At 69.9% G+C, this 56,294-nt stretch carries 50 protein-coding genes (1 of these 50 cut by a window edge); 30 read left to right on the top strand and 20 right to left on the bottom strand.

Features of this window, described 5'->3' with window-relative positions:
- Positions 1–8: 8 nt before the first annotated feature.
- Entirely contained in the window at positions 9–920 is a 912-nt protein-coding gene (locus tag MD221_RS10080) for a sugar phosphate isomerase/epimerase family protein (RefSeq protein WP_242111525.1), read from the bottom strand.
- A gap of 303 nt (positions 921–1,223) precedes the next feature.
- Between MD221_RS10080 and MD221_RS10075 the strand changes: the two genes are divergently transcribed.
- Entirely contained in the window at positions 1,224–2,426 is a 1,203-nt protein-coding gene (locus MD221_RS10075; protein WP_242111523.1) for an OmpA family protein, read from the top strand.
- A 74-nt stretch (positions 2,427–2,500) separates the two neighbouring features.
- Positions 2,501–2,902, top strand: coding sequence for a DUF6180 family protein (locus MD221_RS10070; protein WP_242111521.1), 402 nt, complete (start codon positions 2,501–2,503; stop codon positions 2,900–2,902).
- A 186-nt stretch (positions 2,903–3,088) separates the two neighbouring features.
- Here MD221_RS10070 and metK read toward each other — a convergent pair whose 3' ends face one another.
- Entirely contained in the window at positions 3,089–4,300 is a 1,212-nt protein-coding gene (gene metK / locus MD221_RS10065; RefSeq protein ID WP_242111515.1) for a methionine adenosyltransferase, read from the bottom strand.
- A gap of 348 nt (positions 4,301–4,648) precedes the next feature.
- Between metK and olsF the strand changes: the two genes are divergently transcribed.
- From olsF to MD221_RS10050, 3 genes are all read left to right on the top strand, one after another.
- Positions 4,649–6,349 carry a bifunctional ornithine lipid synthase OlsF gene (gene olsF / locus MD221_RS10060; protein WP_242111513.1) on the top strand — a complete coding sequence of 567 codons (1,701 nt, stop codon included), beginning with the start codon at positions 4,649–4,651 and terminating at the stop codon, positions 6,347–6,349.
- On the top strand, positions 6,346–7,167 hold the full coding sequence (locus MD221_RS10055; protein ID WP_242111511.1) for a UDP-2,3-diacylglucosamine diphosphatase: 822 nt from the start codon (positions 6,346–6,348) through the stop codon (positions 7,165–7,167). The genes olsF and MD221_RS10055 overlap by 4 nt, the downstream gene beginning before the upstream one ends.
- Positions 7,168–7,849: 682 nt before the next feature.
- The gene (locus tag MD221_RS10050; RefSeq protein WP_242111507.1) at positions 7,850–9,778 is read left to right on the top strand and encodes a tetratricopeptide repeat protein; all 1,929 of its coding nucleotides are present in this window, start codon (positions 7,850–7,852) and stop codon (positions 9,776–9,778) included.
- Between the two features lie 30 nt (positions 9,779–9,808).
- Here MD221_RS10050 and MD221_RS10045 read toward each other — a convergent pair whose 3' ends face one another.
- Complete coding sequence (locus MD221_RS10045) at positions 9,809–10,198, bottom strand: hypothetical protein (protein WP_242111505.1); 390 nt, start codon at positions 10,196–10,198, stop codon at positions 9,809–9,811.
- A gap of 351 nt (positions 10,199–10,549) precedes the next feature.
- Between MD221_RS10045 and MD221_RS10040 the strand changes: the two genes are divergently transcribed.
- Together MD221_RS10040 and MD221_RS10035 are read left to right on the top strand one after the other, a co-directional pair.
- Complete coding sequence (locus MD221_RS10040; protein WP_242111503.1) at positions 10,550–11,221, top strand: hypothetical protein; 672 nt, start codon at positions 10,550–10,552, stop codon at positions 11,219–11,221.
- Between the two features lie 146 nt (positions 11,222–11,367).
- Complete coding sequence (locus MD221_RS10035) at positions 11,368–12,402, top strand: metal-dependent hydrolase (RefSeq protein ID WP_242111501.1); 1,035 nt, start codon at positions 11,368–11,370, stop codon at positions 12,400–12,402.
- A gap of 1 nt (position 12,403) precedes the next feature.
- Here MD221_RS10035 and dusB read toward each other — a convergent pair whose 3' ends face one another.
- Together dusB and MD221_RS10025 are read right to left on the bottom strand one after the other, a co-directional pair.
- Positions 12,404–13,402, bottom strand: a complete 999-nt coding sequence (dusB, locus tag MD221_RS10030) for a tRNA dihydrouridine synthase DusB (protein ID WP_242111498.1) — start codon at positions 13,400–13,402, stop codon at positions 12,404–12,406.
- A 25-nt stretch (positions 13,403–13,427) separates the two neighbouring features.
- Positions 13,428–14,711: a glycosyl hydrolase family 28-related protein gene (locus tag MD221_RS10025; RefSeq protein ID WP_242111496.1), complete on the bottom strand. Its 1,284-nt coding sequence runs from the start codon at positions 14,709–14,711 to the stop codon at positions 13,428–13,430.
- Positions 14,712–14,825: 114 nt separating this feature from the next.
- Here MD221_RS10025 and MD221_RS10020 point away from each other — a divergent pair, with 114 nt between their 5' ends.
- A complete protein-coding gene (locus MD221_RS10020) occupies positions 14,826–15,275 on the top strand; it encodes a nuclear transport factor 2 family protein (protein WP_242111494.1) in 450 nt (149 codons plus the stop codon).
- Between the two features lie 74 nt (positions 15,276–15,349).
- Here the strand turns inward: MD221_RS10020 and MD221_RS10015 are convergent, their stop codons facing one another.
- The 5 genes from MD221_RS10015 to MD221_RS09995 all read right to left on the bottom strand — a co-directional run bounded on the left by MD221_RS10015 (position 15,350) and on the right by MD221_RS09995 (position 19,149).
- On the bottom strand, positions 15,350–15,685 hold the full coding sequence (locus MD221_RS10015) for a YegP family protein (protein ID WP_242111492.1): 336 nt from the start codon (positions 15,683–15,685) through the stop codon (positions 15,350–15,352).
- A gap of 62 nt (positions 15,686–15,747) precedes the next feature.
- Positions 15,748–15,945 carry a hypothetical protein gene (locus tag MD221_RS10010; RefSeq protein ID WP_242111490.1) on the bottom strand — a complete coding sequence of 66 codons (198 nt, stop codon included), beginning with the start codon at positions 15,943–15,945 and terminating at the stop codon, positions 15,748–15,750.
- A gap of 156 nt (positions 15,946–16,101) precedes the next feature.
- Entirely contained in the window at positions 16,102–17,067 is a 966-nt protein-coding gene (locus tag MD221_RS10005; protein ID WP_242111646.1) for a ribokinase, read from the bottom strand.
- Positions 17,067–18,422 carry a NupC/NupG family nucleoside CNT transporter gene (locus tag MD221_RS10000; RefSeq protein ID WP_242111488.1) on the bottom strand — a complete coding sequence of 452 codons (1,356 nt, stop codon included), beginning with the start codon at positions 18,420–18,422 and terminating at the stop codon, positions 17,067–17,069. Before MD221_RS10000 ends, MD221_RS10005 begins: the two co-directional genes overlap by 1 nt.
- 169 nt (positions 18,423–18,591) lie before the next feature.
- Entirely contained in the window at positions 18,592–19,149 is a 558-nt protein-coding gene (locus MD221_RS09995; protein ID WP_242111487.1) for a TMEM165/GDT1 family protein, read from the bottom strand.
- A gap of 407 nt (positions 19,150–19,556) precedes the next feature.
- Between MD221_RS09995 and MD221_RS09990 the strand changes: the two genes are divergently transcribed.
- The 10 genes from MD221_RS09990 to MD221_RS09945 all read left to right on the top strand — a co-directional run bounded on the left by MD221_RS09990 (position 19,557) and on the right by MD221_RS09945 (position 29,614).
- On the top strand, positions 19,557–20,528 hold the full coding sequence (locus MD221_RS09990; protein ID WP_242111486.1) for an aldo/keto reductase: 972 nt from the start codon (positions 19,557–19,559) through the stop codon (positions 20,526–20,528).
- 63 nt (positions 20,529–20,591) lie between these two features.
- On the top strand, positions 20,592–20,804 hold the full coding sequence (hemP, locus tag MD221_RS17635) for a hemin uptake protein HemP (protein ID WP_425602249.1): 213 nt from the start codon (positions 20,592–20,594) through the stop codon (positions 20,802–20,804).
- A 255-nt stretch (positions 20,805–21,059) separates the two neighbouring features.
- Entirely contained in the window at positions 21,060–23,339 is a 2,280-nt protein-coding gene (locus tag MD221_RS09980; RefSeq protein WP_242111477.1) for a TonB-dependent hemoglobin/transferrin/lactoferrin family receptor, read from the top strand.
- A 59-nt stretch (positions 23,340–23,398) separates the two neighbouring features.
- Complete coding sequence (locus tag MD221_RS09975; RefSeq protein WP_242111473.1) at positions 23,399–24,364, top strand: DUF6607 family protein; 966 nt, start codon at positions 23,399–23,401, stop codon at positions 24,362–24,364.
- Positions 24,365–24,492: 128 nt separating this feature from the next.
- Complete coding sequence (locus MD221_RS09970) at positions 24,493–25,449, top strand: SPFH domain-containing protein (protein WP_242111471.1); 957 nt, start codon at positions 24,493–24,495, stop codon at positions 25,447–25,449.
- 4 nt (positions 25,450–25,453) lie between these two features.
- Positions 25,454–25,885: an NfeD family protein gene (locus tag MD221_RS09965; RefSeq protein WP_242111466.1), complete on the top strand. Its 432-nt coding sequence runs from the start codon at positions 25,454–25,456 to the stop codon at positions 25,883–25,885.
- Between the two features lie 17 nt (positions 25,886–25,902).
- A complete protein-coding gene (locus MD221_RS09960) occupies positions 25,903–26,571 on the top strand; it encodes a hypothetical protein (RefSeq protein WP_242111464.1) in 669 nt (222 codons plus the stop codon).
- Positions 26,572–26,651: 80 nt separating this feature from the next.
- Positions 26,652–27,764 (top strand): glycine cleavage system aminomethyltransferase GcvT, encoded by a 1,113-nt coding sequence (gcvT, locus tag MD221_RS09955; RefSeq protein ID WP_242111462.1) that lies wholly within the window; start codon positions 26,652–26,654, stop codon positions 27,762–27,764.
- A 121-nt stretch (positions 27,765–27,885) separates the two neighbouring features.
- On the top strand, positions 27,886–28,281 hold the full coding sequence (gene gcvH / locus MD221_RS09950) for a glycine cleavage system protein GcvH (protein WP_242111458.1): 396 nt from the start codon (positions 27,886–27,888) through the stop codon (positions 28,279–28,281).
- Between the two features lie 928 nt (positions 28,282–29,209).
- Positions 29,210–29,614, top strand: a complete 405-nt coding sequence (locus tag MD221_RS09945; RefSeq protein ID WP_242111456.1) for a hypothetical protein — start codon at positions 29,210–29,212, stop codon at positions 29,612–29,614.
- Between the two features lie 163 nt (positions 29,615–29,777).
- Here the strand turns inward: MD221_RS09945 and MD221_RS09940 are convergent, their stop codons facing one another.
- Complete coding sequence (locus MD221_RS09940; protein WP_486624459.1) at positions 29,778–31,190, bottom strand: serine hydrolase domain-containing protein; 1,413 nt, start codon at positions 31,188–31,190, stop codon at positions 29,778–29,780.
- 85 nt (positions 31,191–31,275) lie between these two features.
- Here MD221_RS09940 and MD221_RS09935 point away from each other — a divergent pair, with 85 nt between their 5' ends.
- Together MD221_RS09935 and MD221_RS09930 are read left to right on the top strand one after the other, a co-directional pair.
- Positions 31,276–31,869, top strand: a complete 594-nt coding sequence (locus MD221_RS09935) for a LemA family protein (RefSeq protein ID WP_242111644.1) — start codon at positions 31,276–31,278, stop codon at positions 31,867–31,869.
- A gap of 64 nt (positions 31,870–31,933) precedes the next feature.
- Positions 31,934–33,859, top strand: coding sequence for a M48 family metallopeptidase (locus MD221_RS09930; RefSeq protein WP_242111454.1), 1,926 nt, complete (start codon positions 31,934–31,936; stop codon positions 33,857–33,859).
- Positions 33,860–33,893: 34 nt separating this feature from the next.
- Here MD221_RS09930 and MD221_RS09925 read toward each other — a convergent pair whose 3' ends face one another.
- Positions 33,894–34,757: a LysR family transcriptional regulator gene (locus tag MD221_RS09925; RefSeq protein ID WP_242111449.1), complete on the bottom strand. Its 864-nt coding sequence runs from the start codon at positions 34,755–34,757 to the stop codon at positions 33,894–33,896.
- Positions 34,758–34,857: 100 nt separating this feature from the next.
- Between MD221_RS09925 and MD221_RS09920 the strand changes: the two genes are divergently transcribed.
- Positions 34,858–35,607: a hypothetical protein gene (locus tag MD221_RS09920; protein ID WP_242111447.1), complete on the top strand. Its 750-nt coding sequence runs from the start codon at positions 34,858–34,860 to the stop codon at positions 35,605–35,607.
- A gap of 74 nt (positions 35,608–35,681) precedes the next feature.
- Positions 35,682–36,344, top strand: coding sequence for a hypothetical protein (locus tag MD221_RS09915; protein ID WP_242111446.1), 663 nt, complete (start codon positions 35,682–35,684; stop codon positions 36,342–36,344).
- A gap of 18 nt (positions 36,345–36,362) precedes the next feature.
- Here MD221_RS09915 and MD221_RS09910 read toward each other — a convergent pair whose 3' ends face one another.
- Positions 36,363–38,027: a GMC family oxidoreductase gene (locus tag MD221_RS09910; RefSeq protein ID WP_242111442.1), complete on the bottom strand. Its 1,665-nt coding sequence runs from the start codon at positions 38,025–38,027 to the stop codon at positions 36,363–36,365.
- A 342-nt stretch (positions 38,028–38,369) separates the two neighbouring features.
- On the opposite strand from MD221_RS09910, the gene MD221_RS09905 reads away from it, so the two are divergent.
- Genes MD221_RS09905 through MD221_RS09895 form a run of 3 tightly spaced genes read left to right on the top strand, consistent with a single transcriptional unit; the run spans position 38,370 to position 40,903 of the window.
- Positions 38,370–39,653, top strand: a complete 1,284-nt coding sequence (locus tag MD221_RS09905; protein WP_242111643.1) for an NTP/NDP exchange transporter — start codon at positions 38,370–38,372, stop codon at positions 39,651–39,653.
- Positions 39,650–40,516: a metallophosphoesterase gene (locus tag MD221_RS09900; RefSeq protein WP_242111437.1), complete on the top strand. Its 867-nt coding sequence runs from the start codon at positions 39,650–39,652 to the stop codon at positions 40,514–40,516. Before MD221_RS09905 ends, MD221_RS09900 begins: the two co-directional genes overlap by 4 nt.
- Positions 40,517–40,546: 30 nt before the next feature.
- Positions 40,547–40,903, top strand: coding sequence for a DUF1304 domain-containing protein (locus tag MD221_RS09895; protein ID WP_242111429.1), 357 nt, complete (start codon positions 40,547–40,549; stop codon positions 40,901–40,903).
- A gap of 10 nt (positions 40,904–40,913) precedes the next feature.
- On the opposite strand, the gene MD221_RS09890 is transcribed toward MD221_RS09895, so the two are convergent.
- The 3 genes from MD221_RS09890 to MD221_RS09880 all read right to left on the bottom strand — a co-directional run bounded on the left by MD221_RS09890 (position 40,914) and on the right by MD221_RS09880 (position 44,368).
- Complete coding sequence (locus MD221_RS09890) at positions 40,914–41,291, bottom strand: hypothetical protein (protein ID WP_242111428.1); 378 nt, start codon at positions 41,289–41,291, stop codon at positions 40,914–40,916.
- 53 nt (positions 41,292–41,344) lie between these two features.
- Complete coding sequence (locus MD221_RS09885; RefSeq protein ID WP_242111427.1) at positions 41,345–41,821, bottom strand: hotdog fold domain-containing protein; 477 nt, start codon at positions 41,819–41,821, stop codon at positions 41,345–41,347.
- Positions 41,822–41,893: 72 nt separating this feature from the next.
- The gene (locus tag MD221_RS09880; protein WP_242111420.1) at positions 41,894–44,368 is read right to left on the bottom strand and encodes an acyl-CoA dehydrogenase; all 2,475 of its coding nucleotides are present in this window, start codon (positions 44,366–44,368) and stop codon (positions 41,894–41,896) included.
- Positions 44,369–44,615: 247 nt separating this feature from the next.
- Between MD221_RS09880 and MD221_RS09875 the strand changes: the two genes are divergently transcribed.
- Positions 44,616–45,224: a TetR/AcrR family transcriptional regulator gene (locus tag MD221_RS09875; RefSeq protein WP_242111413.1), complete on the top strand. Its 609-nt coding sequence runs from the start codon at positions 44,616–44,618 to the stop codon at positions 45,222–45,224.
- Between the two features lie 48 nt (positions 45,225–45,272).
- Positions 45,273–47,069, top strand: coding sequence for a phosphoenolpyruvate carboxykinase (GTP) (locus MD221_RS09870; RefSeq protein ID WP_242111409.1), 1,797 nt, complete (start codon positions 45,273–45,275; stop codon positions 47,067–47,069).
- 97 nt (positions 47,070–47,166) lie between these two features.
- Here MD221_RS09870 and MD221_RS09865 read toward each other — a convergent pair whose 3' ends face one another.
- The 3 genes from MD221_RS09865 to hslO form a co-directional block, all read right to left on the bottom strand.
- Positions 47,167–50,130: a TonB-dependent receptor plug domain-containing protein gene (locus tag MD221_RS09865; RefSeq protein ID WP_242111403.1), complete on the bottom strand. Its 2,964-nt coding sequence runs from the start codon at positions 50,128–50,130 to the stop codon at positions 47,167–47,169.
- Between the two features lie 293 nt (positions 50,131–50,423).
- Entirely contained in the window at positions 50,424–51,254 is an 831-nt protein-coding gene (locus tag MD221_RS09860) for an XOO1806 family protein (RefSeq protein WP_242111642.1), read from the bottom strand.
- 133 nt (positions 51,255–51,387) lie between these two features.
- Positions 51,388–52,311 (bottom strand): Hsp33 family molecular chaperone HslO, encoded by a 924-nt coding sequence (gene hslO / locus MD221_RS09855; RefSeq protein WP_242111398.1) that lies wholly within the window; start codon positions 52,309–52,311, stop codon positions 51,388–51,390.
- A gap of 168 nt (positions 52,312–52,479) precedes the next feature.
- On the opposite strand from hslO, the gene mtgA reads away from it, so the two are divergent.
- The 3 genes from mtgA (at position 52,480) to MD221_RS09840 (ending at position 54,741) form a co-directional block, all read left to right on the top strand.
- Positions 52,480–53,214, top strand: coding sequence for a monofunctional biosynthetic peptidoglycan transglycosylase (gene mtgA, locus MD221_RS09850; RefSeq protein ID WP_277928889.1), 735 nt, complete (start codon positions 52,480–52,482; stop codon positions 53,212–53,214).
- A 119-nt stretch (positions 53,215–53,333) separates the two neighbouring features.
- A complete protein-coding gene (locus tag MD221_RS09845; protein ID WP_242111393.1) occupies positions 53,334–54,353 on the top strand; it encodes a glycosyltransferase family 2 protein in 1,020 nt (339 codons plus the stop codon).
- Positions 54,313–54,741: a CBS domain-containing protein gene (locus MD221_RS09840; protein WP_242111387.1), complete on the top strand. Its 429-nt coding sequence runs from the start codon at positions 54,313–54,315 to the stop codon at positions 54,739–54,741. The genes MD221_RS09845 and MD221_RS09840 overlap by 41 nt, the downstream gene beginning before the upstream one ends.
- 674 nt (positions 54,742–55,415) lie before the next feature.
- Here the strand turns inward: MD221_RS09840 and MD221_RS09835 are convergent.
- On the bottom strand, positions 55,416–56,294 hold the 3' portion of the coding sequence (locus tag MD221_RS09835) for an AsmA family protein (RefSeq protein ID WP_242111386.1). It continues 1,083 nt past the right edge of the window; only the last 879 of its 1,962 coding nucleotides appear in the window; its start codon lies beyond the right edge, outside the window; the stop codon is at positions 55,416–55,418.

The raw sequence follows: 56,294 nt of genomic DNA, 5'->3' as shown, positions 1-56,294 counted from the left end.
GCTGCACGTCAGCCGATGCCATGCAGGTACGCATAGGCGACCTTGGCCGCCTGCAATTGCTCCATGCGCGTGAAAGGTCCTTCCTGCTCGGCGAAATAGTGCTCCACGCCGGCCGCCGTCGCCGCGGCGACGATCGGCCGATAGTCGACCATGCCGGTGCCGAGTTCGGTGCCGCGCGGCGCGGCGCCGGCATCCCCGTCCTCGGGCTTGGCGAAATCCTTGACGTGGATGCTCGGGAAGCGCCCCGGATGCCGCTGGAAATATGTCACCGGATCGCGTCCGCCCACCACCATCCAGCCGCAGTCGATCTGGAACCGGACCAGGTCCGGGTCGGTCTGCCGCAGCAGCAGGTCGTAGGCGATCGCGCCGTCGCCCTGGTCGGCGAATTCCCGCTGGTGGTTGTGGTAGGCGTAGCGCAGCCCGGCGCGCTTGGCGCGTTCGCCGATGCGATTGGCGAGTTCGGCGGTGCGTTTGGCTTCCTCCAGGGACATGCCGGCGGCGGATTTCGCGCGCTTGCCGCGCTGCGCGCCCACCGCCGACTGCAGCGACGAGGACACCACGTACCGGGCGCCCAGCGCCTGCGCGCTGTCCAGGGAGCGGTCGATGCTTCCGGCATCGAGCGGCAGGTGCGCGCTCGGGCAGCGCAAGCCGGCATCGTCCAGCAGCCGGCGGAACGCCGCCGCCTCGAGCCGCTTGAAGTCCGTCGCGGTCTCGACTTCGGCAAAGCCCATGCCGGCGAGCTTGCCGAGCGTGCCGGCCTGATCTTCGCGCAGCGGTTCCGCCACCGTGTAGAGCTGGATGCCGATCGCGCGTCCCGGCTGATGGGCGAGGCCGCGCGGCGCCATCCACGACGAGGCCAGTGCCACGGCGCCGAGGCGGCCGCAGCCGAGCAGGAAACGCCTGCGGGAAATGGAGCGCATCTCCTCTCGTCCCGGGATTGCCTTGCCGGAAATTATCCGGTTTCCGCATCGGCTGCAAACGCAAGGCGCGCGGCGCGGAAGTTGCGAATGCGCGCCATCGTTGCCGAACCGCCCGCGCCGAGTCGATCGCTCGCGCGATTCGGGAGCGGCATCGATCCGGGCGCCGTCGGCGATGGTGAGCGCGCCCGGATGCGCGGATCTGCGTTCTCGCGGTGCCGCAAGGCCTCGCGAGCAGGCGGCCAGGGTTTGAACGGCGGCGCGGATCGGGTATACCTAGCCGATCCATGCGATGAAGGAGCATCGATGTCCTTGGCCCGTGTTTCGCTGTTGTTGTGCGCGCTGACCCTGGCGGCCTGTGCCCGGACGCCTGCGCCGGCGGAGGAAAACGACGCCGCGTCGCGCTCCGGGAACGGCGCCGGTCCGCAAACGGCGGCGGCCGATGCGGAAACCCCGCGCACCGCCGGCGCCGTCGATTTCCCGGTCATTCCGCAGATCGTGGTGCCCGAGATCGTCGGCGTGGGGCCGGCGCAGCGCGCGCTGGAAGCCTCGATGGGCGAGATCATCGACCCGATCGACGGCATCACCGTCAGGCCCGCGCATTGCGGCGCCGATGGCGTCCTGTTCAACGACGCCGGCATCACCAGCGTCGACGCGCAGGGCAACCTGGCCCGCAACGGCGACGAGGGCATCTTCAGCATCAACGCCGACGGCAGCGGCACCGCCAATTTCGAGGGCGGCATCATCGCCGTGGAGGCCGACGGCAGCGGCACCATCAACGGCAGCGGCAAGGACGGTGCGGACGACGCCATCATCGCGGTGGAGGCCGACGGTTCGGGCACCTACAACGGCAAGTTCGGCATCATCAGCCTGGACGGCAAGGGCGCGGGCACCTGGAACGGCGAGCACGGCACCCTGTCCAACAACGGCGACGGATCGGGGACGTGGAACGGTCCCGAGGGCATCGTCACCATCAACAACGACGGCTCCGGAACCTGGAACGGAGCGCATGGCCTGGTCGTCAACAACGGCGACGGCACCGGCCGCGTGGGCACCCCTGGCCGCGCAGTGAAGATGGCGCCGATCCCCAAGGTGGTGCCGGCCGGCAAGTTCCCGCCGCTGAAGAAATTCGCCCCTCCCGGCGCGCCCTGCGGCTTCGTGATCTCGCTCGAGGACCGGGTGCTGTTCGACTTCGACAAGTCGGATATTCGGCCGGACGCGGCCAAGGTGCTGGACACGCTGGCCGCCGCCCTGGAAAAGGTGCCCGCCAAGGCGATGGAAATCCGCGGCCACACCGACGCCAAGGGGACCGAGGACTACAACCAGGACCTGTCCGAGCGGCGCGCGCAGTCGGTGGCGGCGGCGCTGCGCCAGCGCGGCGCGGCGCAGGACGCCAGCGCCAAGGGATACGGCGAGTCGCAGCCGGTCGCGCCCAACGACCTCCAGGGCCAGGACAATCCGGCCGGCCGCCAACTCAACCGGCGCGTGGAAATCTTCGTCAGGACCTGATGCGCACGATGGCCGGCGGGTCCCTGCCGGATCTGATCGGACCTTTGAATTACAGACACAAGCAGGAGAGGGCGATGGCGACCAATGCAATGAGGAAGCGCGCGGGCCTGGGCATCGCCGCGTTGCTGGCGGTGCCGGCAGTGGCGGGAGCCGACGATTTCGGCCTGAACTACGCGGTGGAGCGGGAGCCCGCGACGCGACTGTCGGTGCCCGCCTGCGCCGCCGCCGTGCGGCGCGGCGCCGATGCGCTCGGCTACGTGACGCGGCTGGAGCAGGATCACAAGACGCTGGCGGTGCACGTCTCCGGTCCGCGCGGCGACGGCCGGGCGCTGGTCGCGTACTGCATCGAGGCCGGCAGCCTGACGGTCTACGTGGTCCAGGCGCTGGACTATTCCGGGCCGGGCAGCGCGGACTCGGAGAAGGCGAAGCAGCGCATCGTCGCCGAATTGCGCAGGACGGCGGCAGGCCGGAAGTGATCGGCCGCAGGCGCGGAGCGGGCGGGCCGTTTCGGTCCGGGCGACCGGGTCTGCGCTGACCGATGCCGCGCACGTGCAGGCGCCGTTGCGCGAGGTTCCGGGAGAAACGAAAAGGCCGCGCATCGCGCGGCCTTTCGTTCCTGCCGGGTCCGGCCGGAGGCGGAGCGGACTTACTTCAGGCTCGACTTACTTCAGGCCCGCCGCCTTGCGCAGCTCCTCGGCCTTGTCGGTCTTCTCCCACGAGAACGAGGTGGCCGTGTGCTTCTTGCCGGCCGCGTCGACGTAGCTGATCTCCTTCGGCTTGCGGCCGAAGTGGCCGTAGGCCGCCGTGTCCTGGTACATCGGGTGGATCAGGTCGAGCATCTTGATGATGCCGTACGGGCGCAGGTCGAAGTGCTTGCGGATCAGCTTCTCGATTTTGTCGTCGCTGATCTTGCCGGTGCCGAAGGTGGTCACCGAGATGCTGGTCGGCTCGGCCACGCCGATGGCGTAGCTGACCTGCACCTCGCAGCGGTCGGCCAGGCCGGCGGCCACCACGTTCTTGGCGACGTAGCGCGCGGCGTAGGCGGCCGAGCGGTCGACTTTCGAGGGGTCCTTGCCGGAGAACGCGCCGCCGCCGTGGCGGGCCCAGCCGCCGTAGGTGTCGACGATGATCTTGCGGCCGGTCAGGCCGCAGTCGCCCACCGGCCCGCCGATCACGAACTTGCCGGTCGGGTTGATGTGGAACTTGGTGCCCTTGTGCAGCCACTTGGCCGGCAGCACCGGCTTGAGGATCTCCTCGCGCACGGCTTCGATCAGATCCTTCTGCTTCACGTCGGGATCGTGCTGGGTGGAGAGCACCACGGCGTCGATGGCGCTGGCCTTGCCGTCCTCGTAGCGCAGGGTGACCTGCGACTTGGCGTCGGGGCGCAGCCACGGCAGCGGCGACTTCTTCGCCTTGCGCACCTTGGCCTGCTGCTCGACCAGGCGATGCGAGAGGTGGATCGCGGCCGGCATGTAGCTGTCGGTCTCGTTGGTGGCGTAGCCGAACATCAGGCCCTGGTCGCCGGCGCCTTGCTCTTCCGGCTTCTTGCGGTCCACGCCCTGGTTGATGTCGGGGGACTGCTTGCCGATCAGGTTGAGCACGCCGCAGGTGGCGCCGTCGAAGCCGACGTCGGAGCTGTTGTAGCCGATGTCGAGGATGACCTTGCGGGTCAGCGCCTCCAGGTCGATCCAGGCCGAGGTGGTGATCTCGCCGGCGACGATCGCCACGCCCGTCTTCACCATCGTCTCGCAGGCCACGCGCGCGCGCTTGTCCTGGGCCAGGATAGCGTCGAGCACGGCGTCCGAAATCTGGTCGGCGACCTTGTCCGGATGGCCTTCCGAGACCGATTCGGAGGTGAAGAGGTAGCTGGACATCGACGGCTCCTGTAAGTGGTTCATCCTTGTATTCGGATGAAAAGATGGGCGCGCATGATACACGGGCGCGCCGGTGGGCGCATCATGACCGAAAGGATGTTTCCCGAAAATTAAGCCAGCCGGACGAGGGCGGGGCGGGGCCGCCGGCCGGCAAGCCGCGCCGGGCCTGGCCCGGCCGTCGGAATCGCCGCCGGTCCCGGCCTGCATACGGGGGCGTGCGTTTCGCTGGCAATCGCTCCGGGCGGTTTGTAACCTTGGCGCAGCAATTCAGAAATATCGATGTCGCAGGGCCGGCGCAGGCTGCCGGCCAACCAGGCCGTTCCTGCCGGTCGCCCGCCCCCCGCCGCCATGCTCACACTCGAAGAACGCCTGCAACAACGGTTCCCGCAGTTGTTCCATGGCCGCGGGTCCAGTCTCGCGCGGCCGCTGCTGCGCACGCTCGGGCGCTGGTCGCGCTTCGAGACCCTGGACCACTTCCTGGCACACAGCGGCCACCTGCGCGATTTCGAGTTCGTCGACGCGTCGATGGACCACCTGCAGGCGCGCTACACCGTGGACACCACCCAGGGCGCGATTCCCGAGCGCGGCCGCCTGCTGATCGTCGCCAACCATCCTTCCGGGGCGCTGGACGCGCTGTCGCTGCTGCAGCACGTGGGCCGGGTGCGCCAGGACGTGCGCATCGTCGCCAACGACCTGCTGCTGATGCTCGAGCCGCTGGCCGGCCTGCTGCTGCCGGTGCGCGTGTTCGGCGGGCGCGCCGCGGCCGAGAGCCTGCGCGCCATCGAGCAGGCGCTGGAACAGGAACAGTGCGTGATCGTGTTCCCGGCCGGCGAGGTCTCGCGCCTGGGCCTGCGCGGGGTGCGCGACGGCCGCTGGCAGCGCGGCTTCGTGCGTTTCGCGCGCAAGACCGGCGCGCCGGTGCTGCCGGTGCGCATCCAGGCGCGCAATTCCGCGCTGTTCTACGGCGCCTCGGCGCTGTTCAAGCCGGCCGCCACCGCGCTGCTGGCGCGCGAGATGTACGCGCGCCGCAATCGTCCGCTGCATCTGCGCATCGGGCAGCCGCTCAAGATCGAGCGCGACGCCGATCCGGTCACCGCGCTGCGCACGGTGCGCAAGGCGCTGTACGCGCTCGGCAAGCAGCGCGTCACCCAGGCGCCGGGGCAGGAGCCGCTGGCGCCGCCGGAGCCGGTGGAGCTGCTGCGCGCCGAGATCGCCGCCACCGAACTGCTGGGCGAGACCCAGGACGGCAAGCAGATCCGCCTGGCGCGACTGCGCATCGACTCGCCGCTGCTGCGCGAGATCGGCCGCGCCCGCGAGCTGACCTTCCGCAAGGTCGGCGAGGGCACCGGCCGCGCCCGCGATATCGACGCCTACGACACCCACTACGAGCAGATCGTGCTGTGGGACGACGGTCCGGGACGCATCGCCGGAGGCTACCGGGTGATGCGCGGCGCGCGCGCGCTGGCCGAGCGCGGCCTGTCCGGCCTCTACACCGCCTCGCTGTTCCGCTATGCCGACGACCTGATCCCGCACGTCGCCGAGGGCATGGAGCTGGGCCGCAGCTATGTCACGCCGGACTATTGGGGCAGCCGCAGCCTGGACTACCTCTGGTACGGGATCGGCGCCTACCTGCTGCGCTACCCGGGCGTGCGCTACCTGTTCGGCCCGGTGTCGATCAGCGCGGCGCTGCCGCTGGCCGCGCGCGAGCAGCTGGTGGCCTACTACCAGCGCTACTTCGGCTGCGAGCAGCCGCTGGCCGCCTCGCTGCGGCCGTTCCAGTACTTCGCCGCGCCGCCCTCGTTCGGGGAAATGGACGCCGAGACCGCCTTCGGCGTGCTCAAGGGCAACCTGGCGGCGCTGGGCGCGTCGGTGCCGATGCTCTACAAGCAGTACACCGACCTGTGCGAACCCGGCGGCGCGCGCTTCCTCGCCTTCGGCGTGGATCCGGATTTCAGCGATTCGATCGACGGGCTGATCGAGGTCGACATGCACAAGCTGCGCCCCAACAAGCGAAAGCGCTACCTCAAGCAGGCCGGGGCCGACGCATGAGCCCGGCGACCGCGAGCAAGGGGCGTCGGCGCGCGGTCTTCATCTCCGATGTCCACCTGGGCGCCAAGCACTGCCATGCCGAGGAGCTGGCGGCATTCCTGTCGACGCTGGACTGCGCGCGGCTGTACCTGGTCGGCGACATCGTCGACCTGTGGTGGCTGGCGCAGCGCCGCGCGCGCTGGGGGCAGGCCCACAACCGCGTGGTCGAGGCGCTGCATGCGTTGCGGCGACGGGGCACCGAGCTGATCTACATCCCCGGCAACCACGATCGCCCGATCCGCCACTTCTGCGGCCTGGCGCTGCCGGCCATGCAGGTGCGGCGCCGCACCATCCACGTCACCGCCGACGGCCGCCGCCTGCTGGTCGTGCACGGCGACGACTACGACGCGGTCACCCATTTCGGCGGCCTGCAGGAGAAGTTCGGCGACTGGCTCTACTACCGCATCCTCACCGGCAACCAGGTGCTGAACCGGATCCGCCGCAGCTTCGGCCTGCGCTACTGGTCGCTGTCGGAGTTCCTCAAGCGCCAGAGCGGCGCGGCCGAACGCTACATCGAACGGTTCGTGCAGGCCGGCCTGGACGATGCCGCGCGCCGCGGTCTGGACGGCGTGGTCTGCGGGCACATCCACCGCGCCGGCCTGGTGCAGCGCGGCGCGCTGATCTACGCCAACGACGGCGACTGGGTGGAAAGCCTGAGCGCGCTCGCCGAGGAGGCCGACGGTACCCTGCGCCTGCTCTCGCACCGCGGCGAAATGCTGGCCGAGCTGCCGCCGCGCCTGCGGCTGGTGCAGGAAGCCGCCTGGCCGCAGGCGGCCTGATCCGTCCCGGCCGCGCCGGGACATTGCCGCTCGGACGAACGCCTGGGCGTCGGCGCGCCGCGGATGCGAGCGCGGCCAGCAGCTGCCCGGCTTCGCGAAGCGGGAACGCGGTTCACGGCGGCGACCCGATTGTGCGGCTTTCGCCGGAATCGAGCGGCGGCGCGGCTGCATCCGCGTGCCCGGCTTGATCGCCCCGTGTCGGATCGGGTCTACTGCAATCGGCGTCCGTGCCGGCGCCTCTGCCCATGGCGGCACCGCGATGGCGCGTGCCCGCCCATCGAGTTGAACGGTATTGCGCATACGCAAGCGAGGCCGCCTCAGTGGAAGCCGGGCCGCGTTTCGATCGATCAGGAGCTGCGGGGAAGTGAAGCAAGGAAAGCAGGTCCCCGGTCCGTCGACGCGGTTCGCGCGCAACGGGAAGCGTCCGGTCCGGCCAGGTCCTTCTGCTTCATCCGCTTGGGCCGCCCGGACGGGCCGAACCGGAGCGGTGGGGCAGTCGAAAGGATGCGTCCTGCTGTGCGCGCTGCTCCTGTTGGCCGCGCACGGGACATCGGTCGCGCGCGAAGGCGTGCACGGCTGCGGGGATGCCAAAGCCGATCGCGCGCTTCCCGAGCCCAGGCTCTGCGTCCGGCGCGCGGGGCTTCCGCCTGCCGGGGCCGTCGGCGATGAGGAGGTGAAGGCGTTGTTCGCGCAAGCCGAGCAGCGCCTGGATGCCGGCCGCTTCGAGGCGGCCGAGCAGGCGCTCGACTGCGCCGACGCCGTCATCGGCGACGAGGGCGATGCGCGTTCCCGCTACGAGCTCACACGCCGGCGCGGCATTCTCGACTTCCGCCGCGAACGCATCCCGCAGGCGCTCGAGCGCTTCGAATGCGCGGTCGCGCAGTCCAGGACGCTCGGCGATCGCACGGCCGAGGCGCGCGATCTGAAGAACGTCGGCGCGGCGCTGCGCCGCCTGGGCGATTTTCGCGGCGCCCTGCGCAGCCTGACCGCCAGCCTGGAAATCCAGCGCGCCCAGGGCGAAATCTCCGGCGCCGTGCTGAACAACATCGCCGACGTGTACCGCGAGCTGCGCGAATCCGAGACCGCCATGCGCTACTACCGCGATGCGCTGGCCTTCTATCGGGCCAAGGGCGATCCCGCGGAAGCGGCGCACGTGCAGGAAACCAGGGCGGAAGTGGCCCTCGACGGCGGCGACACGCGCCAGGCGTCGGCCTGGCTGCAGGAGGCGTTGGCCGTCTACCGCAACCAGGGCAACCGGGTGTACGAGCTGCGGGTGCACGACGGCCTGATCCGCGCGGCGCTGGCTCTGGGCGACGTGCCCCAGGCGCGGCGCTGGAGCGCCGGCGCACTGGCCCTGGCCGAGACCTGGAAGCTGCCGCTGCCGGCGGCGCTGCAACTGCAGATCGCACGCACGGCGCGGTTCGAGGGCAATACCGCATCCGCCGCGGCACGCCTGCGCGAGGCGCTGGATGCGGCCGCCGAGGGCGACCCGGCGCGGGTGCCGCTGCTGGAGGAGCTGGCGACCGTGCAGGAAAGCATGGGCGACGTCGTGGCCGCCAACGCCACGCTGCGCCGCGTCAACGCGGAGGCGGCCAAGCTGATGCGCGCGCAGCACGACCGCCAGCTGGACTGGCTGCGGATCCGGTTCGAGGCCGCGGAGCAGCAGCGCACCATCGCGGTGCTGGAAAGCGAGAACCGCCTGCGCGGCGCCCAGCTCCGCCAACGCACGCTGCTGCTGTGGCTGGCGCTGGTGTCCGGCGTCGCGGCGGCGCTCGGCTTCTGGCTGCTGCTGCAACGGCGCCGGCAGCGCGAGCGCCTGCGGGAAGAGGCGCGGCGCATCCGCCACGAGGAGGAACTCGCCCGCTACCGCCGGGAGGCCGATGCGCTGGCGGAAGACCGCAGCCTGCTGCAGACGCTGCTCGACAGCCGCGAGGACGCGGTCTGCCTGCTGGATGCGGAAGGACAGGTGCTGGCCGCGAACCGTGCCGGCGGCCTTCGCCTCGGGGCCGCGCCGGCATCGCCGCCGGTGGGCCAGGCGGTGTCGGCCTTCGTGGCCGAGGCGGACCGGCCCGCGCTGCTCGCGGCCCTGGAGCGGATGGAGGACAGCGCCGCGCAGCGCCTGGAATTCGCCACGCGGCAGGGCCGGACGCTGCTCGCCAGCCTCGAACCCTGGGCCGGAGGCGACGGCCTGGTCGTCCTCGCGCTGCGCGAACGCGCCGACGCCCAGGCGCAGCAAGCGGCGCCGGGCGAGGACCGGGCGCAGGACGGCGCCGCCCCTTCCGTGCGCGATGCCTTCCGCCGCGTCCTGGTCGAGTTGATGCTGGCCGTCATCGACGCCTGGGAAGGCGCGACCGGCACCGGCCGGCTGGAGCTTGCCGAGCGCAGCCGCATCTGGCGGGTGAACATCGACGACGGCCGGCTGCGCGCGCGCGCGATGGAGCGCTATCTGGCCGTCTCCAAGCTGCCGCGCAACCCGCGTTGGCGGGATGTGCTGCGTTCGGCCTATTTCGTGCTGGCGCAATGCGAGGGGCTGTCGGCGGACACCCGCGCCGCCCTGCAGACGCGCATCGACGCCGTGCTGGCCTACACCCGTCGGGACGCGTTCGTTTGACCGCACCGGCGCGGCGCGCGGCCGCGGCCGTCAGCGCCCGGGCCGCGGCGGGCAGACCACGCATGCTCCCTTCAGGCCCTGCTCGATGCGGTAGCTGGCGTGGTGGTCCTCGGACAGATAGGTGCTTGGACCAAAGATGACCGGCATCGCCGACTTCGACGGCGCCACGATGCCGCAATAGGCCGACATCGCCTCCGAGGCGGCATGCCAATGGTCCGTGCTGTCGACGATCCCGCACTTGTCCATCACTTCGCGCAGCTGCGGGCCGTCGAAGTCGAACTTGACGACGATCTCCGGCTGCTGGCCTTCCTGCATGCACCAGTCCGGCGGCAACGTCTCGTGCGCCTGCGCGGCCAGGGACGGCAGCAGGAGGGCGGAGATCAGGACGGTGGCGAAGGCAAGAGGACGGCAGGCAAGCATTGGAGCCTCGGGAGCGTGTGGGCGGAAAGCGCAGCGTAGAAGAGACGATGGCGCGGGCTCCAGCCCCGGCGCGGGTATAGACCGGGAATAAATCCGCGTAACGCATTGTTTTCCCGATGGCGGCATCGCGTCCTCCAGCCCGAAGCGCGGCCGCGCGATCGCGGATCGCGCGCCCGTTTGCCGCGCATCGGGCCCGGCTCGCTCCCGCCGCGACCCGGCTTCGCCCTCGTGGTCCGCGCCGCGCCTGCCTAGCCTGAAACCGCCGCACCGAGCACCGCCGATGCGGACCGTGGCGCCCTTCGGGACCCTGCCGGGGGAGCCATCTCAACCACCCATCGCAAGAGAACACTCATGAAGAAAAAGCTCCTCGTTGCAACGGCCGCGCTGCTCGCCGGCGGCGTCTGTGGCGCCCCCGCGCTGGCCGCCGAGAACCCGGTGGACCAGGCCGGCATCCAGCACAACATGTACCTCGGCTGCCTGAAGGACCTGGGCGCCTCGCCGGACAATGCGCTGTCCTCCCTGGTCGAGAAGTGCGGCTACGATCCCGGAATGCCGCTGCAGCAGTTCATCGAAACCCAGCAGCCCCTCGTCGATTCGGTGGATCCGACGCGGTCGGTCGCGGAGAACATCGCCGCGCAGCGCGAGCGGTTCAGCGCCTACGAGTTCTCCTTCATCGAGCGCATCGACCGGATCGTCGAGAACGCCGAGGACATGGACGAGGCCGCGGCGCAGTTCGCGGAACTGGAGAAGGAGGCCATCGAGCGGCTGGATCCCAAGTCGAAGAACGGCGCCCTCATCCTGGGCGGCCTGAGCGTGGCCAGGCATTCCACGCGCTACTGGTCCGAATACGCGGCCAAGCACGGCGCTCTCGGCGGCAGCGGAAGCACGTCGAAGGGCCGGTTCTGGAAGTGGCTCGGCGTGATCGCGGCGGACGTGGTGGGGTATTTCATCTCCGACAACAACGTCGGCACGGCGGCCACGACGTCCAGCAACGTGCATACCCTGCTTTTCGAAGGGTTCTGATCCCGCAGCCCGGACTTTGGGCGGAAAGGCGTCCCGGTCGGGACGCCTTTCGTTCCGGGCGGCGATGGGCCGACCCCATTGGCTCGGGGCCCGCCTTTCGCTTTCAATAGCGCAACGGTCGCGCCCGGCGACCGCACGGGCACGGCATGGATTCGGTCACCCACCTGTTCTACGGCGGCGCCATCGCCGCCGCGATCGCGCCGCGCGGGCACCGGCGGGCGGCGCTGCTGGCCGGCGCCGCGCTCAACACGCTGCCGGACCTGGACGTGATCCCGCTGCGGCTGTTCGCCGATCCGGTCGCGCAGATGACCTGCCATCGCGGCTTGACCCATTCCTGGTTCGTGCTGCCCGTCGTGGCCTGGGCGATCTGGGCGTTCTTCCGCCGCCGCGGCGGCCGCGTGGCGCAGGCGCCGGCGCGCTGGTTCTGGGCGATCCTGCTGTGCCTGATGGCGCACCCGCTGATCGATGCGTTCACCGTCTACGGCACCCAGCTGTTCTGGCCGCTGCCGATGCGGCCGCTGATGTGGTCGAGCCTGTTCATCATCGACCCGCTGTTCACCCTGCCATGGCTGGCGGCCTGCGGCGTGGCCTGGTTCGCGCGCGAGCGTTGGCTGGCGCAGCGCGCGCTGCTCGCCGGGATCGCGCTGGGCGTGGCCTACGTCGGCTGGTCGCTGGCGGCCAAGGGCATGGCCGAACGCGAGGCGGGGCGCTCGCTCGCCCGGATGGGGCTCGGCGATGCGCCGCGCTTTTCCGTGCCGATGCCGTTCAACACGCTGCTCTGGCGCGTGGTGGCGATGACGCCGGACGGCTTCGTGGAAGGCGAGCGCTCGCTGGTCGCCGACCGCGGCCGGATGCGTTTCCGCGCCTACGGCTCGGACATGCGCGCGCTGGAGCAGGTGCGCGATTTCGCGGCGGTGCGGCGCCTGGGCTGGTTCAACCACGGCTACCAGAAGGCCGAGGTCCGCGACGGCCGCCTGGTGCTCAGCGATCTGCGCATGGGCAGCGAGCCGGACTATTCGTTCCGCTTCGCCGTGGCCGAGCGCGACGGCGCGGGCTGGCGGGAGATCGCGCCGGAGCAATTGCAATGGCCTTGGCAGGCGCGCCGGCAGCTGTCGGCGATGTGGCGGCGGATCTGGACGGAACCGGTCCGCAACGAAGCGGCGCCTTCCGCGCAGGAATGATTCAGGCGGCGGCGCGGAAGGACGGCGAGTCGCCCGCGGCCAGCGCATCGAAGTACTCGCGGGTCAGCGCGAGTTGTGCCTGCGCGGTCTCGGCGCGATTGACGATGCCGCGGAAGGCCGCGTTCTCCGGGCGGTCCTTGGCGTACCAGCCCAGGTGCTTGCGCGCGATGCGCACGCCGGCGATCTCGCCGTAGAAGGCGTGCAGCGCGCGCAGGTGGCCGAGCAGGGTGTCGCGCACTTCCCCCAGCGAGGGCGCCGGCAGCAGTTCGCCCGTGTCCAGGTAATGCGCGATCTCGCGCAGGATCCAGGGCCGGCCCTGCGCGGCGCGGCCGACCATCACCGCGTCGGCCCCGGTATGGCGCAGCACGAAGGCGGCGCGCTCGGGCGAGTCGATGTCGCCGTTGGCGATCACCGGAATGCGCAGCGCCGTCTTGATCGCGGCGATGGTGTCGTACTCGGCCTGGCCGGCGTACTGCTGGTCGCGGGTGCGGCCGTGCACCGCCAGCGCCTGGATGCCGGCGTCCTCGGCGATGCGGGCGATGGCCGGTGCGTTGCGGTGCGCGGCATCCCAGCCGGTGCGGATCTTCAGCGTCACCGGCACGTCCACCGCCTGCACCACCGCCTGCACGATGCGCGCCACCAGCGCCTCGTCGCGCATCAGCGCCGAGCCGGCCCAGGCGTTGCAGACCTTCTTCGCCGGGCATCCCATGTTGATGTCGATGATCTGCGCGCCGTGATCGACGTTGTGGCGCGCCGCCTCGGCCATGATCCGAGGCTCGGTGCCGGCGATCTGCACGCTGACCGGATCGGGCTCGTCGACGTGGTCCATGCGCCGCAGCGATTTCTCCGTGCCCCAGAAGCGCGGGTCGCTGGTGGTCATCTCGGACACGGCCAGGCCCGCGCCCAGCCGCTTGCACAGCAGCCGGAACGGCTTGTCGGTGACGCCCGCCATGGGGGCGAGGATCACCCTGGGGGCGATGGTGTGCGGGCCGATTCGCATGGGATGACGTGGGCGGCGATGGGGGTCAGGTGACGACGAGGTTGTTCGCCGCGATGCTGCCGCCGGTCGTGTTCAGGAGGACGCCTTTCACGACCGAGTTCCCTGTGGCGATGGTCTTGAAGGCGGCGGTCTCGCCAATGGAATTGGCGTTGACGGTGGAGAGGCAGACATTGTTGCCGATGGTGTTGCCGCGGCTGGATGTCCCGAAAACGATGATGTCGATGCCGTCGTTCTGCTTCATGATGTTGGAAACGATGGAATTGTAGCGGCCGTTCTCGATGCCGATCCCGTAGCCGGAATTTTCCGAGGTCAGCACGTTGTTCCCCGAGATCGAAAACTCGTGGCTGTTGACCAGCGAGATCCCGCCTCGCGGCGACTTCGCCGCACCCACCCAGTTCCCCGTGATGCAGCCGCGCGAGCAGTCGGTGAAAAGCACATGCCATTGGGTGTTTGGCCTGGGAACGTCGATCATGCATCCGATCACGGAGGTGTATTCGTTGTGCGCCACCTGCAGCGTCCCCGTCTCGACGGTGAGGGAGCCGCCGCAGCTGACCAGGGTGCAGTCCTTGATCAGGGTGCCCGCGCTGAAGTTCACGTAGTTGGCGTCGCCGTCCACGAACGCCGCCCAGAGGTTGTTGCGCTCGGAAATGGTCGAGGACAGCCGCATGTTGACGCAGCGCTTGCTGTAGTAGCCGATGTTGTTGGCCCACAGGTGGCAGCCGTCGACGCTGCTCAGCTGCGCGTAGCGGATGTCCACGCCCTTGTCGAAGCCGTTGATGTCCAGGTCGGTCAGGTTCAGGTAGCCGATGCCGCCATTGAGCGCGGGCGCCACGGCATACACGCCGGCCGTGTTCGCCGTCTTCTTCGCGCCGACGCTGACGATCTGCAGGTGGCGGATTTCCACGTTGTTGGTGCCGGGTGCCACCATGAAGCCCGAAACGCCTTCCGGAAACTTGAAGAAGACCGAGCCGCGCGAATGCCCGACGATGGCGACGTTCGAGTTGCTGATCGTCAGCGTCGAGCTGCACGTATAGGTGCCGGGCGGCGCGATGACCACGCCGGCGCCGCCCACCGAATCGATGGCCGCCTGAATCTTAGCGGTGCTGTCGGTCGCGCCTGTGGGATCCGCGCCCGCGTCGTCGACGATATTGATCAGCTTGCCGTTCAAGGCGGCCGTGGCGGCCAGGCTGCTGGCGGGAAGGGCGCCGGCGGCCACGACCGCGGGCGCTGCGGCAAAGAACGAGCGTCTGTCCATGAGGAATTCACCGGAAGGGGCGGGGTATGCCGCCCGGGGCGGGCGGCGACCCATTCTAGGCCGTTCCCGGCGCGCAGGAGCCGCGCCCGGAAATGCCGTCCGAAAACGGCCAGCGCGCGGGATCGCGTGCGGCGATGCTGACGGTGAACAGAGCAACGGAGACTACGGATGTATCAGCTCGCGAGAACCATCGCCGCGCTGTGCGCGATCGGATCGATCCCCTGGCCGGCGTCGGCCGCGTGCCCGAAGGACGCCGCGGCGATCGTCGCGCTCGACCGCGAATACCAGGCGGCGGTGGAGCGCCGCGACGCCGGCGCCATCGAGCGCTTGCTGCCGGAGGATTTCATCCTGGTCACCGGCAAGGGCAGGGTGTACGGCAAGGCCGACCTGCTGGCGGAAGCGCGCGGGGACGAGGTCGTCTACCAGCGCCAGGACGACGCCTCGCATGTGGTGCGCTTCATCGGCGAAACGGCGGTGGTGACCGCGCTGCTGCATGCCAAGGGCACCGAGGCGGGCAAGCCGTTCGACGACCGGCTGTGGTTCAGCGACCTGTACCTGTGCACGGCGGGCGGCTGGCGCTACAGCTTCGCCCAGGCCTCGATTCCCTTGCCGGATTGACGCGCCGCGCGACAAGGCCCGGTTGCCCGGGCCTTGTTCGCCGCGATCGTGGATGATGCGCGAGGCGCCCGGACTCAGGCGCTCTGGTCGTCGACGGTGGCGCCGGGCGCGTTGTCCTTCACCGAGGCGATGCCGCCGTCGCGGCCGCCCTCGTCGGCGTACATTTGGCTGCTGCCGATCACCTGGCCGTTGCTGGCGGTGAGATTGAAGAACAGCTTGCCGTTGCCGGCGGTCTTGCGCTCGAAACGCTTGTCGTCCTGGCTGTTCTTGCGTACCGATTCCACGCCGTTGCTGCACGAGGCCTTGGCGGAGTAGCCCTCGCTGGTGAGGATCACCTGGCCGTTGCCGGCCTTGAGCACGAACTGGAACTCGCCGTTGCCGCGCTTGCTGACCACGAACTTGCCTGCCATCGATCCTGCTCCTAGCGGTGAAAGGGTGGGAATACGCGGGCGGCAGAATAGCGCGGGAACCGTTAAAGAATAGGCAGGCGAGGCCCGGCGCAGGGCGCCCCGGTCGAGGTGTCGGCGGCGACGGCCAGGCCGTACGGCGCCGGACGCAGGCCGTGCGCCTGGCCGCTGGCGAAGAAGGCGATCAGGCCGACCAGGATCGACAGGCCCAGCGCGGCCGCGTGCCTGCGCAGCGGTGCATGGAAGGGGGAATGCGGATGCACGGCGTTTCTCCCGAGGGGCGTACCCGAAGGCGGGGAGGGGAAGCGGTCGTCCGGGCGGACGTCGGCGCTGCCCGGACGCGCACCACCCTACGCCGGCGCGCGGCTACGCGATGCGAAGACGGGAGCCCGGCCCGGCGGGCGTCAGGCGGCAGCGGCTCAGCCGAAGCGCTGTCGCACGTCGGCGTCGATGGGCATCGCCGCGGCGGCGCCTTCGTGTTCGGTCGACAGCGCTGCATAGCGCGAGGCGTAGCGCAGGTGCTGGGCGAACGGCGCCGCCGGCGCGCGCGCCAGCGCGGCGGCGAGGGCGCCGTTGAAGGCATCGCCGGCGCCGGTGGTGTCCACGGCCCGCACCTGTTCGGCCGGCAGCCGGTAGAAGGCGCGCTCGTCGCCGCGCAGGTTGCCCTCGGCGTGCGAGACGAAGCAGCCACTGGCGCCGAGCGTCACCACCACCGTGCCGTCGCCGAGCAGTTCGCGGCACAGCGCATGCAGGCGCGCCTGGTCGAGGGCGGCGATGCCGTCCCCGTCGATGCGCTCGCCGACGTGGCGCGCGATCAGGCCGGCGAACTCGCTCTCGTTGGGCGTCAGCACGTCGCTCAGCGCCAGCAGCTCGCGCGAGATCGCGGCATTGGCCGGCGCCGGATTGAACAGGGTGAGCACGCTCTGCGCGCGCGCGGCCTGCAGCGCGGCGAGGATCGCCTCGTGCGGGGATTCGAGCTGGGTCAGCAGCACGGCGGCGCCCGCCAGCGCGTCGCCTTGCGCGGCGACGTGGTCGGCGGTCAGCTGCGCGTTTGCGCCGGGGCCGATGACGATGCAGTTGCGCCCGTCGGCGTCGACGTAGATGCCGGCGGTGCCGGTGGGCTCGCCGCTCTCCAGCGCGCGCAGGTCGATGTCGTCGCCGGCGGCGAGCGTGCGGGCCAGCTGGCCGCCCGCGTCGGCGCCGAGCGCGCAGACGAAGCTGGTCGCCGCACCCGCGCGGGCGCTGGCGGTGGCCTGGTTGAAGCCCTTGCCGCCGGGGCCGGTGGCGTAGCGGCCGCCCAGGGTCTCGCCGGCGCGCGGCAGCGACGCGCAGGCCCAGACATGGTCGACGTTGAACGATCCCACGACGACGACGCGCGACACGATCAGGAACCCAGGTAGGTGAGCACGCCGGCGATGGTGGCGGTCATGAAGGTGGCCACCGAGCCGCCGAGCACCGCGCGCAGGCCGAAGCGGGCGAGGTCGTGGCGGCGCTCGGGCGCCAGGCCGCCGATGCCGCCGATCTGGATGGCGATCGAGCTGAAGTTGGCGAAGCCGCACAGCGCGTAGGTGGCGATCAGGCCGCCTTCCTTGCTCAGCGCGATGCCGGGGACCTGGCCGTTGACGATCTTGGCCAGCTCCGTGTAGGCGACGAACTCGTTGATCACCACCTTCTGGCCGATCAGCGAGCCGACCGTGGTCGCGTCGGCCCAGGGCGTGCCGATCACCCACGCGATCGGCGCCAGGGCGTAGCCGAGCAGGGTGGCCAGGTTGGTGGGCTTGCCGAGCGCGCCGGCCAGGCCGGTGATCTCGCCCAGCCAGGTCAGCGGCCAGTTGATCAGCGCGATCAGCGCGATGAAGGCGAGCAGCATCGCGCCGATGTTCAGCGCCAGGCGCAGGCCGTCGCCGGCGCCGGCGGCGGCGGCGTCGATCACGTTGCTGGTGGTCTTCTCCACTTCCATCTTCACGGTGCCGCGGGTGAGCGGCTCGCCGGTTTCCGGAATCAGGACCTTCGCCACGACCAGGGTCGCCGGCGCCGCCATGATCGAGGCGGCCAGCAGATGCTTGGCATAGAAGGCCTGTGCCGCCGGATCGCCGCCGCCGAGCATGCCAACGTAGGCGGCGAGCACGCCGCCGGCGATGTGGGCCATGCCGCCGATCATCATCGTGATCAGCTCCGATTCGGTCATCTTCGGGATGTAGGGGCGCACGGTCAGCGGTGCCTCGGTCTGGCCGATGAACACGCTGGCGCAGACGCTGGTGGTTTCCGCGCCGGAGACCTTCATCACCTTGGTGATCGCCCAGGCCATCGCCCGCACCACCAGTTGCATCGCGCCGAGGTGGTAGAGCACGCCCATCAGCGCCGAGAAGAAGATGATCGTCGGCAGCACCTGGAAGGCGAAGATGAAGCCGTACTTGCCCACCGCCCCGGGCGAGGTGTCGCCGGCGGTGTCCGCCAGCGTCTTGCCGAGCACCGGCACGTCCATCAGCGGGCCGAAGATGAAGTTGGAGCCCTCGTTGACGAAGCTCAGCACCTTCACGAAGCCCTGGCCGAGCGAATCGAACACGTCGCGCCCGCCGGGGACCAGCAGCACCAGCGCGGCGAAGCCGATCTGCAGGGCGATGCCGGTGAGCACCAGCTTCCAGTTCACCGCGCGCTTGTCGTTCGAGAACAGCCAGACGATGCCGATCAGCACCGCCAGCCCGAACAATCCGAATCCGATCCGCCCCAAAGCCTCCATCCCGCTCCCCGCCTTCTCTAGAGTCGGCGCAGCCTAGAGCACGGCGCCAGCCGGGGCAACAAATCCGCCCGGCCGCCCCGCGCAGCGGCGCCGGAATCGGGGCGGGAGGCGCGGCGAGGCGGGCGGCGCGCCGATCGCTTCCGTGCGGCGGACGCCGCCCGGGCGTCCGCTATCCGTTCACGAGCACCCATACCCCCAGTGCCAGGAACAGCAGCGCGGCGACGATGCGCGCCGCCTTCAGCGGCAGGCGGTCGGCGAAACGGCTGCCCAGCACCACCACCGGCACGTTGGCCAGCAGCATGCCGAGCGTGGTGCCGACCACCACCTGCCACAGCGGCGAGTATTTCGCGGCCAGCAGCACGGTCGCCACCTGGGTCTTGTCGCCGATCTCGGCCAGGAAGAAGGCGATCGTGGTGGCGACGAAGGCGCCGTGCGGGGGCAGCGCGGACGCGCCCTCGTCGAGTTTGTCGGGCTTCAGCGTCCACAGCGCCACGGCGATGAAGCTGCCGGCGACGAACCAGCGCATCGCGCCGGGCGAGAACCATTGCGTCAGCATCGCGCCCAGCGACCCGGCGAGCGCGTGGTTGAGCATTGTCGAGACCAGGATGCCGGCCACGATCGGCCACGGCCGACGGTAGCGCGCGGCGAGCAGCAGCGCGAGCAGCTGCGTCTTGTCGCCGATCTCGGCGAGGGCGACGGAGAAGGTGGAGACGGTCAGCGCATCCATCGGAGCTCGAAATCGGACCGGGCGCTCGCGCAGGCGAAGGCCGACGGCGCACGGCCCGGTCCGGGAGCGCGCGCGGTCTGCCTTCGGTCTTGCCCGATCGCCACCGCCGCGCCCGAAGCGCGGCAGTGGCATCTCGCGCGCCATGGCCAGGCGATCCGTCGAATCGCAGCCAAGCATGTTGACGCGCGGCCCCGCGCGATGCGCGAGTGGGCTACTCCCCGAGAGGAGGACGCGCATTCTACAAGCCATGCATCGCAAAACGCTAAACTTACCCTGTGCTTCATTGGTTAGCATTCGCTGGGCGAATGCGCCGGGCTCGAAGAGGGTCGGCCCGGATCGGCGCGCCGTCCGCTCCCTCCCGTGCGCGGCGGCGAAGCGCGACCGTCCTATCGGCTTACGGAGTCAACATGGAATACCGTCGTCTGGGTTCGTCGGGTCTGCAGCTCTCGGCGCTGTCGTTCGGGACCTGGGCGACGTTCGGCGACGGCGTCGCCCGCGGCGACGCGCGCAACCTGGTCGCCGCCGCCTGGGACCACGGCATCAACTCCTTCGACCACGCCGAGAACTACGCCTTCGGCGCCGCCGAGCGGCTGATGGGCGACGTGCTCGCCGACCTGCGCCTGCCGCGCGACGGCTACGCGGTCTCGAGCAAGGCCTTCAACGGCGCGGTGGAAGCGCCGCGGCCGCTGCAGCGCGGCCTCTCGCGCAAGCATCTGCACGATGCCTGCCACGCCGCGCTCAAGCGCCTGCGCGTGGACTACCTCGATCTGTTCTATTGCCACTGCCCCGATCCCGAGGTGCCGATTGCCGAAAGCGTGGCGGCGATGGATACGCTGATCCGGCAGGGCAAGGTGCTGTACTGGGGTACCTCCGGCTGGTCGGCGGCGCAGCTGCGCGAGGCCTATGCCGTGGCGCGCGAACACCACCTGCAGCCGCCGACGATGGAGCAGCCGCAGTACAACCTGCTGCACCGCGAGCCGGTGGAGGTCGAGTACGCGCCGTTCTACGAGACCTTCGGCCTCGGCACCACGGTCTGGTCGCCGCTCGCCTCCGGCCTGCTCACCGGCAAGTACAACGCGGGCGTGCCGGCGGACTCGCGGCTGGCCAATCCGCACTACCGCGAGCTGCAGGGCGTGATCCTCGGCGACGCGGCGTCGCGGCGGCTGGAGCGGGCGCGCGCGTTCACGGCGCTGGCCGCGGAGCTGGGCGTGGCGCCGGCGCCGCTGGCCATCGCCTGGTGCCTGCGCAACCCCCACGTGTCCAGCGTGATCCTGGGCGCCAGCCGCATGGAGCAACTGCAGCAGAACCTGGAGGCGCTGACGGTCGGGGCGCGGGTCGACGCGGCAGGGTGGGGCCGGATCGAGGCCGCGATGCGCTGAACGGGCATCTCGGTTGACTTTTAAATGAGAATCATTAGCATCATGACTCCCATCGACGGAGCCATGACGATGCTCGCCGCCCGCCCGCAACTGCACCTCACCCCCATCGCAGCGCAGGAGCCGCGCGCCGCCGAGCGCCAGCCCGCGCCTCAGGAGGCGATCGAGATCGACAGCACCCGCCTGCTGCAGGGCCAGCGCGAACTGCGCATCCGCCACGGCAACGAGTACTACCGCCTGCGCCACACGCGCAACGACAAGCTCATCCTGACTAAGTAATGCAGCGAGGCGCGCGCTCGGCCTTCCGCCGGCGCCGCGCATTCCCCGGCGCCGCGCGCAACGGCGTGGCGCCTGCTTCGTGATACCCGGCCCGGCGCCGCGCCGGCGTCGGCGTTCAGGCGGGGAGCCGAACGCCGCGATGGCTCACCGCCCTGTTGCCGGTCCGCTTTCCCCATCCGCCCTTTCCAGGCTGCCACGTCGCCGGCTCGTCCGGATGCTAGCTCGCCCCGTTTCCTCCACGTGAGCTTTCCATCCATGCGCCTGCATCCTCTTTCCCTGGCCCTGTGCCTGGCATTGCCCTCCATCGCCCTGGCCGAGGAGGCCCCCGAGCCCGGACAGACCGCCGAGCTGACCCGCGTCGTGGTCAGCGCCACGCGCACCGAACGCGTCATCGCCGACGTGCCCAACACGGTCGACGTCATCGACCGCGCGCGCATGGACGAGACCCTCACGCGCGACCTGAAGGACCTGTTCCGCTACGAGCCGGGCATCAGCGTCACCTCCAGCTTCGGCCGCTTCGGCCTCGGCGACATCCGCGTCCGTGGCCTGGGCGGCAACCGCGTGCGCATCCAGACCGATGGCATCCCGGTCTCGGACGCGTTCTCCATCGGCAGCTTCTCCAACGCCAACCGCAACTTCGTCGACCTCGACACGCTCAAGCGCGTGGAAGTGGTGCGCGGGCCGACCAGCTCGCTGTACGGCTCGGACGCCCTGGGCGGCGTGGTCTCCTTCGTCACCAAGGATCCGTCCGACTACCTGGGCGAGGGCAAGGACAGCTACTTCGGCCTGAAGTTCGGCTACGAAAGCAGCTGGAGCGGACTGTTCGCCGGCGCCACCGCGGCGGCGCGCCTTAGCGAGCGCTGGTCGGCGATGGTCGCGGTCGACCATCGCCAGGGCAAGGAGACCGAGAACATGGGGCGCGTCGGCGGCGAAGGCGCCGCGCGCACCCGGACCGACCCGCAGGACCGCGACGGCCGCAGCCTGCTGACCAAGCTGGTGTACGAACCGAGCGCGACGCAGCGCTTCAAGCTGACCGTGGAAGGCAACGAGGACAGCGCCGACACCGATCTGCTCAGCATGCGCGGCCGGCAGGCATCCACCGGCGCGACCAACCGCCTGGTGACCGGCGACGATCACCAGACGCGCGCCCGCGTATCGTTGGCGCACGAGATGGACGAGGTCGGCGCCTGGTTCGCCGACAGCCTGGACTGGCAGGTCTACCGCCAGGACAGCGAGACCACCCAGGACACGATGGAGGTGCGCCGCACGTCGCGCGGCGTCAACGAGCGGCGCGAGCGCCAGTTCAACTTCGACCAGCGCCTGTACGGCGTGCAGGCCAATTTCCACAAGGAGTTCGAGACCGGCGGCGCGCGCCACACGCTCAGCTACGGCCTGGACGTCTCCCGCGCCGAGACCCGGCAGAAGCGCGACGGCCTGGTCTACAACCTCGACAGCGGCGCGGTGAGCAACGCGATGCTGCCGGACGTGTTCCCGGTGCGCGATTTCCCGATCAGCAGGACCACCAACGCGGCGCTGTACGTGCAGGACGAGATCGCGCTGGCCGACGACCGCCTGCGCCTGATCCCGGCCGTGCGCGTGGACCGCTACGAGCTGAAGCCGCGAGCGGACGCGATCTTCCGCGAGGACAACCCCGGCCTGGAGATCGCGGACCTGCGCAAGACCAGCGTGTCGCCGAAGCTGGGCGCGGTCTGGCATTTCGCCGGGCAATGGTCGCTGTTCGGCGGCTACTCGCGCGGCTTCCGCTCGCCGCCCTACAACGACGTCAACATCGGCTTCACCAACCGGATGTTCGGCTACACGGCGATCCCCAATCCCGACCTCAAGCCGGAGACCAGCAACGGCTACGAGGCCGGCCTGCGCTTCGTCGGCCCGGCGCTCTCGGCCAGCCTGTCGACCTACTACAACACCTATCGCGACTTCATCGACTCGACCCGCTTCATCGGCTTCAACGCCGAAGGCCTGCAGGTCTTCCAGTCGCAGAACATCGACGACGTGCGCATCTACGGCGTCGAACTGAAGTCCTCCGTGGATCTGGCCGCGCTGTCGGATGCCTGGAGCGGATGGTCGCTGCGCGGCGCCGTCGCCTGGTCGCGCGGCAAGGGCCGCGGCGCCGAGGCGGTCGAGGTGGCGCCCGGGGTGATCGAGGACCGGACGGTCACGACCCACCTGGCCAGCGTCGATCCGCTGACCGCGACGCTGGGCGTGGCCTACGACCATGCGGACTGGGGGGCGGAGCTGGCCGGCCGCTTCGTCGGCCGCAAGGACCGCCTGCCGCCCGTGCAGAGCGGCGCGCCGGCGCACTACCGCCAGACCCCGGGATACGCCGTGCTCGACCTGCTGGCCCACTGGGACTTCACGCCTGGCGCCCGTTTCAACGTCGGCGTGTTCAACCTGGCCGACCGCCGCTACTTCGACGCCGGCGACATGCCGCTGGTGACGCCCGGTTCCAATGTGGTGGACCGCTTCACCTCGCCCGGCCGCAACGTCTCGATGAGCCTGGCGCTGGAATGGTAAGCGCGCCCGGCGAACGTCTCCCCAGAACACCTCCGTCCAGTCCCAAGAAGAGAAACCGCATGAAACCGCAAATGGCAGCCGTGCTGACCCTCTCGGCACTCGCAACCGGCATCGCGGCCGCGCAAGGCCCCGCATCCGCCGGCGCGGCGCACCCCGCCGCCGACCGCACGCGCGACCACGCTTCGATCCTGGCCATGCAGGGCGAGTACATCGTCGACTTCGCCTTCGACGAGACCGTGCTGCTGCAGCCCGGCTACGAGCGCCATCCGGCGATGCGCAGCGGCGGCAACGAGACGGTGATCGTGGTGGAGGACACCCCGGCCAGGGTGGTGCTGCAGCACATCCTGGTGGACGAGAAGAGCGGCCACGTCACCAAGCACTGGCGCCAGGATTGGGTGTACGAGGCGCCGAACCGCTTCGAGTTCAGCGCCGACCAGACCTGGACCGTGCGTGCGCTGCCGGCCGAGCAGACCCGCGGCGCCTGGACGCAGTGCGTGTTCGAGGTGAGCGACGCGCCGCGCTACTGCGGCACCGGCCGCTGGACCTACGACAACGGCATCCCCACCTGGACCGGCGATCCGAGCTGGCGGCCGCTGCCGCGCCGCGAATACACCAAGCGCAGCGACTACAACGCGATCTCGGCCGTCAACCGGCACACCATCACGCCCGCCGGCTGGACCCACGAGCAGTTCAACACCAAGGTGCGGCGCGAGGCGGACGGCAGGCAGATCGAGCTGGCCCGCGAGTTCGGCTTCAACGACTACCAGAAGACCAAGGACGTCGACTTCAAGCCGGCCTACGCCTATTGGGAGGCCACCCGCGACTACTGGGCGAAGGTGCGCGCGCGCTGGGACGGGTTGCTGTCGAAGCCGCCGGGCCTGCGCCTGAAGACCAAGATCGACGGCATGGCGATGATCATCCCGCTGTTCGGCCAGGCCGAAGACCTCCAGGCCGGCAAGCCGGTCTCCGACGGCGACATCGACCGGGTGTTCGCCAAGTGGGTGGAGCCGGCAGGGGGACGCTGAGCGCCGGGCCGCCGCCCGCCCTGGCATCCGCCGCCGCGCCCGCCGCCGGCGCCGCGTCCGGCCGCGGCACGGTCCGGGCGTCCGCCCGCGCCTATACTGGCGGCATTCAAGGAGAGGGGAGAGACGCGATGTCCGCTGGATTCCTGCTTGCCGTCGTCGTGGTGTTCGCCGCGGTGATCTTCCTGGCGAAGATGCTGCGCATGGTGCCGCAAGGCTACGAATGGACGGTGGAGCGCTTCGGCAAGTACACCCACACGCTCGACCCGGGGCTGCACGTGCTGATCCCGGTCTACCAGAGCGTCGGGCGCAAGATCAACATGATGGAACAGGTGATGGACGTGCCCAGCCAGGACGTGATCACCAAGGACAACGCCGTGGTCAAGGTCGACGGCGTGGTCTATTTCCAGGTGCTGGACGCCGCCAAGGCCGCCTACGAGGTGGCGCAGCTGGAGGTGGCCGTCCTCAACCTGGTGATGACCAACATCCGCACGGCGATCGGCTCGCTCGATCTCGACGAGTCGCTGTCCAAGCGCGACGAGATCAACGCCAAGGTGCTGGTCGCCGTGGACGCGGCGACCCACCCCTGGGGCCTGAAGGTCAACCGCATCGAGCTGAAGGACATCCAGCCGCCGCGCGACCTGGTCGATTCGATGGCGCGGCAGATGAAGGCCGAGCGCGAGAAGCGCGCCAACATCCTCGAGGCCGAGGGCCATCGCCAGGCCGAGATCCTGCGCGCCGAGGGCGAGAAGCAGGCGGCGATCCTGGAGGCCGAAGGCAAGCGCGAGGCCGCCTTCCGCGAGGCCGAGGCGCGCGAGCGCCTGGCCGAGGCCGAGGCCAAGGCGACGCAGCTGGTCTCCGACGCCATCGCCGGCGGCAACGTCAACGCCATCAACTATTTCGTGGCGCAGAAGTACATCGAGGCCTTCAAGGCGCTGGCCGAGGCGCCCAACCAGAAGTTCGTGATGATGCCGATGGAGTCGACCTCCATCATCGGCGCGCTCGGCGGCATCGCCGAGCTGACCAAGGAGACCCTGCAGCGGTCCCCGGCCGCCGCGCCGCCGCTGCCCACGCGCATGGGAGGCTGAGGCCATGCCCTGGATCGTCTACGCCTGGGCGGGACTGGCGCTGCTGCTGATCGCGGCGGAGACCTTCGCGCCCGGCGCGTTCCTGCTGTGGCTGGGTTTCGCCGCCGGGGTGATGTTCCTGGTGACGCTGCTGTTCCCCGGCATGCCGCTGCTGGGGCAGGCGGTGCTGTTCGCCGCGCTGAGCTTCTTCTTCGTCGCCGTCTGCCGGCGCTGGTTCCGCGGCGGCGGCCGCGCTTCCGACCAGCCGGCGTTGAACCGGCGCGCCGCCGCGCTGATCGGCCGGGTGGTGCCGCTGGAGCGCGCGATCGAACAGGGGCGGGGCAGGGTGCAGATCGCCGACGCCTACTGGGACGTGGCCGGCGCCGATCTTCCGGGCGGCGCCATGGTCAGGATCGTCGCCGTCGACGGCATGACGCTGGTGGTGGAGCCGGCGTGAACGGCGCGGCAGCGCGCATGCGGCGGTTCGCATGCGCCGCGCTCCTGGCATGCCTGGCGTCGCCGCCGTTCGCGGCGCCCGCGGCCGAGGTGCCGTACAAGGACCTGGCGCGCATCGCGCTGCTGCTGCGCGAGGTGGACGAACAGCAGGTCTTCGCGCCGTCGCGCTTCTACGCGCAGCCGAGCGGGCGGGGCGGGAAGCTGCCGGCGGATTTTCGCATCGAGGCCGTCGTCGGCCGCGAGATCGTGCCGCTGCGCGTGGACGCCGACGGCACCCTGCACCTGCCGCTGCGGCAGGACTGGGCGGATGCGGGCGCCAGGCTGCGCGTCAACCAGCCCAAGGGGACGACCACGCTCGGTTACAGCCTGCGCGCGCGGCCGCCGCAGGGCACGCGCATGCGCTATGCGCAGCTGACCGAGGCGGCGCAGGTGATGGAGCGCGGCGTGCGCGAGAAGGCCGGGCCGCTGCGCTTCCTGGCGCCGAAGGTGCGCGCGCTCGGCATCGTGTTCGCGCCGGGCCGCGCCGAGGAGATCGTGCTGCGCCTGACGGACGGGACGGTCAAGCGCTTCCGTACCGCGGCGCACGGCCAGGGCTCGGGCATCGAGTTGCCCTGGCATCCGCAATGGGCGGACGCGCAGGCCACGCTCAGCGCGCCGGCCGTGCGGATCATCCCGCTGATGGAGTAGCCGCGCCGCGGCCGCGGGGCGCAATGCCTTCGCGCGCGGCCTCTGGAATAATGGCGGTCTTTCCCCCGCAGGCCGCGCCGATGTCCCAGAAGACCGTTCTCAATGATGCCCACCGCGCCCTCGGCGCCCGCATGGTCGACTTCGGCGGCTGGGACATGCCGCTCAACTACGGATCGCAGATCGAGGAGCACCACCAGGTGCGCCGCGACGCCGGCATGTTCGACGTCTCGCACATGACCGTGGTCGACCTGCGCGGCGAGCGGGTGCGCGAGTTCCTGCGCCAGTTGGTGTCCAATTCGGTGGACAAGCTCAAGAAGCCCGGCAAGGCGCTCTACACCTGCATGCTGAATGCGCAGGGCGGCGTGATCGACGACCTGATCGTCTACTACCTCGACGAATCCTGGTTCCGCATCGTGGTCAACGCCGCCACCCGCGAGAAGGACCTGGCCTGGATCCTCGCCCAGGCCGCGCCCTTCGGCATCGAGGTGCGCGAGCGCCCCGAGCTGGCGATGATCGCGGTGCAGGGGCCGAACGCGCGCGAGAAGGCGCTCGGGCTGATCGCCGAGGCCGACGGCGAGCGCATCGGCAAGCTCGGCAAGTTCGCCGCCGGGGAAGCGAAGACGCGCGAGGGCATCGAGGTCTTCGTCGCCCGCACCGGCTACACCGGCGAGGACGGGTTCGAGATCATCGTGCCGGAACAGCAGGCCGTCGCCTTGTGGGATGCGCTGCTGGCGGCGGGCGTGAAGCCGGCCGGACTCGGCGCGCGCGATACGCTGCGCCTGGAGGCGGGCATGAACCTCTACGGCCAGGACATGGACGAGAGCGTGTCGCCCTACGAGGCGGCGCTGGCATGGACGATCGCGCTCGACGAGGTCGAACCCGGCACGCCGCGCGCCTTCACCGGGCGCGAGGCGCTGGAGAAGCAGAAGGCCGGCGGCGTGCCGCGGCAGATGATCGGCCTGGTGATGGACGAGAAGGGCGTGCTGCGCCATGGCCAGAAGGTGCTCACCGCCGGCGGCGAGGGCGAGATCCTGTCCGGCACCTTCTCGCCGACCCTGGGCAAGGCGATCGCCTTCGCGCGCGTCCCCGCCGGCGAGACGGGCGAGGTGCGCGTGGACATCCGCGGCAAGGAAGTGCCGGTGCGGGTGGTGAAGTTTCCGTTCGTGCGCGACGGGCAGGCCGTGGCCGGCTAGCGCGCGGCTGTCGCCGGCGCCGCGCCGGCCGACCGGCTTCACGCCGCGTCTGACAGCGCCGATTCCCTTCGCTTAAACTACCGACCACCTTCCCCCAGACTCCCCGTTTCCGGAGCCCCCGATGAGCGAGATCCCAGGCGACCTGAAGTTCATGAAATCCCACGAGTGGGCCCGCGTGGAGGGCGATGGCAAAGTCACCATCGGCATTTCCGATCATGCGCAAGGCCTGCTGGGCGACCTGGTCTACGTCGACCTGCCGGGCGTCGGCGACAGCGTCGAGGCGGGCACCGCCTGCGCGGTCGTGGAGTCGGTCAAGGCCGCTTCCGATGTCTACTCGCCGGTCTCCGGCACGGTCACCGCGGTGAACTCGGCGCTGGCCGACAAGCCGGAGACCATCAACGAGGACGCCTACGGCGAGGGCTGGCTGTTCGTGGTCGAGGCGAGCGAGCCCGACCAGCTCAACGAGCTGTTGAACCCGGACGACTACGCCGAGCTGATCGAGGACGACGAGCACTGACGTCCTGCGCACCGGGCCTGGCGCCCGGCAGCTTCCCGACACCGGCCGCCATGTGCGGCCGGTGTCGTTTCCGGCGCCGCGCCGCCGTCCGAACGCGCGGCGCAAGCTCGCGCGAGGGACGCATCGACGTCGTGTCCGGCCGCGATCGCCGCTACCGGAAACCGTCGCTCGATCTCGCCGACGCCGGTCGCGCGCGACGCCGACGCGCTTCGCGAAACGGGTGCGCGCACCCTTCGCGCAGGGGGCGGGAGGCGCCGGAAGTTTGCGCAGTTTTGCGCAAATGGGCTGTTGCGGTGCCGGAAACGCGCCGTCGTCGGCACGGCCACGGACAGGTCCGATACACCTTGTTCGCATCGCCGGCGGCGCTTCGTCGACGCGACGGCGCGGATGCGCCGCGACCTTGCCGCGCGCGATGCATCGCGCAGGAAACCTCTGAAAAAAAGTAGTTTCGCGAAAACGCCTCGACGACGCGGACGCGTCGTCGGCATGTCGGTGCGCGATCCCGGCGCGGCGAAGACGCTTCCGAGTCGGGCGGCGGCCGCGAGTCGCCCGCGAAAAAATTTACGCGGGGGTGTTGACAGTGGAAAAAACCGTGATTAGGTTTCGCCACAACAGACGTTGCCGCCGAAGCGAGTGAGTCAAACTACAACGCAAACGCGCAGTACAAAACAGACCTCTGCCCGGCATTTCATCACGGTGGAATCAGGCGTCGTCTCCCCTGCGAAAACGCGACGTCACCCCAATCCAGTACCTGCGGCGCTGTCCGGCGCCGCAGGTTTTTTATTGCCGCCCGCCGTCGCGGGCGGTGGCAGGAATCCGTTCCGGCGCGCCTGGCGCGTTGGCGGTTGGTCGCGGGTCCGATACCCGTGGCGCTGTTTCACTCTGGGCTGCAGTACCCGATAGTTCCACTGACGAGGAGAGCCATCACATGGCCAAGAAAGCCGCAAAGAAGAAGTCCGCCGCCAAGAAACCGGCGAAGAAAGCCGCTAAGAAAGCCGTCAAGAAGGCAGTGAAGAAGGTCGCCAAGAAGGCTACCCGCAAGGCCGCCAAGAAGACCACCAAGAAGGCTGCCAAGAAGAGGACCGTGAAGAAGGCCGCCAAGAAGGCCGCGAAGCGTCCCGCCAAGAAGGCTGCCAAGAAGACCGCCAAGAAAGCTGCCAAGAAGAAGGTAGCCAAGAAGAAGGTCGCCAAGAAGGCCACCAAGAAGGCCGCCAAGAAAAAGACTGCCAAGAAGAAGGCCGCCAAGAAGAAGGCCCCGAAAAAGGCTGCCAAAAAGAAGGCCAAGCGAGCCGCGTCCGTAGCGATCCCCGCTGCGCCGGCCCCGCTGATGTAAGCCAGACCCGATTAGTCGTAATCAGGAACTCTCTCTCCGCAAGCCCAGGCGGAGAGGGAGTTTTTTATTGCCCGCGCAAAGGCCCGGGCGCCGCTCTCGGAGGAGGGGACCGGGCGGAAGGGACGGGAAGGGGCGGGCGGCGCGGCACGCGGCCGCGACGCCGTCAGTCCGGCTGCGCGTTGGCCGAGGTGGCTTCCGGTCCGCCCTGGACGGGCGCCTGGCGCAGGTCGGTGGTGCCGGGCGCGGCCGGTTGCGCGCCGTTGGCATAGAGCAGTTCGTACGAGGGGTCGACGTCGAGCCAGCGTTGCGCCGGCAGGCCGATGGCGCGGTCGAGGATGGTCGGCAGCAGGCCGGAAGGCAGGCTGCTCTCGCTGTTCCACAGGATCACCACGCCGAGGTCGCGCTCGGGCAGCAGCGCCGCCATGCCGCGGTATCCCTGCACCGCGCCGGCATGGAACACCAGGCGATGGCCGGCGTAGTCGTACACGCGCCAGCCGATGGCGTAGCCGGCGTCGTACAGGCGCTGACGCCGCCAGGAGCTGGCGCCGCCGCGCATTTCGGTCGGCGTGGAGACCAGCGGCGCGTGCAGGGTGGCCAGCAGCGGCGCGGGCAGCACGTCGGGACGATGGCCGCCCTGGGCCAGCAGCCATTGCGCCATGTCGCTGATGCTGGCATTGACGCCGGCCGCCGGCGCGACGCGGTAGTAGCTCGGCTTGGGCGTGAGCGACATCCAGCCGCCGCCGGCGCGTACGTGCGGCCTGGCCCAGCGCGGGCTGGCCTCGATGCCTTCCAGGCCGTAGCTGGCGTCGTTCATGCCCAGCGGCTTGAAGATGCGGCGACTGACCGCCTCGCTGTAGAACTGGCCGCTGGCGCCGAAGACCACGTCGCCGATCAGGCTGAAGGCGATATTCTGGTAGCCGTAGCATTCGCCGGGCGCGCAGTTCATCGGCGCATAGGCCAGGCGCTGCACCAGCGAGTTGTAGTCGGCGTTGCCTTCCAGGTCGCGGTCGTAGGTGTTGTGGGTGAGGCCGACGCGGTGGCTGAGCACCTCGGCCACGGTGAGCTGGCGGGCGGCGTCGGGATTGGAGAACTGCAGCGCGGGCATGTAGTCGGCCACCCGCGTGTCCCAGCGCAGCGCGCCCTCGTTGACCAGCAGGCCGGTGACGGTGCCGGCGAAGGCCTTCGACAGCGAGGCCAGGCGGAAGACGGTGTGGCTGTCGATGGGCTCGGCGTTGCGCACGTCGGTGATGCCGTAGCCGCGCGCGGTGAGGATGCGTCCGCCCTGCACGATCGCCAGCGCCATGCCTGGCACGCGCTGGTTGGCGACCAGTTCCTGCGCCATCGCCTCGAACACGCGCGCGTCGAAACCGGCGGCCGGTGGCATGCGGTACTCGGGAGGCGGCTGATAGGCGGCGCCGGCGGCGGCCTGGGCGGGCGCGAGGGCGGTGGAGGCGACCGGCTGTGTGTTGAGTCGTTGCGGGGTCTGCGCGGCGGTGCCGAGGGTGATCGGCAGCAGCAGTCCAACCAGGCCGAGGCGCATCGTCCGCCGGCGACGCCGGCTGTTGGGGTCTTTCATCGGGAGGCCTCCCCTGACATATGCTCTGCTGCAGGCGATCATAACGCCTGATTTCAAAATTGCATGAACAAGGGGAGGTTTGATGATTACGGCATTGATCCTGCTGGTGATTGTGATCGGACTCGGCGTCTGGGCGGTGGGGATCTACAACGGCCTGATCACCTCCCGCAACGGCTACAGGAACGCCTTCGCGCAGATCGACGTGCAGCTGCAGCGACGCTTCGACCTGATCCCCAACCTGGTCGAGACCGCCAAGGGCTACCTCCAGCACGAGCGCGAAACGCTGGAGGCGGTGATCGCCGCCCGCGGCGCCGCCGTCGCCGGCCTGTCGGCGGCCAAGGCCAGCCCCGGCGATCCGGCGGCCATGTCCGAGCTGGCGGCCGCGCAGGGCGCGCTCAACGGGGCGCTCGGCCGGCTGCTGGCGGTCTCGGAGGCCTATCCGGACCTGAAGGCCAACCAGAACATGATGCAGCTCACCGAGGAGCTGACCAGCACCGAGAACAAGGTCGCCTTCGCCCGCCAGGCCTACAACGACGCCACGATGGCCTACAACAACAAACGCGAGGTCTTCCCCTCCAGCGTGGTCGCGGGCATGTTCGGCTTCGCGCCGGCGGCGGCGCTGGAGATCCCGGCCGAGCGGCAGGCGCAGGTGCGCGAGGCGCCCAAGGTCCAGTTCTGACAGGCGCGATCGCGAGCGGCGGCCGCAACGCCGCCGCACGCCGCTTCGTCCCCAGCCGGCCGCCATGAACTTCTTCGAACAACAGGCCGCCGCCCGGCGCAGCTCCATGCGCCTGATAGCGCTGTTCGCGCTGGCGATCCTGGGCATCGTCGCGGCGGTCAACGCGGTGGCGCTGGTGCTGCTCGGCGCCGGCCACGCTGGCGGCGTGATCGCCGTCTGCACGGTGCTGACGCTGGCGGTGATCGGCTTCGGCTCGCTGTACCGCATCGCCTCGCTGCGTGGCGGCGGCGCGGTCCTGGCCGCGCAGTTCGGCGGCGTGGCGGTGCCGGAGAACACCGTCGACCCGCAGTTGCGCCGCCTGCGCAACGTGGTCGAGGAAATCGCCATCGCCTCGGGCGTGGCGGTGCCCAAGCTCTTCGTGCTGGAGGAGGAGGCGGCGATCAATGCCTTCGCCGCCGGCTATTCGCCTTCCGACGCGGCCATCGCCGTCACCCGCGGCGCGCTGGAGCGGCTCAACCGCGACGAGCTGCAGGGCGTGATCGCCCACGAGTTCAGCCACATCCTCAACGGCGACATGCGCCTGGGCATCCGCCTGATGGGCGTGCTGTTCGGCATCCTGATGCTCGGCCTGATCGGCCGCAAGGTGCTCCAGCATGGCAGCGGCGGACGGGGGCGCGGCGTCGGGCCGCTGCTGCTGGCGGCGCTGGCGGCGATGGCCATCGGCTACATCGGCCTGTTCTTCGGCCGCATGATCAAGGCCGGCGTCAGCCGCTCGCGCGAGAGCCTGGCCGATGCCTCGGCCGTGCAGTTCACCCGCCAGACCGCCGGCCTGGCCGGCGCCCTGAAGAAGATCGCTGGGCTGCACGAGGGCTCGAAGCTGTCCGATCGCGGCAACGCCGAGGAGGTCAGCCACATGCTGTTCGGCGACGGCGTGGGCTTCGGCGGCCACGCCTTCAGCAAACTGTTCGCCACGCACCCGCCGATCCTGCAGCGCATCCGGGCGCTGGAACCCGGCTTCCGTTCCGAACATCTGGCCGCGCTGCAGGCGCGATGGACGGCGCAGCCGCCGCACGGCCTGGAGGAGGACGTGCGCCTGGGGCTGGTCGGCGCCCAGGCCGCGATTCCGCCGCCGCTGCCGCCGGCGGACGCGCGCCTGGACGTGACGCCGCCGATGGTGGTGGCGCAGGTGGCGCAGCCGCAGGCGGACGACTACCGCCTGGCCGACGCCATCGTCTCCGCGCTGCCCGCCGCGCTGCATGCGCTGGCCCGGCAGCGCGCGTCGGCCATGCCGCTGCTGCTGGCGCTGCTGCTCGATGAGGACGCCGCCATCGCCGGGAAGCAGTTCGGCGAGATCGCCTCGCGCATGGGCGCGGAGGCCGCCGAGGCCGCGCGCGCGCTGCGGCGCGAGCATGTCGCCGGCCTGCATCCGGCGCAGCGTCTGCCGCTGGCGTCGCTGACCTTTCCGCTGCTGCGCCAGCGCCCGCGCCCGGAGCTGGACGCGTTCCTGGACACGGTGCATGCCGCGGTCAACACCGACGGTGAGGTCTCGCTGTTCGAGTACTGCCTGGGCCGGCTGCTGCAGGTGCAGGTGCGCGAGGCGCTCGATCCCGCGCGCTACGTCCGCTTCGGGCGCCGCAAGCCCGGCGGCGTGAAGCAGGAGTTCGCCGCCCTGCTGGCGGTGGTGGCGCGGGCCGGCAATGCCGATGCCGCCGCCGCGCAGCGCGCCTATCTGGCCGGCATGCAGCGCGTGCTGCCGCGCGATCACGTGCCGTACGCGCCCTCGGCCGAGGGCGTGCGCGCGCTCGATCCGGTCTGGGAGGCGCTGGACGCGCTCGATCCGCTGGCCAAGCAGGCGATGGTGGAGTCGGTCACCGCCACCATCGGCCACGACGGACGCGTCTGCGTGGCCGAGGCCGAGTTGCTGCGCACGATCTGCGCGGTCCTGCATTGCCCGCTGCCGCCGATGCTCGGCGAGCCGGTCCGCGCCTAGCGCCGGCGCGGCAGGCGCGATTGGAGACCGGAAGCTAGGCCGAGGCCGCCTGCCGCACCAGCGCCGCGTCCTCGCCCTGCAGCGCCTGCGTGCTGCCGACCAGGTGGATCTGGTTGTGGCACACGCGCCGCTGCAGGTGGTGGATGCGCACCCGCGTGCGGTAGGCGCGTCCGTTGGCCGCGTCGAACGGCACCACCGACCAGCCGCGCCCGCAGGCCACGCTTTCCAGGGCTTCCTCCAGCTCGTCGAAATGGTCCACGCGCCGCCACGGCTGCGGGAGGGCGAGATCGTGGGCCTCGAACCAGCGGAAGAAGACGTAGTCGAATTCCTCGTAGGTGACGAAGGGCAGGGCGGCGATCTCCTGCGGCGCGGGCGCGCGCCGCGCGGCCTTCGGGCCCACCAGCACCAAGGTCTCCTCGGCCAGCGGCGCCGAGGCGATGCCGGCGGTGACCAGCGGGCGATAGCTGACGCCCAGGCCGACGCGGCCGCTCTCCAGCAGCGCGAGCACTTCGTTGGCGGTGCGGAACAGCACCTCGAGCGGGCGCTCGCGCGGCAGTCGCGCCAGCAGGCCCGGCAGCAGGCGGTAGCGGCCGTAGCCGGAGACGCAGGCGATGCGCAGCGGCTCCGGGGTTTCGGCGCCGCCGGCCGCGCCGTCCCAGGCATGCTGCAGGTCGAGGTAGGCGCGCTCGATGGAGGCGGCCAGCGTGCGTCCTTGCGCGGTCAGCGCCAGGCGCCGGCCGGCCTTGCGGAACAGCCGCGCGCCGAGCGCGCGCTCGAGCTGCTGCAGGTCGTAGGTCACCGCCGACGGCGACTTGTGCAGCACCCGCGCGGCCGCGATCACGCCGCCGTGGTTGACCACGGCGCGGAACACCGACAGGCGTCTGAAGTCGGGCGGCATCGCTCCATTCTAGGGGCTTGAACGCTCGCGCGCGGATTTGAAATAGTCGCCGCCCGCCACGGCGCCTAAGCTGCCGCCGACATCGTGACGGGAGACGCACATGCGTGGTTGGACGAGCCTGCTGGCCGCATTGGCCGGCTGCCTGGCGATGGCGGGCGGCGCCCGCGCGCAGTCGCTGCGCGACAGCGGCGATGCCGCGCACCTGTTCGCCTACACCCTCAAACCCGGAATGGAGGCGCGCTTCGACGCCGGCTATCGCCGGCACCTGGCCTGGCACCGCGACAAGCGCGATCCGCTGGTCTGGTACGGCTGGTACGTCGGCGACGGCGCGCGCGCGGGGCTGTTCGTTGACGGCAGTTTCGGCGCGCCCTTCGCCGCGTTCGACCGCCGCGTCGATCCGGCCGGCGACGGCGCCGATGCCGGGCGCAACGTCACGCCCTACGCCGACACCGCCGATCGCGCCAGCTATCGCCTGCGGCGCGAGCTGAGCACGGGGTTTCCGCTGGAACGGTGGACGCCGAGCAAGCGCGTCCAGGTCTTCCACTACACGCTGCGGCCGGGCAGCCGCGCGCGCTTCGAACGCGCCGTGCAGGCCGCGCGCCAGGCGCTGCTGGCCGACCGCGCCGCGCCGCCCTACACCTGGTACGAGAAGGTGGTGGGGGGCGCCGTGCCGCAGTACATGCTGATGGTGGCGCGCGAGGACTGGAAGAGCTACGACGCGCACGACGGCGGGCTGGAGCGGCTGGCCGCCACGCCGGCACTGCAGGACGACCTGGCGGCGTCGGTGGCCGAGGCCAGCGCCGAGACCTGGAGCTACCGCGAGGACCTGAGCCTGATCCCGCAACGATAGGCGCGCCCGCGGACGTCCGCGGCTCGCCGGGCGTTGTACCCTGGACGCTCGCAAACGGACGCGAGGGGGGATTCGTGAGACAGGCATTGCTGGTGCTGCTGTTCGCCCTGGTGGGCGTGCTTTCCCAGGCGCATGCCACGGCGCAGATGCCCGACGTCATCCTGATCGACGGCAAGCAGTACGCGCTCAATACCAATCCCCTCGACCGCTATCTGGAAACGCTCGGCGACAAGGCGCCGCGCTTCGATGCGCCGCATACGGCCCTGTGGCGCGGCTACGTCGCCACGTGGGAGCTGGTGCAGGGGAAGCTCTACCTCAGGAAGGTCAAGGGCTACCGGCAGCAGGGGCGCCCCGAGGTCGAGGACGAGGAGGAGCTCGCCGTCGACGGCATGCAGGAACTGTTCCCGGGCCGGCAGGACGTCGTCGCCGACTGGTACACCGGCACCCTGATCGTGCCCGACGGCGAGCAGGCCGAGTACGTGCACATGGGGTACGCCACCACCTACGAGCGCTACATCGTGGCGACCGTCAAGGAAGGCATCCAGACCGACCGGCGCAACCTCTCCCTGGCGGAGTTCGAGCGCTTCCGCGACGAGCGGTTCGAGCGGTACAGGCGCACCGACGAGTTCAAGAAGCAGGTCGCGGACAACCGGCGCAAGAAGGACGCGATGTCCGACGCGCAGTTCGAGCGGTTCCTGAAGGAATACTGGGCCGAGCGCTACCTGTCGGCGCCCTGAGACGGCGGCGGTACCGCCTCAGGCGGTGACCGCGAGCCGGGCGTCGTGTCCGGCCGCGGCGGCCGGCGCGGCCCGCCGCGCGATCTTGCCGCGGATCAGGTCCGAGGCGCGCTCGGCGATCATCATGGTCGGCGCGTTGGTGTTGCCGCCGATCAGGGTCGGCATCACGGAGGCATCGATCACGCGCAGCGCCTCCACGCCGCGCACCCGCAGTTCCGGGTCGACGACCGAGGCCGCGTCCCCGCCCATGCGGCAGGTGCCGACCGGGTGGTAGATGGTCTCGGCCTTGGCGCGGATGAAGGCGACCAGCTGGGCGTCGTCGAGGTCGTCGCGGGCCGGGAAGATCGGCGCGCCGCGGTAGGGATCGAAGGCCTTCTGCGCGAACAGCGCGCGCGAGAGCTTGGCGCATTCGAGCATCATCTTCAGGTCGAAGCCGTCCGGGTCGCTGAGATAGTTGGCCTCGATGCGCGCCGGCTCGCCCGGATCCGCGCTGGCCAGGGCGATGCGGCCGCGGCTGCGCGGGCGCAGGTAGCAGGCATGCACGGTGAAGCCGTCGCCCTTGAGGCGGTGGCGGCCGTGGTCGTCGAGCATCGCCGGAACGAAGTGCAGCTGGATGTCGGGACGGGCGTCGGTGGCCAGGGACGAGCGCACGAAGCCGCCGGCCTCGGCGATATTGCTGCTGCCGGGGCCGGAATGGCCGTGCAGGTAGTAGCGGTAGGCCACCCCGAGGTCGCCGGCACGGTCGTAGCTCAGGTGCGGCTGGGTGCAGTGGCGCAGGGTGCAGACATCGAGGTGGTCCTGCAGGTTGGCGCCGACGCCGGGCGCGTCGACGCGCACGTCGATGCCGTGGCGGCGCAGGTCCCCCGCCGGACCGATGCCCGAGAGCATCAGCAATTGCGGCGAGTTGATCGCGCCGCCGCACAGCAGCACCTCGCGGCCGGCATGCGCCTGCAGCGCGCGGCCGCGCAGGCGGTAGGCCACGCCCGTGGCGCGGCCGCCCTCGATCAGCACGCGCTGCACCAGCGCGCCGGTCTCCACGTGCAGGTTGAGCCGTGCCCTGGCCGGCTCCAGGTAGGCCAGCGCCGAGGAACAGCGCGCGCCCTCGCGCTGGGTGACCTGGTACAGGCCGGCGCCGAGCTGCTCGGCGCCGTTGAAGTCGCGGTTGTGCGGCAGGCCGGTCTGCTGCGCGGCGTCGATGAACACCTGCGACAGCGGGTTGACGTAGCGCAGGTCGGAGACCGTCAGCGGGCCGTCGCCGCCGTGCAGCGCGTCCGCGCCGCGGGTATTGCCCTCGCTGCGCTTGAAGTAGGGCAGCACCGCCTGCCAGTCCCAGCCCTCGGCGCCCAGCGCCGCCCACTCGTCGTAGTCGGCCTGCGCGCCGCGGATGTAGCACATCGCGTTGATCGAGCTGGAACCGCCCAGCACCTTGCCGCGCGGCCACCACAGGCGGCGGTTGTCCAGCTGCGGCTCGGGCGCGGTGTCGTAGTTCCAGTTGATGCCCTTGCGACCGACCAGCTTGGCCAGGCCGGCCGGCATGTGGATGAAGGGATTCCAGTCGCGCGGGCCGGCCTCCAACAACAGCACGCGCACCGCCGGATCCTCGGTGAGGCGGTTGGCCAGCACGCAGCCGGCCGAACCGGCGCCGACGATGATGTAGTCGTAAGGGGCGGGGGTCTCTGGCATCGACCGAAAGTAGGCCGGGGGTGTAGAGCATATGCTCTTGTTGCGACGCACAATCGGGGTGGGCATCGATGCTTGCGCGCCACTGGCGCGCATCGATGCGAACGCCCGGCCAGGGATGACCGGGCTGGACGGCCTGGCGTGGTGACGGTTCGCCAAGCATGGCAACCTCAGGACTCTGTCATGCATGGAAGGAGCCGGCCGGACATGGCAATGATCGACGACATCGGCTAACGTGCCGCGGCGCAGCATGCCCTCCACGAACCCGGTGCCTGCTTGAACGCCACCAGTGCCAGCCAACGAATCGGACGCCTCCGCGCGGCATTGGCGGCCTCGCCGCCGCTGATGTGGGCCTTTCTGTATTTCTTCTGCCTGCTCAGCGGCTATTACGTGCTGCGTCCGGTGCGCGAGGCCATGGGCGCCTCCAACGACGTGCAGGCGATCTTTCCGCCGTGGATGATCGCGTTCTTCGCCGAGCGCGGCATGCCGTTGAAGGAATTCACCCTGCAGGTGCTGTTCACCTGCACCTTCCTGATCATGCTGCTGCTGCAGCCGGCCTACGGCGCGCTGGTGAGCCGCTTCCCGCGGCGCGTGTTCCTGCCGGTGGTGTACGGCTTCTTCATCGTCACCCTGCTGCTGTTCTACCTGGCCTTCGACAGCGGCATGCCTGGGCGGGGCATGGCCTTCTTCCTCTGGATCACCGTGTTCAACCTGTTCGCGGTGGCGGTGTTCTGGAGCTTCATGGCCGACGTGTTCAGCAATGCCGAGGCGCGCAGCTACTACGGCTACATCGGCGCGGCCGGGACGGTCGGTGCCTTCGCGGGGCCGATCCTGACCAGCAGCCTGGTCGAGCGCGTGGGCATCGCCAACCTGATGCTGGTCTCGGCCGGTTTCCTGCTCGTGTGCGTGATATGCGTGCTGCGCCTGCGCCGGGTCGCCGTCGCCCGCGAGCGCGAGCGCAACCTAGCCAGCGGTGAGGTGCCGATGGGCGGCGGCGTCTTCGCCGGCCTGAAACTGATCGCGCGCGAGCCGCTGCTGCGCTGGCTGGCGGTGCTGACCATCTTCGGCGTGGGCGTGGGCACGCTGCTGTACAACGAGCAGGCGGCGATCGTGCGCCGCCTGTTCACCGATCCGGCGCAGAGCACGGCCTACTACGCCAGGATCGACCTGGCCGTGAACGGACTCACGCTGGCGGTGCAGCTGCTGGTCACGCGCTGGCTGCTCTCGCGCTTCGGCATCCGGCCGGCGCTGCTGATCCCGGGTTTCGCGATCATGCTCGGCTTCGCGGCGCTGGCCGCCTCGCCGTTCCCGATGCTGGTGGCCATCGTGCAGATCGTGACCCGCGCCAGCGAATTCTCGCTGGCCAAGCCGGCGCGCGAGACCATCTATACGCGGGTGGGGCGCGAATGGCGCTACAAGGCGGGCGCGGCCATCGACACGGTGGTCTATCGCGGCGGCGATCTCACCTTCGTCTGGGTGCACAAGGCGCTGTCCGCGTTCGGCTCCAGCGTGGTGTTCGGCGCGGGCCTGCTGGTGGCCGGCGCCATGACCTTCGGCGCCTGGCGGCTGCTGCGCGAGGAAGCCAGGCTGCCGTCCGAGCGTGCCGCCGCGGGTGCCGATCCGGCATGAGACGCAGGCTGTCGCGCTTCCTGCGCCGCTGGCGCCTGCCGTTGTCCTTGCTGGGCCTGGTGCTGCTGGGGTTGGCGGTGTGGGGCTTCGTGATCGAGCCGGGCCGCCTGGTCGAGCGCGACTACGCGATGGCGCTGCCGAACTGGCCGGCGGCCTGCGACGGCCTGCGCCTGGACGTGATCGCCGACACGCATACCGGTTCGCCGCGCAACGGCGTGGACAACCTCGACCGCGTCGTGCGGCGCCTGGTCGACAGCGATTCGAAGGCCGTGCTGATGGCCGGCGACTACGTGATTCTCAGCGTGTTCCTGGGCACCTACGTGCCGCCGGAGGAGATCGCCGCGCACCTGAAGCCGCTGACCGCGCGCAAACCGGTCTATGCGGTGCTCGGTAACCACGACTGGTGGAAGGACGGCGGCCGGGTGCGCCGCGCGCTGGAGTCGGCGGGCGTGGTGGTGCTGGAGAACCAGGCGCGCGAGCTGCAATTGGGCCGATGCCGGTTCTGGCTGGCGGGCATCGGCGATTTCTGGGAAGGCCATCCGCAGGTCGCGCGCACCTTCGCCGCCGTCGGCGACGACGCGCCGGTGATCGCGCTGACCCACAACCCCGACATCTTCCCGGCGATCCCGCCGCGCGCCGCGCTGACCATCGCCGGCCATACCCACGGCGGACAGGTGCGCTTGCCGCTGCTCGGCGCGCTGCTGGTGCCGGCCAGCCACCGCTACGTCGCCGGTCCGATCGACGAGCACGGCCGCCACCTGTTCGTCAGCACCGGCATCGGCACCAGCATCATGCCGGTGCGCCTGGGCGTGCCGCCGGAAATCTCGCGCCTGACCCTGCAGGGCGGGGCCGCTTCGCCGTAAGCTGTCGGCTTCGATCGGGGAGAAGTCGCCATGTCGGGAATCGCCGCCGCGCTGGTCGTGCTGGTCGCCTTGCTGCACCTGTATTTCCTGGTGCTGGAGATGTTCCTGTGGACCCGCCCGCTCGGGCTGAAGGTGTTCCGCAACACGCCGGAGAAGGCCGAGCTCACCCGCGTGCTGGCCGCCAACCAGGGGCTGTACAACGGCTTCCTGGCCGCCGGACTGCTGTGGGGGCTGGCCGGCGACCAGCGCGAGGTGCAGCTGTTCTTCCTCGGCTGCGTGGTGGTGGCCGGCCTGTACGGCGCCTACAGCGTCAGCCGGCGCATCCTCTACGTGCAGGCGCTGCCGGCATTGCTGGCGATCGCCGCGCTGCTGGCCGCCGGCGCCTAGTCCGGACGGATCAGGCGAACAGCGGCGCGGCGAACAGCGCGGCGCCGAGCACGAACAAGGCCGTGAGCACGTGCACCAGCGGCCGGTTCACGCGCAGGAACACGCACTGCTCGATGGTGCGGCCCACCCAGAACAGCGCCATGAACACGAGCAGCGCGCGGCCGAGCGGCGTGGCATGCAGGTCGCGGGGGAAGGCGAAGCAGAGCACGCCGATGCCCAGGAACACGTAGGTCAGCCGCAGGTTGAGGATCTGCGTGACCGCGCGCGTGGCCAGGCCGACGCGCCGCAGCTCGTCCTTCCAGCCGAACAGCTTCCAGAACGCCAGGTGGAACGCCGCGAAGGCGAGGCTGTGCACGCCGCATAGCTGGACCAGCAGGTCTGGCGACATTTGCGTGACTCCGGAGATGGTCGGATGCCTGCCCGGCTTCAGCGGGAGCGGCGTCAGCCGCGCGCCGGCTTCGGCGACACCCACATGCTGATGCACGCCTTGAACACCACATCGCCCTGCGGATCGGAGACCACGACCTGCATCGGCAGCTCGTAGCCCTGCGTCGCCTCGTGCGGCGGGAATTCCGGCGTGGCCACCGCATGCTGCCGGCCGACCGCCTTCTTCAGGTATTCCACGCGCATGCCCTTGGGAATCCAGCGCATCGAGGCGGGGATGCTGACGTCGGTGGCCAGGCCGCCGGTGAATTCGGCGAGGTTGCACAGGGCGATGGCATGCACCGTGCCGATGTGGTTGGTGACGCGGCGGCGATGGGCGATCCAGGCCTCGGCGCGGCCCGGCTCGAGCACGGTCATGCGCGGCGAGATGCTGCCGAAGTAGGGCGCCTTCAGGCACACCAGGCGCGAGAACAGCCAGTGGCCGGCGGGCCAGCGGGTGACGCGGCGGTAGAGCGAGAGCACGGGAGCGGCCATGCGCGGGTCCTCGAAGAACGACGGCGAGCCGAGGCTCGCCGTCTTGGGGGCTGGTCGTGCCGCGGCCGCGACTCAGGCGGCTTCGCGCGAGTGCGCCGGCTGCTTGCGGTCGTAGTAGGTGGCCGCGCGCAGCTCGTGCGGATCGAAGTCGTCGACGGTGATCGTGTCGAGCGTGATCGCGCGCAGCTCTTCCAGCTGCTTGCGTTCCTCGGCGGTGATCCAGCCCTCGCGCACGCCCTCGTCGAGCTGCTGGGTGAACTCCAGCGCCTCGATGTCGCTGTTCTTCAGCGCCTTGAGGAACTTGCGCTCCACCGGCTCGGCCAGCACGGCCTTGGACAGGTAGCTGTCGATGCGGCCGGCCGGGTTGTTCTCGCACGGCGTGGTGAACACGCCCTGCGCCAGGCGGTCGCGCGCCTCGTTGGGGGTCATCAGCAGCGCGGCGACGCGGTGGCTGAGGCGGTCGCCCGGCGCCTCGGCGCGGCGGCCCCACGGGAACACCAGCGCCCACAGCAGCCAGCCGACCGGACGGATCGGGAAGTTGCGCAGCGCCGCCGACAGCGCCAGCTCGATCTTGTGCACGGCGTCATGGATCGCCCAGGCCAGCAGCGGCTGGTCGGAGGCCGGCGCGCCCTCGTCGTGGTAGCGCTTGAGCATGGCGCTGACGATGTACAGGTTGCTGAGCACGTCGCCCAGGCGCCCGGACAGCGATTCCTTGAACTTCAGCTTGCCGCCGAGCATCAGCATCGACACGTCGGCGATCAGTGCCAGGTTGGCCGAGTAGCGGTCCAGCTTGCGGAAGAAGCGGCGGGTGTAGGCGTCGCCCGGCGCCGAGCCGATCCTGGCTGCGGTCAGGCCGAACCAGAACGAGCGCACCGCGTTGGAGATCGCGAAGCCGATGTGGCCGAACAGCGGGCGGTCGAACTCGGCGACGCCGGCCTTCAGGTCGGGATTCTGCGCCGCCTTCATTTCCTTCAGCACCCAGGGGTGGCAGAGGATCGCGCCCTGGCCGAAGATCAGCAGGCTGCGCGTCATGATGTTGGCGCCTTCCACCGTGATCGCGATCGGCGAGGCCTGCCAGCTGCGGCCGGCGAAGTTGCGCGGGCCGAGGATGATGCCCTTGCCGCCGAGCACGTCCATCACGTCGCCGGAGATCTCCCGGCCCATGGTGGTGCAGTGGTACTTGGCGATCGCCGAGGGCACCGCCGGCTTCTCGCCGCGGTCCACCGCCATGGCCGTGGCCTGCGACAGCGCGCTGGTGGCGTAGGCCTTGCCGGCGATGCGCGAGAGCGCTTCCTCCACGCCCTCGAAGCGGCCCACCGACAGGCCGAACTGCTTGCGGATGCGCGCGTAGGCGCCGGTGACCACCGCGCCGATCTTGCCGCCGCCGCTGGCGGTGGAGGGCAGGGTGATCGAGCGGCCGATCGACAGGCACTCGTTGAGCATCAACCAGCCCTTGCCGGCGAACTCCTCGCCGCCGATCAGCTGCGACAGCGGCACGAAGATCTCGCGGCCGCGGATCGGGCCGTTCTGGAAGGTCGAGTTGAGCGGGAAGTGACGGCGGCCAATCTCCACGCCGGGGGTGTCGCGCGGCACCAGCGCCAGGGTGATGCCGATGTCGCGCTTGTCGCCGAGCAGGCCGTCCGGATCGTACATGCGGAAGGCCAGGCCGATCAGCGTCGCCACCGGGGCCAGGGTGATGTAGCGCTTGTCGAAGGTGAGCTTCACGCCCAGCACCTGGGCGCCGTTCCACTCGCCGCTGCAGACGATGCCGTAGTCGGGGATCGAGGTGGCGTCGGAGCCGGCGAAGGGGCCGGTCAGGCCGAAGCAGGGCACCTCGCGGCCGTCGGCCAGGCGCGGCAGGTAGTGGTCCTTCTGCTCCTGGGTGCCGTAGTGCATCAGCAGCTCGCCCGGGCCGAGCGAGTTGGGCACGCCGACGGTGGAGCTGAGCACGCTGGAGACCGAGGCCAGCTTCTGGATCACCTTGTGGTGGGCCAGCGCCGAGAAGCCGAGGCCGCCGTACTCCTTCGGGATGATCATGCCGAAGAACTTGTTCTTCTTGATGAACTCCCAGGTCTCCGGCGGCAGGTCGGCCAGGACGTGGGTGATCTCCCAGTCGTTGGTGCGTCGGCACAGCTCTTCCACCGGGCCGTCGAGGAAGGCCTGCTCCTCGGCGGTGAGCTGCGCCTTGGGCTGGGCCAGCAGCTGCTTCCAGTCGGGATCGCCGGAAAACAGTTCGCCCTCGAAACCGACCGAGCCCGATTCCAGCGCGATGCGCTCGGTCTGCGACAGCGGCGGCAGGATCTTGCGGTAGAACCTCAGCGCCGGCGAGGTCACCAGCGCCTTGCGCAACGGCGGCAGCAGCAGCGGCACCGCGATCACGGCGACCAGGGCCGCGGCCACGATCACCGCCGTCCGATTGGCGCCGAGCAGCCAGCAGGCCACCAGCAAGGTGGCGGTGATGGCGGCCCAGTACGCCAGCCGCAGGCGGTGGTAGGCGGCGAAGGCGCCGGCGAGAAGGAAGGCGAGGAAGGGAAGCGCGATGCTCATCTGGACACTCCGGCGAGCGGCATGAATGTGTTCTCTACAAAGCGGAGATTTCGCTGAGGCTGGACACTCAGGACGCGCGGGCTGATCGCTGCGCGACCACGGGCCTAAACCATACGCATCAGTATGGGTAGCCCTTCCGGCATTGTCAATCCGATCCCCGGGGGCACGAAATGAATGCGCCACGGATGAACGGCAGTTCAGAAACGATACTGTCCCGTGCCTTTGCGTATGGAATACACTGGCCCCGATGACCACTGCCACCGCACCGGCGCCGGCCGCCGAAAAACCGGAACGCAAGGGGCGCCTGAGCGCCGAGGACTGGGCGCAGGCCGCCCTTCACCTGATCGCCGAGCAGGGCGTGTCGGCCGTGGCGGTGGAACCGCTGGCGCGGCGCCTGGGCGTGACCAAGGGCAGCTTCTACTGGCATTTCCCCTCCCGCGACGCCTTGCTGCAGGCGGCCCTGGAGCGCTGGGAAAGCATCGAGCAGGAATCGGTGTTCGGCATGCTCGAAGCCGTTCCCGATCCGCGCCAGCGCCTGCGCGACCTGTTCAGGATGGTCGCCCACGAGGTGACCTCGCACATCATCTTCGGTGCGTTGCTCAAGGCGATGGACCATCCCATCGTGCGCCCGGTCATGGAGCGCGTCTCGCAGCGCCGGCTGGACTATCTCACCGCCTCCTTCCGCCAGGCCGGCCTCGGCCGCAGCGACGCCCAGCACCGCGCGCGCCTGGTCTACGCCGCATACGTGGGCTTTCTGCAGCTGCAGCTACAGTTGGAGCCGGCCAAGCCGCCGCGCGAGGAACTGGAAGCCTATGTCGAACACATGATGGCGGTCGTCATTCCCCCGAAACCCTGAGGCCGGCCGCGCCTCGCGCCGCCCGCCCGCAACCACGAGAGCCCTGCGATGAATGCCGCGATCGCCCCGACTCCGACCCCCAGTTCTCTTGAGGCCCTCAACGACTGGGTCCGTTCGGTCGCCGAACTGACCCGCCCCGACCGCATCCACTGGTGCGACGGCAGCGACGCCGAATACCAGGCGCTGCTGGCGCAGATGCAGGCCGACGGCACCCTGCTGCCGCTCAACGCCGACACCCATCCGGGCAGCTGGCTGCACCGCTCCCATCCCGACGACGTGGCGCGCGTGGAGCACCTGACCTTCGTCTGCCACGCCAACCAGGAAGACGCCGGCCCCAACAACCACTGGATGGCGCCGGCCGAGGCCCACGCCAAGATCGACGCGCTGTTCGACGGCTGCATGCGCGGCCGCACCATGTACGTGATCCCGTACTGCATGGGGCCGATCGATTCGCCGCTGGCGCGCTGCGGAGTGGAGATCACCGACTCGCCCTACGTGGTCGCCAACATGCGCATCATGACCCGCATGGGCGCCGCGGCGCTGGCGCGGATCGAGCGCGAGGGCGCGGAAGGCGACGCGGGTGGCTTCGTGCGCGGCCTGCATTCGATCGGCGAGCTCGACCCCGAGCGTCGCTACATCATGCATTTCCCGGAAGAGCTGACCATCAAGTCCTACGGCTCGGGCTACGGCGGCAACGCCCTGCTCGGCAAGAAATGCCATGCGCTGCGCATCGCCTCGCACCAGGCCCGCAACGAGGGCTGGCTGGCCGAGCACATGCTCATCGTCGGCGTGGAGAATCCGCAGGGCGAGACCCATTACATCGCCGCCGCCTTTCCCAGCGCCTGCGGCAAGACCAACCTGGCGATGCTGATCCCGCCGGAAAGCTATCGCGCCCAGGGCTGGAAGGTCTGGACCGTCGGCGACGACATCTGCTGGATGCGTCCCGGCAAGGACGGCCGCCTGTACGCCATCAATCCGGAGGCCGGCTACTTCGGCGTGGCGCCGGGCACCGGCGCCAATTCCAATCCCAACGCGCTGGCCAGCATCCAGCGCGACACCATCTTCACCAACGTCGCCGTCACCGCCGACAACCAGCCCTGGTGGGAAGGCCTCGACGACCGCGCGCCGAGCAAGGACTGGCAGGGCCGCGAGCATGCCGCCGGCAACGGCCCGGCCGCGCATCCCAATTCGCGCTTCACCGTCAGCGCCAAGCAATGCCCGTCCTATTCGCCGCACGCCGAGGACGCGCAGGGCGTGCCGATCTCGGCGATCGTCTTCGGCGGCCGCCGCGCCTCCCTGGTGCCGCTGGTGTTCGAGGCCAACGACTGGACCCACGGCGTGCTGGTCGGCGCCGCGATGGGCTCGGAGACCACCGCCGCGGCCACCGGCAAGGTCGGCGTGATGCGCCGCGACCCGATGGCGATGAAGCCTTTCTGCGGCTACAACTTCGCCGACTACTTCGCCCACTGGCTGTCGTTCGACAAGCCCGGCGCGAAGCTGCCGAAGATCTTCCACGTCAACTGGTTCCGCAAGGGCGAGGACGGCAAGTTCCTGTGGCCGGGCTTCGGCGACAACCTGCGCGTGCTGGAATGGATGATCGGGCGCGTCAAGGGCGAGGCGGGCGCGGTCGACACGCCGATCGGCGCCTTGCCCAGGACCACGGATCTGAATCTCGACGGCCTCGACCTGAGTCCGGAGGCCCGGCAGATCCTGCTGTCGGTCGACCGCCAGGGCTGGCGCGACGAGGTGGCGAGCATCGGCTCGTACCTGGACGAGTACGGCGCGCGCGTGCCCGAGGCGCTGAAGGCCGAGCAGTCGCGCATCGCGAAGAACCTGCTCTACTGAGGTGCCGCGGTCCGCGGACGCGCCGCGCGATTGCCAGGTCCGCATGAAACTACGGCCCCGTTCGGGGCCGTAGTGCTTTGTCGCCTGCGCCCGTGGATCAGAAACGCTGGCTGTACTTCATGTAGACAAAACGGCCGATGTCGAAGCCGCCGTACATGCCGAAGTCGGAGTTCGGGCTGGTGTACAGGTAATTGCCCTCGTGGTCGAACAGGTTGTTGGCGCCGATGGCGATCGTGGCGTTCCAGGGCGCGTTGTAACGGACCTGCACGTCGTGGAAGGTGTTCGAGCCGCTTTCGTCCGACGGCTGGATGTTGGTGTACGGGGACGAGAAGTTCGGCTTGTTGCACTCCGGGCCGCCGGGCGGGACGCCGTATTCGGCGTTTCCGACGTCGTAGGCGCAGGCTTCCTTGAGGCCCGAGTAGTAGCGCACGCCCCACGTGGCGCCGAAGTCCTGGTATTCCCAGTCCAGGCTCAGGTTCGAGCGGGTGCGGAAATAGGCGTTGCCGTCCACGCTCCAGCCGTTCTTCTGCTCCACCGGCGTGACCGCCTCGTTGTCGCGCTTGTATTCCCAGTAGTCCACGTAGGTGGTCTTCCAGTCGATGGTCAGGTTGCCGAATGAGGTTTCGGGAAGGCGGTAGCGCACGTTGAAGTCGTAGCCGGCCGTTTCCTGGTAGCCGCCGTTCACCAGCGATACGGTCGCATCGTAGATTTCACCCTGGCTGGTGCCGACGCTGCCGTCGGTATCGCGGGTGAAGCTGCCGCACGAGGAGGCGATGCCGAGGACGTAGCAGCGGTTGAGGATCGAAGTCATGGTCTCGGCCGCGATCACGTCCTCGATCTTGATCTTCCACCAGTCCAGGCTGATGTCGAGACCCTCGACGAAGCTCGGGCTGTAGACCACGCCCAAGGTGGTCGACTTCGAGGTTTCCGGCTTGAGATCGGCGTTCGAGGTGACCACGAAAGGCCAGTCCGACTGCGAGTTCGGGCCGGAGGCGACCGTGCCGCCCGAAGCGATCTGGCGGAAGTCGGTCGGTACGTTGTCGGCCGCGCAGCGGGCCGCGACCGCGGGGTTGAGGGCGGCCGAGCCGAAGCTGGTATCGCACGGGTCGGTATAGAACTCGAAGCTCTGCGAGCTGCCGCCGTAGAGATCGCCCAGGGTCGGGGCGCGGAAGCCGGTGGCGTAGGTGCCGCGCACCAGCAGGTCCTCGATCGGCCGCCACTTCAGGCCGACCTTGCTCTTGGTCGTATCGCCGAAGGTGTCGTAGTCGGAGTAGCGGCCGGCCACGTCGACGGTGAGCTCCTTGGCGAAGGGCTTGTCGGCCAGGATCGGCACGTTGAATTCCAGATAGAACTCATCGAGCGAATAGCCGCCGGCGGTGACGCCGCCCGCGAGGTCGGTGCTCAGTCCGGACTGCTTGAGCGCGTCGGGCTCGAAACGCGCCTCTTCCTTGCGGTGTTCGTAGCCGATCGCCATCGTCAGGTCGCCCGCCGGCAGCTTCCACAGCGCGCCGCTGAGATTGAGGCTGTAGATGTGCGTGGTGGTTTCGGAGGTGTCGTGCGTGGGCAGGAACAGGTAGTCCTGCAGCGCGCCGTTCCCGGTGAGACCGCCGGCGCCGGCCTGGCCGAAGGGCAGCGCCGGATTCCACGGGATGCACCCGCTGATGACCGCATCCGGCGTGCCGCAGCGCGCGACGCCGTCAGCATCGATGAAGCTGGCGCCCAGGGCGTTCCTGGCGTTGGGGATGAACAGGTTGCCGGTGCCGTTCTGCGCGCCCTTGTTCTGGTTGTAGACGTAGCCGACATCCCAGTTCCACGACTTCTCGCCGATGTCGAACGCGCCCTCCAGGCTCGCGCTGAAGCGGTAGGTGGTCAGCTCGTTGTTGGTCTGGCGCGGGACTTCGGAGGTGCGGCGCCAGAACCTGGCGTCCTCGCCGAACGGGTTGTACACGTTGTCGGCCGACCACAGGATGCGGCCGCCGTCGTTATAGCTGTCGGAGCTGAAGGGATAGCCGGCGATCTGCTGCAGCGTTTCGCGGTGGGTATACAGGCCGTCGACGTTCAGGCGCAGCTTGTCGGTGAAATCGAAGCTGCCGGTGGCGAACACCGAACGGCGCTCGATGCCGGTGCGCAGGAACATCTGCTGGTTCGGGTTGGCCAGGTCGAAATTCGCCCCGGTGCCATAGGCGTGGTAGTTGGCCAGGCTGCCCGGGTCGGCGCCAGGATTGAGCGACCAGTCGCCCGTGCTGGTGCGGATCCGGCCGACGTCGGTGTTGCCGCTCCATCCGTTGGCCCGGATCTCGCCGGTGATCGGGTCGAGGTCCGGATAGGGATGCCAGGGGCCGCCGCCCGAGAAGGAGAAGTCGCGATCGCGCGCGTAGACGGGTTTTTCCTTGGTGTATTCGGCGCCGAAAGTGATGGCGCTGCGCTCGCCGGTGGAACCGAGCAGGAAGTTGTAGGTCTGCACCTGCCCGTCGCCCTGGCCGTACTGGCCGACGTAGCCGCTGGCCTCCAGGCCGTCGAAGTTCTTCCGGGTGATGATGTTGATCACGCCGGCGATGGCGTCGGAGCCGTAGATCGCCGAGGCGCCGTCGGTGAGCACTTCGATGCGTTCCACCGACACGGTGGGAATCGAGGCCAGGTCGGCATAGCCGTTGGAGGCGATGCCCAGGCGTTTGCCGTCGAGCAGCACCAGCGTGCGCTGCGGGCCGAGATTGCGCAGATCGACGTACTGGCCGCCGACCTCCTCGCCCGAGGACAATGCGTTGGCGCGGCTGATGGCCGGCGAGCCGGTGGTGGTGATGTTCTGCAGGATGTCGCCGACGCTGGTGAAGCCCTGCTTCTGGATCTGTTCCCGGCTCATCACGATGACCGGGTTGGAAGTCTCGATGCTGGCCTGGCGGATGCGCGAGCCCGTCACCTCGACGCGGTCGAGTTCGGTGGGCTGCTGCTGTGGCGCGGGGGATGCGCTGTCCTGCGCGGCGGCGGTGCCGGCGAATCCGACGGTGCCCATGATCAAGGCGGAAGCGATCGCTCCGCAGAGCCTGTGTTTTCTTAAGGTCATCTCTCTCTCCGGTGGGAATCCAATGACACCCAATCCTCGGATGCGGGACACCTATGCGAGGAAGGGTGTCCCGATAGTAGAAGCCGGGGGGCGAAATGCAAAACCAGGCGGAAAATCGCCGCGGCGAGAGGGCAATTCGGCAAAAACGCATGCTGCACTCGCCGCAAACGGCGGGCTGGCGTGCGCAGAACCGCGCCGCATCGATGGACGCGGATTCGTATCTCGATGGAGGAGTGCGGGCGCGAGAACCGCCGCGGAGACGACGCCGGATCGATCCGGCAGGACGGAATCGCTTAGAGGTCCTGCTCGTAGCGCACGTAGGGAACGGCGCCTTCGTCCTGCTTGCTGTCGGTGCTGGGCGAGAACGGATTCTTGCCGCGGGTGACGAGATTGTCCGCGCCGACGGTCAGCTGACCGCTCCAGGGCGTGCGCCAGGTCAGGCCGAGGCCCAGGCCTTCGAACTTCGGCTGCCCGGGCGTATCCACGACGCGGCCGATGATGTTGGCGCTGAAGGCGCCGTAGCCGCCGCCGATCGACAGGGTGCGGGTGCTCCACTGGTCGGAGATGCCGAAGTTGGAGGCTTCGGCGGGCGAGAGGATGCGCGCCTTGGCGATCGTGCCGGCGATCTGCACCACGGTCTCGCTGCCGATGTTCTTCTGCGCGAACACGGTCAGGTCGTTGACGTCGACCTGCGCGGCGCCGCGTCCGCCGGACAGCCAGGCGGGCAGGGTGTCGCGGCCGGTGCCGGCGGTCAGGCCGAGGCGGCCGCCGTCACGGCCGATCGCGGCGGTGGCGCTGGTGCGGCGGCTGCCGTCGTCGTTGAGCGTGGCCAGCATGCAGTTGCTGGCGGCAAGGCTGCCGACCGCCGAGGTGAGGCCGTTGCGGCGGTCGCAGAGCAGGCCCAGCGAATCGCCGGCATCCAGGCCGATCGCCGCATCCAGCGTATTGCCGCCGAAATGCCAGCGCGCGCCGGTCTGCGACTTGCTGGTGGGTTCCAGCAGCAGATAGGCCTGCAGCTTGCCGCTGGTGTTGTCCCAGATCGGCAGCACGGCGCTGTTGTCGTTGCGCTTGTCGGCCGCCTTCTCCTGGGCATGCGCGCCCGTTGCCGCGCCTAGGGCGAGCAGCAGGGCACACGACAGTCGAGCGAAGTGGCGACGCATGGCTGGAAACGACCCCTCTCCCGGGCCCGAAGTTCCCCCATTGGGGTAGGCCTGGACTCTATCCGGTTTATGGTTCTTTAACAATCCCCTGGCCGGCCTATTGCCACCGTTCCGGCGCCTCCATTGGACGCTCGTGGCCTGTGAACAGGGCGTCGATGTCGGCGGGGCTGAACCGGTACTCCTGGCCGCAGAACTCGCAGCGGATCCGGGCGCTGCCCCCGATCACGGCCGCCCGGGCCTCCTCCGGGCCCAGCGACTGCAGCATCGAGGCGACCCGCTCGCGCGAGCAGGAGCAGGCGAAGCGCAGCGGCCTGGCGCCGAGCAGGGTAGGGGCCTCCTCGTGGAACAGGCGACGCAGCAGGGTCTGGGCCGGGGTGGCGAGCAGCTCGGCCGGGCCGAGGGTGTCGAACAGGGCCCCGGCCCGGGTCCATCCGTCGTCGTCGCCGGCGTCGCCCGGCAGCTTCTGCAGCATCAGGCCGGCGGCCCGGTGGCCGTCGGCGGCCAGCAGCAGGCGCGTGGGCAGCTGCTCGGATTGGGCGAAATACTGCTCGAAGGCGCCCGACAGGCTGTCCGTGGACAGCGCCACGATGCCCTGGTAGCGCATCGGCTCGCGCCCGGCGATGCCGGGGTTCTCGATGGTGATCGCCAGCATCGCCTCCGGGCCGAGCGCGCGCAGGTCGCGCGAGACCGGTGCCTCGACGCCCTCGGCCATCTGCGCGATGCCGCGCAGGGTGCCGGCGGCGGTGCACTCGGCGAACAGGGTGCGCAGCGCGCCGTCGCCGCGCAGTTGCACCGACAGGCGCCCGTCGATCTTGGCGTGGCCGGTGAACAGCGCCGCCGCCGCCGCCGCCTCGCCGAGCAGTTCGGCGACGGCGAGCGGATAGTCGTCGCGGCCGCGGATCTGCGCCCAGGTATCGGCCAGCGAGACGTGCACGCCGCGGATGCCGGCGTGTTCGAGCAGGAAGCGGCTCAGCCGGTCGTCGTCGGCCGTGGCGATGGAGGGATCGGGAAGTTCGGACATTCGGGGACGTGTCTCTGGGGCGGGCGTCGGAGGTTCGTGCCAGGCGGTGCGGCCGAAGCCGTTATGCTGCGCCGGGACGGCGTTGGCAACCGACGGGATGAGGGCAAGCATGGGGATGGTGTGGCCGATGGGCAAGGCGCGGGCGATGGATGCGAACGGAGCGAGGACGTGAACGCAAACGTAAACGCCGTTCCGGCGCCCGGCAGGTCGCGCCGTTGGCTGCACTGGCTGTGGAAGCTGCCGTTGCTGCTGCTGCTGATCAGCATGCTGCAGGTGCTGGCGCTGCGCTTCATCGATCCGCCGTTCTCGATGTTCATGGCCGCGCGCCAGCTGCAGGCCTGGGGCCAGGGGGATTTCCGCTTCGGCGTGGCCTACGACTGGCGCGACCTGGAGGAGATCGCGCCCAGCCTGCCGGTCTCGATGGTCGCGGCCGAGGACCAGAACTTCGCCGTCCACGGCGGCTTCGACTTCAAGGCGATCGAGAAGGCGCGCGCCAACAACGCCCGCGGCCGTAAGGTGCGCGGCGCCAGCACCATCAGCCAGCAGGTGGCCAAGAACCTGTTCCTGTGGAGCGGGCGCAGCTGGGTGCGCAAGGGCGTGGAGGCCTGGTACACGGTGCTGATCGAGACCCTGTGGCCGAAGCGCCGCATCCTGGAGGTCTACGCCAACGTCGCCGAGTTCGGCGACGGCGTCTACGGCGCGCAGGCGGCCGCGCGCAGCTTCTGGGGCAAGGACGCGGCGCGGCTGTCCCCGGCCGAGAGCGCGCGCCTGGCGGCGGTGCTGCCCAAGCCCAAGTCCTACAGCGCCGCCCGGCCCGGTCCCTACGTACAGCGGCGCGCGGCCTGGATCCAGCGCAACGTGCAGCGCATCGGCGGTAACGGCTACCTGGAGGGGCTGGACTAGGATGCGGCCACCCTCGGCCGCGCCAGCGGGCCGTCTTCGACGGCCTGCCAGGCGCCGGGCCGGGCCAGCGGTCGGTCCGCCGATTGGTCGGCGGCGGGCCTGCTTGTAGGATGGCGGCCATGTCCCGCGACCTGCTCACCGTCGTCGTCGCCGCCTTCAACGAGGCCGATGCGCTTCCGGCGCTGCATCCGCGCATCGCCGCCGCGTTCGATGCGCTCGACGGCGTGGACGGACGCGTGCTGTACGTCGACGACGGCAGCCGCGACGGCACCTGGGCGGTGCTGCAGGGGATCGCCAACGGCGACGCGCGCGTGAGCCTGCTGCGGCTGTCGCGCAACTTCGGCAAGGAGGCGGCGCTGACCGCCGGCCTCGATCGCGTCGCCGAGGGCGCCGCGCTCATTCTCGACGCCGACGGCCAGGACCCGCCCGAGCTGATCCCGCAGTTCGTCGCCAAGTGGCGCGAGGGCTTCGACGACGTGCATGGCACGCGCACCGGGCGCGAGGGCGAGGGCTGGCTGCGGCGCTTCACCGCCTACGGGTTCTACCGCGTGATGGGGCGGCTGTCGAAGACGCCGATTCCCACCGACACCGGCGATTTCCGCCTGCTCTCGCCGCGCGCGCTGGCGGCGCTGCGGCAGCTGCGCGAGCGGCATCGCTTCATGAAGGGCCTGTTCGGCTGGATCGGTTTCGAGCAGGCGTCCATCCCCTACCAGCGCGAGGCACGCGTGGCCGGGCGCAGCAAGTTCAACCTGTGGCGGCTGTGGAACTTCGCGCTGGAGGGCGTCACCAGCTTCTCCACCGCGCCGTTACGCCTGGCGACGTATCTTGGCGTGGCAACGGCGCTGGTCGCCTTCGCCTACGGCCTGTGGATCGTGGTCAAGGCGCTGCTGTGGGGCGATCGCGTGGCGGGCTGGCCGACGATGATGGCGGTGATCCTGTTCCTGGGCGGCGTGCAACTGGTCGCCCTGGGCATGATCGGCGAATATCTCGGCAGGCTCTACGAGGAATCCAAGCAGCGCCCGCTGTACCTGGTTGACCGCTGGCACCCGGCGGCGGGAGACTCTTCGCGGACAGGGCCATCGGTGGAGGAGCGATCCCATGCATACCGTGCGTCAGCTGTTGGAGGCGAAGGCGCCTGACGTCTTCGCGATCGATCCGGACGCGCCGGTCATCGACGCGATCCGCTTGATGGCCGAGAAGCGCATCGGCGCGCTGCTGGTGCTGCGGCAGGGCAGACTGGCCGGCATCCTGTCCGAGCGCGACTACGCGCGCAAGGTGGTGCTGCAGGGCCGCTCCTCGTCCGACACGCCGGTGCGCGAGATCATGACCGCGGACGTGGTCAGCGTCGGCCCCGGCGACAGCGCCGACTTCTGCATGCGCCTGGTGACCGAGAAGCGCATCCGCCATCTGCCGGTGGTGGAGGACGGACAGGTGCTCGGGGTGATCTCGATCGGCGACCTGGTCAAGGCGGTGATCGAGGATCAGCAGCTGCAACTGGACCAACTGCAACGCTACATCGCGGGGTGAGACACCGCGCTCAGCCGATGCCCTATCGGCATCGGCTGCGGTGTCGAACGCCCGGCCATTGATGGCCGGGCCGGACGATCCGAAGCCCGTACTGCGTCGCCATAGATGGCAGCGGGAATGCGATCGAAGTCTATCGATGCTCTATCGGCATCGGCTGCGGTGTCGAACGTCCGGCCATGGGCGGCCGGGCCGGACGATCCGAAGTCCGTACTGCGTCGCCATGGATGGCAGCGGCAATGCGAACGAAGTCTATCGATGCTCTAGCGGCATCGGCTGCGGTGTCGACCGCCCGGCCAGGGGCGGCCGGGCCGGACGATCCGAAGTCGGTCCTGCGTCGCCATGGATGGCAGCGGCAATGCGACCGAAGTCTATCGATGCCTATCGGCATCGGCTGCGGTGTCGAACGCCCGGCCATGGGCGGCCGGGCCGGACGATCCGAAGTCGGTACTGCGTCGCCATGGATGGCAGCGGCAATGCGACCGAAGTCTATCGATGCCTATCGGCATCGGCTGCGGTGTCGAACGCCCGGCCAGGGGCGGCCGGGCCGGACGATCCGAAGTCGGTCCTGCGTCGCCATGGATGGCAGCGGCAATGCGACCGAAGTCTATCGATGCCCTATCGGCATCGGCTGCGGCGTCGAACGCCCGGCCAGAACGGACGCCGCGTTACCGGCATCACCGCGTCACCGCCTTGTCCCCGCAATCCACGTCCTTGCCGCCGCCCAGCTCGGTCGTCGCCAGCAGCGCCGCCGGCGGCGCGATCACGCCCAGGGCCACCGCCGCGGCGCCGCGCAGGCCGATGCGCACGTAGTCCGGCTTGAAGGTGGGGTTCTTGAAGGTGCCGCCGACGTACAGCGGCGCGCGCAGCGACAGCAGGCTGCGCACCTTGGGCTTGGGCCGCATGGTCAGGTCCAGGGTTTCCTCGCGCAGGCTGATCGTGCCGGTGCCGGTGACCACCGTATCGGTGGTGTCGAAGGCGAGCGCGCGGGTGTTCATCACGCCGTTGCGCACCGCGAAGTCGCCGTAGGCGCAGCGGATCGGAATGGGCTTGTCGCCGACCAGCTTGGTGCGCAGCGCGCCGCCCAGGTTCAGGCCGGCCAGCTTCATCAGCAGCTTGCTGATCTGTCCCTTGCCCATGCCGACGCTGATGTCGCCGTCGGCGCTGCCCAGCATCTTGGCGATCGAATTGCCGCGGGTGTCCACCGCGATCTTGCCGCCGATCTTGCCGATGGCGTCCTCGGCGAGCTTGGCGTCGGGCATCAGTTTGGACAGGTTCAGGCCGCGTGCGCTGATGTCGGCGCGGGTGCGGATCGCGGCCTCGCGGGCGTTCATGCGGATCCTGGAGCGGATCTCGCCGTCGGCGACGCCGAAATTCAGGGGATCCAGGCGCAGCACGCCGTCGGCGAGGAACAGGTGCGCGTCCATGTCGTCGATGGGCAGCGACGGCGCGTTGATGCGCTGCGCCTTCAGGGTCACGTCAGCGTCCATCGCGCGCAGCTTGTCGAGCGCGTAGGGCGTGTCGGGCAGCAGGCGCGGCGAGGCGGCCTGCTTGCT

This window comes from Luteimonas aquatica, from assembly GCF_022662575.1.
Lineage (GTDB): Bacteria > Pseudomonadota > Gammaproteobacteria > Xanthomonadales > Xanthomonadaceae > Luteimonas > Luteimonas aquatica.
Note: the sequence above shows the minus strand (reverse complement) of the source record. Positions and strands in the feature narration are given on the sequence as shown.

Excerpts from the sequence above, each read along its gene's own strand:
- metK (WP_242111515.1), bottom strand. The coding sequence starts at position 4,300 with ATGTCCAGCTACCTCTTCACCTCCGAATCGGTCTCGGAAGGCCATCCG.
- MD221_RS09925 (WP_242111449.1), bottom strand. The coding sequence starts at position 34,757 with ATGCCGCCCGACTTCAGACGCCTGTCGGTGTTCCGCGCCGTGGTCAAC.
- MD221_RS09990 (WP_242111486.1), top strand. The coding sequence starts at position 19,557 with ATGGAATACCGTCGTCTGGGTTCGTCGGGTCTGCAGCTCTCGGCGCTG.
- gcvH (WP_242111458.1), top strand. The coding sequence starts at position 27,886 with ATGAGCGAGATCCCAGGCGACCTGAAGTTCATGAAATCCCACGAGTGG.
- MD221_RS09870 (WP_242111409.1), top strand. The coding sequence starts at position 45,273 with ATGAATGCCGCGATCGCCCCGACTCCGACCCCCAGTTCTCTTGAGGCC.
- MD221_RS10035 (WP_242111501.1), top strand. The coding sequence starts at position 11,368 with ATGGATTCGGTCACCCACCTGTTCTACGGCGGCGCCATCGCCGCCGCG.
- MD221_RS09885 (WP_242111427.1), bottom strand. The coding sequence starts at position 41,821 with ATGGCCGCTCCCGTGCTCTCGCTCTACCGCCGCGTCACCCGCTGGCCC.
- MD221_RS09940 (WP_486624459.1), bottom strand. The coding sequence starts at position 31,190 with ATGAAAGACCCCAACAGCCGGCGTCGCCGGCGGACGATGCGCCTCGGC.
- MD221_RS09975 (WP_242111473.1), top strand. The coding sequence starts at position 23,399 with ATGAAACCGCAAATGGCAGCCGTGCTGACCCTCTCGGCACTCGCAACC.
- MD221_RS09930 (WP_242111454.1), top strand. The coding sequence starts at position 31,934 with ATGAACTTCTTCGAACAACAGGCCGCCGCCCGGCGCAGCTCCATGCGC.
- dusB (WP_242111498.1), bottom strand. The coding sequence starts at position 13,402 with ATGCGAATCGGCCCGCACACCATCGCCCCCAGGGTGATCCTCGCCCCC.
- MD221_RS09945 (WP_242111456.1), top strand. The coding sequence starts at position 29,210 with ATGGCCAAGAAAGCCGCAAAGAAGAAGTCCGCCGCCAAGAAACCGGCG.
- MD221_RS09980 (WP_242111477.1), top strand. The coding sequence starts at position 21,060 with ATGCGCCTGCATCCTCTTTCCCTGGCCCTGTGCCTGGCATTGCCCTCC.
- MD221_RS09890 (WP_242111428.1), bottom strand. The coding sequence starts at position 41,291 with ATGTCGCCAGACCTGCTGGTCCAGCTATGCGGCGTGCACAGCCTCGCC.
- MD221_RS10055 (WP_242111511.1), top strand. The coding sequence starts at position 6,346 with ATGAGCCCGGCGACCGCGAGCAAGGGGCGTCGGCGCGCGGTCTTCATC.
- MD221_RS10020 (WP_242111494.1), top strand. The coding sequence starts at position 14,826 with ATGTATCAGCTCGCGAGAACCATCGCCGCGCTGTGCGCGATCGGATCG.
- MD221_RS10075 (WP_242111523.1), top strand. The coding sequence starts at position 1,224 with ATGTCCTTGGCCCGTGTTTCGCTGTTGTTGTGCGCGCTGACCCTGGCG.
- MD221_RS09845 (WP_242111393.1), top strand. The coding sequence starts at position 53,334 with ATGTCCCGCGACCTGCTCACCGTCGTCGTCGCCGCCTTCAACGAGGCC.
- MD221_RS09920 (WP_242111447.1), top strand. The coding sequence starts at position 34,858 with ATGCGTGGTTGGACGAGCCTGCTGGCCGCATTGGCCGGCTGCCTGGCG.
- MD221_RS09995 (WP_242111487.1), bottom strand. The coding sequence starts at position 19,149 with ATGGATGCGCTGACCGTCTCCACCTTCTCCGTCGCCCTCGCCGAGATC.
- MD221_RS09875 (WP_242111413.1), top strand. The coding sequence starts at position 44,616 with ATGACCACTGCCACCGCACCGGCGCCGGCCGCCGAAAAACCGGAACGC.
- hemP (WP_425602249.1), top strand. The coding sequence starts at position 20,592 with ATGACGATGCTCGCCGCCCGCCCGCAACTGCACCTCACCCCCATCGCA.
- MD221_RS10080 (WP_242111525.1), bottom strand. The coding sequence starts at position 920 with ATGCGCTCCATTTCCCGCAGGCGTTTCCTGCTCGGCTGCGGCCGCCTC.
- MD221_RS10025 (WP_242111496.1), bottom strand. The coding sequence starts at position 14,711 with ATGGGTCGCCGCCCGCCCCGGGCGGCATACCCCGCCCCTTCCGGTGAA.
- gcvT (WP_242111462.1), top strand. The coding sequence starts at position 26,652 with ATGTCCCAGAAGACCGTTCTCAATGATGCCCACCGCGCCCTCGGCGCC.
- MD221_RS09900 (WP_242111437.1), top strand. The coding sequence starts at position 39,650 with ATGAGACGCAGGCTGTCGCGCTTCCTGCGCCGCTGGCGCCTGCCGTTG.
- MD221_RS10040 (WP_242111503.1), top strand. The coding sequence starts at position 10,550 with ATGAAGAAAAAGCTCCTCGTTGCAACGGCCGCGCTGCTCGCCGGCGGC.
- MD221_RS09895 (WP_242111429.1), top strand. The coding sequence starts at position 40,547 with ATGTCGGGAATCGCCGCCGCGCTGGTCGTGCTGGTCGCCTTGCTGCAC.
- MD221_RS10070 (WP_242111521.1), top strand. The coding sequence starts at position 2,501 with ATGGCGACCAATGCAATGAGGAAGCGCGCGGGCCTGGGCATCGCCGCG.
- MD221_RS10000 (WP_242111488.1), bottom strand. The coding sequence starts at position 18,422 with ATGGAGGCTTTGGGGCGGATCGGATTCGGATTGTTCGGGCTGGCGGTG.
- MD221_RS09905 (WP_242111643.1), top strand. The coding sequence starts at position 38,370 with ATGTGGGCCTTTCTGTATTTCTTCTGCCTGCTCAGCGGCTATTACGTG.
- MD221_RS10015 (WP_242111492.1), bottom strand. The coding sequence starts at position 15,685 with ATGGCAGGCAAGTTCGTGGTCAGCAAGCGCGGCAACGGCGAGTTCCAG.
- MD221_RS09970 (WP_242111471.1), top strand. The coding sequence starts at position 24,493 with ATGTCCGCTGGATTCCTGCTTGCCGTCGTCGTGGTGTTCGCCGCGGTG.
- hslO (WP_242111398.1), bottom strand. The coding sequence starts at position 52,311 with ATGTCCGAACTTCCCGATCCCTCCATCGCCACGGCCGACGACGACCGG.
- olsF (WP_242111513.1), top strand. The coding sequence starts at position 4,649 with ATGCTCACACTCGAAGAACGCCTGCAACAACGGTTCCCGCAGTTGTTC.
- MD221_RS09965 (WP_242111466.1), top strand. The coding sequence starts at position 25,454 with ATGCCCTGGATCGTCTACGCCTGGGCGGGACTGGCGCTGCTGCTGATC.
- MD221_RS09960 (WP_242111464.1), top strand. The coding sequence starts at position 25,903 with ATGCGGCGGTTCGCATGCGCCGCGCTCCTGGCATGCCTGGCGTCGCCG.
- MD221_RS09880 (WP_242111420.1), bottom strand. The coding sequence starts at position 44,368 with ATGAGCATCGCGCTTCCCTTCCTCGCCTTCCTTCTCGCCGGCGCCTTC.
- MD221_RS09910 (WP_242111442.1), bottom strand. The coding sequence starts at position 38,027 with ATGCCAGAGACCCCCGCCCCTTACGACTACATCATCGTCGGCGCCGGT.
- MD221_RS10045 (WP_242111505.1), bottom strand. The coding sequence starts at position 10,198 with ATGCTTGCCTGCCGTCCTCTTGCCTTCGCCACCGTCCTGATCTCCGCC.
- MD221_RS09865 (WP_242111403.1), bottom strand. The coding sequence starts at position 50,130 with ATGACCTTAAGAAAACACAGGCTCTGCGGAGCGATCGCTTCCGCCTTG.
- MD221_RS09840 (WP_242111387.1), top strand. The coding sequence starts at position 54,313 with ATGCATACCGTGCGTCAGCTGTTGGAGGCGAAGGCGCCTGACGTCTTC.